The following is a 45,708-nucleotide window of genomic DNA, read 5'->3' on the forward strand; positions in this document are numbered from 1 at the left end:
TAAGGATCCACATCAGGCTGAACCACACTGCCCTTACTCAATTTAGTAGTTTGAAACTGGGTGATCACATCCCGGATGGTAGCCTTCACTTTATTAATTGATATACCATCCTTTTCAAATTTCAGCATAATGGATTGTATATAATAATTACGAATACGACTCACTAACGGAACCTGCGGACCCATTACCCGCTCTTCGCCAAAGTGTTTGCGCAATTCTGCACCCAGGTACGTTGCCTGGTTATGCAATATCTCGGGGGTTTTGTGTTTTATATCTAAATTAATAATGCGATAGAAGGGCGGATAATGAAAACTTTTGCGCTCTTCCATTTCTGTAAAGTATAAGTCGCGGTAATCATTCTCTATTACTTGTTTTATTACCCTATGGCCGGGATCATACGTTTGTATCACCACTTTGCCTTGCTTGCCTCTGCGGCCCGCCCGGCCGCTTACCTGGGCCAGCATTTGATAGCTACGCTCGTTGGCACGATAATCCGGGAATTTTAACAGGCTATCGGCATTAATAATACCTATAACGGTTACATCAGCAAAATCAAGTCCCTTGGCTACCATTTGTGTGCCTACCAGTATATCAATTTTTTTCTCCTCCAGATCATTCAATATGTTTTGCAGGGAATTGCGCGATCGGGTGGTATCCAGGTCCATACGGGTTATGCGTGCTTCAGGAAGTATCAGGCTCAATTCGTCCTCTACCTTCTCTGTACCAAAACCTTTATATTCCAAATGGGTAGATCCGCAAGCCGGGCAAAAAGCAGATGTATCCTCTTTATAACCACAATAATGGCAATGTAGTTTACCGCTATGTTTATGATATGTAAGGCTTACATCGCAATTAATACATTTAGGAGTATAGGCGCATATTTTACAAAGCAAAACCGGAGCATATCCCCTGCGATTCTGGAACAATATAACCTGTTCTTTATTGGTAAGCGCTTGCTGTATATCCAGCATCAGCACACTGGTAAAATGCGATTGAATAGTTTTCTTTTTCGTCTCTTCGGCAATGCTAACCACTTCAATAGTGGGTAATTCTACACCACCATAACGCTCTGTTAATTCGGCAAAGCCATACTTGTGGGTACGGGCATTAAAATAGCTTTCGAATGATGGCGTTGCCGAACCCAGTAACACCTTACCCTCATGCATATTGGCTAAAAAAATAGCTGCGTCGCGGGCATTGTAGCGGGGAGCAGGATCAAACTGTTTATACGATGTTTCGTGCTCTTCATCAACTATAATTAAACCCAGATCAGCAAAAGGTAAAAATACAGATGAACGTGCGCCCAACACCACTTTATATTCATTATTAAGCACCTTTTGCCAAACTTCTACCCGTTCATTATCATTAAAACGGGAATGGTAGACACCAATACTGGCGCCAAAATATTGGCGCAGGCGTTCTATAATATGTGTAGTGAGGGCAATTTCAGGCAACAGATAAAGCACTTGTTTGCCTTGTGCCATCATTTCCTCTATCAGGCGGATATATATCTGCGTTTTGCCTGATGAGGTTACGCCATGCAATAGTACTACATCCTTTTGTTCAAACTGTTGTTTTATATGGGTAAGCGCGTCTTGTTGTTGCGTACTTAGTTCAAACTTGCTGAATATATCCTCATCTTCAAAATACAGGCGACTTACATTCTTTTCTTCAGCAATAAATATCTCTTTTTCAATTAACGAAGCAATGCTTGCGGTGCCTGCCCCGCTTTCTTCTATCAGCTCGTTTTTTGATATAGTTTTTTGGTGACGGGCCAGCTTAATATAAGCCAGTACCGCGTCGGCTTGTTTTGGGGCACGTTTCTCTAACATACCAAACAGTTCTTTTAAACTATCCTGACCCTGGTATACAGGATTTAAGGTAAGAAAAGTGCGCTTGCGGGGCTTATATTTATCACTTACCTCTTCGGATATATTGATAATGTTTTTTTCGAACAATAATTTCAATATGGGCATTACTGTTTTTTGCCCCAATAATTTTGCAATATCACTGACCGTTAACTCTGGTTGAATATCGAGCGCTTCAACTATCAAAAATTCTTTATCGTTAAGTGCGGCTTTATCGTATTCAAACCCTTTATTAAGCACTATCTTGGTTTCGCTGGCCAGTTTTAATGCTGATGGTAAAGCGGCGTTCATTACTTCACCCTCGTTACACATATAATATTCGGCAAGCCATTTCCAGAATTGAAGCTGGCGTGCGGTTACAACGGGGCGTTCATCCAAAATATCCAGCAGATATTTTGCTTCATATTTTTCTGGAGCTTGCTCTGTAATGGCAGTAATAACAGCGGTATAAAGCTTGCTTTTACCAAATTGCACCACTACTCTTTTGCCGGGAGCAACTGCATCATTAAGCTCAAAAGGCACCCTATAGGTGTAGTTTTTTGATATAGCTAACGGTAAAATTACCTCAACAAAAAATGTTTTACGATTGATGTATGGTGCCTCTGCAAACTCTAACATAATTTATTTGCCCCTCATCGCGGCCAATGCAAGCGTTATCCAGCCTGCCATAAATAGCAGCCCGCCAACAGGGGTTATTGGCCCCATTATCCATAACCAGCTCATATTTAAAAGGTCGCGGCAGGCCAAAAGGTATAATGAGCCCGAAAAAAAGATAATGCCGAATGTAAACAGGTAATAACTTGCGCTGATAAACTTACTTTTATTTTGCCCGAATGTTGAAAGAAACAATAAGGCAAAAACATGGTAAAAATTATACTCAACAGCCGTGTGCCATACCGCTAATTGTTGTGGCTCTATCAATGTTTTTAACCCATGTGCGCCAAAGGCCCCAGCCATAACAGCCAGCACACCAAAAACAGAAGCGGTAATTATTATTTGTTTATTCATCGGTTTTTAAAATGCTAAGTTAACCAATTGAAAGTATTACTTGAATGCATCGCTGTAAAAATCTACCTTGCAGCATAAACATGAGACGACTTATTATTATCACAATAATACTACTTATAGCCACAGCGGCTATAACGATTGTCTATTTTAAAAATTTAACCACGCCGGGTTCGCATACCGGCGAAACTATGCGCTCCATCCCCGATAATGCTGCCATTGTATTTGAATTTAATAATGATGATGGGTTTTATGATATTTTTAAGGGCAACAAACTATTTGCATCCGTAATTGGCGAGCAACAACTTAACGATTTAGATATATTGCGCAAACAATTGTTGGCAAATCCATCCATCCGGAAGTACTTTACTGGTCAAAACACGTTTATTTCATTACATCCGTCAAAAAATCATACTATAGATTTACTGCTTACCATAGCTGCCACAAAGGAGCTTAAGCCAGACGCCATAGACCAATTAACCAAACAAACAAATAAAGGCTTGCTGGTTACTCCGGTTTTATATGATGGAAAGAAAGGATATATCATTTATTCTACCAAAATTAAAAAGCGATTTTACCTGCTAGCTAAGGAAGAGGGTATTTATTCGGGTAGTTTTTCTAAGGACCTGGCAGATCAATGCGCTAAGTATATCCCGCAAAAGGATAAACAAGTTTTTTTGGCATTACCAGAGCAGCAAAGCTCTAATTCGCTGGCTAACCTGTATATAAATTACAGTCAGTTAAACCCTTTATTTGAGCAACTTTTTAAAAATAAGAATACGGATATTTTTAAAAGCTTCTGCTTACTGCCGGCCCTGGCCGCACTTAACTTAAATTTTAAAAGCGATGCTTTGTTATTTACCGGATTTTCAAATATACAGCATAATCAGGCCGCTGATTATTTAAGCCTGTTTACAGGTCAACAACCTGTTTCTAATCAAATAAAAGATATTTTTCCGGCCACTACTGCCTACAGTATATGTTTTGCCGTTTCTAACCCTAAAAAGTTTAAGGCCGACCTATCCGACTGGTATCTAAAAGCCAGGCTTCAGCATGCAAAAGATTCAATATTTAATAAAGTAAAGGCAGAGACAGGCATTAATTTAATAGCCGAGTTTAACCAGGTGCTTAGTAATGAATTTGCAGTAATTACAACACGATATATGGAAAAATTTGCCATCATAACATTAACTGACGGATCTGCGTTTAGGCCGGTAATGCAAAATATCAGTAAAATGACCAGTGATGGTATGGGACAATTGAATTATAGCAAATTGCCTTTTTTTTTATTAGGCGATGCTTTTAGTCAGTTTAATCATCCCTGGTTTATGATTATTGATAACTATTTAATTTTAGCTAACAGCGAAACCGAGCTAAAGAGCTATTACGATACATATATAAACCGAAAGTTTCAAAGCAAAATGCCACAATATGATCAGTTTAATAACCTTGTAGCCGAAAAGAGCAATGTAACCTGGTACATTAATTTTAAAAATGCTCAGCCCATTTTAAAGAGGGATCTTTATAACGAATATTATGCCGCATTTGAGCATAATGAACCGGGATGGAAAAGCTTTTATGCTGCATCATACCAGTTAATTGCCGCTGATAAAAATTTTTATACCAGCTTTTGTATAAATCTTAACCAGGTTGATAGTACAACAGTTAAAAATACCCATAAATAATACCCACTTATTTAACAGGTTAACATTAACTAAAATGCAATTAATTGAATTTATTTTACGAATAGTTGATTTTGAGTTTTATCTTTAGAGAGTCATTGTTTTTTCTTGATTGGTTATAAATTGATTATAGATGAAGAAAGGTTTATTAATTTGGTGCTTCTTTTTACTTACAGTTAAAGTTTTTGGTCAGCAATATTCTCAATATAACACCGGGTCATTATATGAGTCTTTTGAAAATCCATCAGTAAGAACATTTATACCGGATACAAGCAAAAATTTCTCATTCAATTTTTTAATACCAAATTTTAATGCAAATTTTTATTTAACCGGCAATGCGCAGGAAGCATTAAAAACAAGGGCATTCTCATCTTATTATAACACAGCCGGCTTACAAATAGGTAAAGGCCAAAACAATCATTTATATCTTAATGCCAATGTTTATTCGGTAATGTTTAAAATGTTTTCCAGTGCAAATGGTAATCAAGAGGTTGGCTTTTTTGTAAATACCAAAACAGAGGCGAGTGGCGTAGCAAGTGATGAGTCTGTTGCGCTTTTTAATGGCTATTCTAATTTCCCTAATAATACTTATAATAATATTTTTAACGGTAATATTTATTATCAGGTCTATCATCAAATTGGGGTAACCTATCGTGAACAGGTTAGTAAACGATTGGCCATTGGTATAAAATTTAGCGCGTTGTCTGGCCTATCATACAAAAAATACAGTATCGACAAATCAAGCATAACTTTTGATAAGGCGAATGATGCAGCAACACTTTCTTTGCAGGGAACCGGCTATTCAAACGGAACGGCGGGCCAATCAGGTATAAGAAGCATTATTCCTACTTTTTTAAATCCGGGTGCTGCAATAACCTTAGGTGCTTCATATGTTGATGAAAGTGGTTATACCTGGCAGGGAAATATAAAAGATGTTGGATTTATTCATTGGAACAGCACCTCATCAATTTCTTCTTTTAACACCAGCAAACAAATTACAGGCTTATCATCTTCTGACCGGGAAAACAATGTTATAACTCAAGCAGACAGTGTTACAAGTTCCGGCCAGGTAAAAAAGAGTTTTACTTCAAAAACAAATGGCTTGCTGGAGTTAAGCATAAATAAAACATATTGGCTAGACGGCGAACAGCAAATTAAATTTTCTCCTACGCTTATTGCATCAAAAGAAATGTTTTATCCGGGCTTTACAGCCGCGTTGGTAACACCGGTACAACTTGGCAATTACATAATAAGCCTTACCTCATCATATAATGATTTAAAGTTGTTTAATTTTGGTGGTCAATTTATGATAAAAAAGTATGATTCGGAATTTTTTATAGGTAGCGAACGGCTTTTTCAAACAATTAGCTTAATAAAAAATGCAGCACAAAGCACCGCATCAACTACACAGCCGCAATTTGTAACCAGCCAGGGTGCTTACTCGGGAATGGACTTTTATATAGGTGTTTCCTTTAAATTCGGATCAATAATTGAAAGCCGGATGAACGAAAGTTCAACTCCAAATGGCGACAAAGGGTTTATAGGCAAAATATGGGAGAAATTGTTTCATAAAGATAAAAACTACTAAGCCTTCTTTTGGGTCACTAAAAAATCTTTAAGATAATACGGTTCAAAATAAGCCACATCCACAAAATCGCTTTTAGCAAATTTTTCAGCAGCTTTTTGGGTCAAATAAGTTGCCGAATTAACAAAGCCTGATACAAATTGCGCGTTAGGATTTGGGCTCAACGTCTCCCGGCATTTTTCTGCACCATCACCAAAAAACAAAATCTTATTATTTTTTAATTGCTCGTTGAAACTTTGTTCATCAATAATTTCGGCAGCAGTTGGCTTTATAACATTACCCGCGGCATCAAACAAGGCAGTATAAACTTCCATTCGCCTGGCATCAATCATTGGGCAAAGCAGTGTTTGGCTATCAATATTACCCCCGGCAATAATGCCGTAAGCCATAGACGCTAACGTTTCAATAGCAATAAGCGGTTTATCCAATGCAAAACATAAACCCTTGGCTGTTGATACACCTATGCGCAAACCGGTATATGAACCCGGCCCGCTGCTTACCGCAACCGCGTCAATATCAGTATAACTCATATGTGCTATTACAAGCAACTCTTCAATAAATAAGGTAATTATTTCTGCGTGGATATTGCGCTCATCCAACTGCTTATAACCCAAAACCGCCCCATCTTTTGCCAAAGCAACAGAGCATACAGTGGTAGCAGTTTCAATTTGAAGTATAGTCATTGGTCATTCGTCAATTGTCATTGGTCATTGGTTATTGATTATCGGTTATTGGTGTCATTCGTATTTTTAAACACTTATCAAGTCCCTGTGACTAATGACCAGTGACTAATGACAAAATTAAGGTACCGGATCATAGCCATGCCCTCCCCACGGGTTACAGCTGGCTATACGTTTTAAAGTTAACCATCCGCCTTTAAAAGCACCATGTTTTTTTATTGCTTCAATACCATATTGAGAACAAGTAGGCGTATAACGACAGGAAGCACCTGTAAGCGGAGAAATAAAATATTGATATATCTTTATCAGCAACACGAATAAGGCGCCTGCTATAGCTTTAAATAAGTTTAATACCGCTCTCATTTTACAAGTTCGGTACTAAGTTGTGTTAAAAGCTTCTGCATCTTCTTTTCTATAAACTCATAGGCAGCTATTTCCTTACCTATGTATCCTACAGAAAATACAATTTTTTTATCGGCTGCATTAAGCACCTCATACAATTGCTGCTGCTTATTTAGCCGATAAACTTCACGCATACGCCTTTTAATTAAATTACGGTCGACAGCACGTTTATAACGCTTTTTTGAAACCGAAAATAAAATTTGCGCTGGAACCACTTGTGCGCCATCAACAATTAACCACGAAGCTTTAAAAGGATAACATAAAAAAGAAGAACCGTTATGATAAAGCTTATCAATAAGCTTTTTATTACATAACCGTTCTTCTTTTTTAAAAGTATGCATAGTTACTATATAATGAACCGAAATTTAATACAACCGGTTCATGCCCCCTTTAACGAAGGAAGTAACCGAAGATTTATGCTTTATGACGACCTTCGCTTGATACTGACAGTTTTTTTCTGCCTTTAGCTCTTCTTGCTGCTAATATTCTTCTACCATTAGCAGTTGACATGCGCTCACGGAACCCGTGCTTATTTCTTCTTTTTCTTTGAGAAGGCTGAAACGTTCTTTTCATGACTTTTTTTATTCTATTTGTTTTTTAAAACAAGAGCGCAAATGTACTGTAAATATTTAAATTTTCAAATACATTATACACATATTTGCTAACGAGCCTATCTTAATGTAATTTACCAGGAAATATCCTTTTTATGAAATCAATTATCCTAAGTGTGCTTTTAATTTTCCCGTTATGTGTTTTAAGCCAGAATGCTCAAAATCAGCATTATAAAATATATAGCACTTCTTGCAAAAGCAAATTAGTTTAAACGATATTGTTAATAACATGAATAAGGCCGATGTGCTATTTTTTGGCGAAGAGCACAATGACTCTATCGGCCATGTGGTGGAATACACTTTATTTAAAAAGTTATCAGAAAAATATCCCGGTAAAACTGCGCTTTCTATGGAAATGTTTGAAACAGATTGTCAATCTGTCTTAAATGAATACCTGGAAGGATTTATACGCGAAAAAGATTTAATAACAAGCGGGCGCGCATGGCCAACTTATAAAAATAATTATCGCCCAATGATAGAGCTGGCAAAAGCCAATGGCATACCTGTTATAGCAGCAAACTCGCCTGTACGTTACACACACATAGTAACAGACGGCGGCCTTAAAAATCTTCAACAATTAGATAAAGCGGCTTTAGCCAATTTACCACCCCTGCCTATTGACACGGCTACAGGATATTATTATGAAAAATTTCTAAAAATAATGGGCGGACATAGCGCCATGGGTGGTATGCAAATTTACCAGTCGCAAAATTTATGGGACGCAACTATGGGCTGGTCGGTAGCTAAATTCTTCAAAGGGCATCGCAGGTATAAGATCATGCAAGTTAATGGCGGTTTTCATAGCGAAGAAAAACTTGGAGCCGTTGCGCAGTTAAAAAAGTATGCCTCAAAAGCACGCATACTTAATATTGCAGCCTATGCAGATGACAACTTTAACAATCCCGACTGGAGCAAATACACCCCAATGGCTGATTATATTGTTTTAACAGACACTAAATAGTTTTAAGCTAATTTACTTCTGCTTCGCTAAAATATCGCGTATATCTGTAAGTAATATTTCTTCTTTTGTTGGTGCAGCCGGTGCGGCTGGTGCGGCTTCTTCTTGCTTTTTTAAGGAGTTAATACCTTTTACCATTAAAAAAATACAAAATGCTACAATTAAAAAATCAATAACATTATTAATAAATAAACCATAATTAACAGCAGTTTCGGGGATTTTTCCTACTGCCGGCTTTATAACATATTTTAAGTCTTTAAAATCAATGCGCCCTACCACAAACCCTAAGGGCGGCATAATAATATCAGTTACCAGCGAGGTGACAATTTTGCCAAAGGCAGCGCCAATAATAACACCTACCGCAAGGTCAACTACGTTGCCGCGCATGGCAAATTCCTTAAATTCTTTTACAATGGCCATAATTTTAAGTCATTTTATTTAAAGTTATTAATAAATTACAGATGGGTACAAACAAATATTATTTTTTTGGCATTTACTTGTTAAATGTTTTCCTTTTTAACTAAGTTTTAAAGTTATAGGTAATTGATGTAGATTTGCCTTGATCTAATTATGCTTAAACAGAACCTCCAACAAAAACTTTTACAGAAGCTATCGCCTCAACAAATACAATTTATTAAATTGTTGCAGGTGCCTACGGTATCGTTAGATACCCGTATAAAAGAGGAGTTGGAGGAGAATCCTGCACTTGAGGATCTGAGTTTGACTAACTTAAACGAACCCGAAGAACAATACCCAGACCGCGACCCCGACGAAGACAATTTTAACAGCGACGAAGAAAGAGGTGAAACGGATGAATTTAATATTGACGATTACCTGCAGGAAGATAACGTAAATGAATACGGATCGCGCTATGACCAAAATGGCGATGATGATGAGGATAACAAAGAAATACCGTTTGCTGTACAAAGCTCGTTCTTTGAGCTTTTGCAATCGCAGCTGGATATGCTTCCATTGTCTGATAAAGACTTTAAAATAGCTAATCAGATTATCGGCAGTCTGGATGATGATGGTTATCTGCGCAGACCAATAACCTCGCTTACAGATGATCTTGCTTTCTCTCAAAACGTGATGGCCGAGGACGAAGAAGTGGAAGATATGCTGAGGCTGATACAAACTTTTGACCCTGCGGGGGTTGGCGCCCGTAGTTTGCAGGAATGTTTGTTAATACAATTACGTAAAAAGGATGTTAATGATCCTATTATAAAAAAAGCCATTAATGTAGTTGAGCATTACCTGGATGAGTTTACCCGCAAGCATTATGATAAGCTGGAAAAATCACTGAACATGAATTCGATAGAATTGCGCGGGGTTGTAAATGAAATTTTAAAGCTCAACCCTAAACCAGGCGACTCGAACGAGGTTAACAGCAAGCAAATGCAGGTTATTCCTGATTTTCATATCAAGAATAGCGATGGTGTATTGATACTTACATTAAACTCCAAAAATGCTCCCGAATTAAGAGTGAGCCGCTCTTACCAGGAAATGTTTCAGCATTATGATAAGGCATCGCAAAAAGATAAAAAACTAAAGGAAGCAGTACAGTTTGTTAAACAAAAACTCGACTCGGCAAAATGGTTTATTGATGCTATTAAACAAAGACAGCAAACCCTGTTAAAAACCATGAACGCCATAATGCAATACCAATATGAGTTCTTTTTAACAGGTGATGACAAGAACTTAAAACCAATGATCCTGAAAGATATTGCCGACCGTATAGGCATGGATATCTCAACAGTTTCGCGTGTTGCCAACTCCAAATACGTACAAACAGAGCATGGTACTTATTTATTAAAATCATTCTTCTCTGAAGCTATTCAAACAGAAAGCGGCGAAGAAGTTTCAAACAAGGAAGTTAAAAAGATACTGGAAGAACATATAGGCAAAGAAGATAAGCACCACCCGCTTGCTGATGAAAAGCTAACCGATATACTTAAAGATGCCGGTTACAATATTGCCCGTCGTACCGTTGCCAAATATCGCGAGCAAATGAACATTCCCGTTGCAAGGTTAAGGAAAGAGTTGTAATAGTCATTGGTCATTGGTCATTGGTCATTGGTCATTGGTGAGAATTGCTTGTTAATTTGATTGTTTTAAGTTATAGTATTGTTATTGGAAAAAAATAACTAATGACTAAATTAATGTTGCGGGCAGGTTACTTTATAACGGTTGTTTAGCAATAAACCTATTACAATTTCATGCGTGCCATTACTTACCGTATTTAATGTAGATGTGGTGATATCATAAGAGTAACCAATATTAATAAATGAGCTTAAATTAAAGCCGGCCAGTATGCCAAATGAATCGCCATGACGGTATGAACCACCTAACCAAAATTTATCCTGAAAAGACGCTTTTACATTAATATCATAAGTTAACGGAACAGGCTGTATTTCTTTAACTAAAAAAGATGGCAACAACGTAATATCATCTGATAGATATAGTTTTGTACCTGCTGTTAAAAAATAATGTGGTACGGTTTTACTAACGTTTACCGCTGTATTTGAGGTGCTGAAATATAAATTTTGCGGTAATAATTGCTGTACCGATGCACCTACATAATAAGCGCCTGAATACAACCACAATCCGGCACCCAGATCAGGTTTCCATTGGCTATTATTACCATTGGTTATAGCAGGATCAAACGGGGTTGCTAATGTAATTTGCGAAGTATTTAAACTAATATGGTTAACGCCTGCCAATACCCCTACGGCTAAATTTAATTGTGGGGCCAAACCAATATGATAAGCATAAGTGGCGTCTATATTTGTTTGCGTAATAGGTCCGGCCTTATCCGTTACTACCATAATACCAACACCATGATGGGGTTCAGAAGCACGGTAATCCTGTGTATATAACCTGCTTGATGGGTTTGTGCCCCCTCCTCCCGGGAAAGCTGTAGCATCTCCGTTCAAAAAACCGTTTCCTATTGGCAAATTAACCGTAAGATAGCTGGTCACAGGGGCGCCGTCCAGACCCGTCCACTGGCTGCGATAACCCAATTTAGCATCAGTATAATTTTCAATACCCGATACCGCTGGATTTAAGAGATAATTGTTAAATACATATTGAGTATACTGCGGTAACTGCTGAGCCGTCGCCATTCGGATACTAAAAACAATAAGAATAAATAAGTATAAAACCCTCTTCATTAGTAATTTATGTCACCTGCTTACTTGCACTACTGGCTTCAGTTGATAATTGGTATTTGTTGTAAGTAAATTAAAACAGATTTGTTCTAAATTATCACTAACAATAGTATTTTGACGAATATAGCTTTTCTAAAATTATCTTAACGTACTCAGTTACAAATTTTAACAAGCATATAAGCCACCCAGGGTAAATACAACGGCGGGTACTAGCTCATTACGGGCAATTATCCAATAACAGTAAGCAGCGCGGCATCTCCAACTTACACTATTAATTATATAACCGGTATGCTTATTGTTACTCCTATTGTTCGACAAATTGATGTGCCAAATGCCTTTACCCCTAATGGCGATGGGATAAAGAGTTGCATTTACTAATAATGGTTAGGTGGCCGATAATTGTAAATTTTAATTAAATACGGGATTTCCCTATTGCATCTAATTCAGCATAAGCAATTTGCAGTTTGTGAGCCAGGTCTTTATTTTCTTTTCTTAAATAATATATTTCAAGCGCGTTTTCAATATACATTTTCAGCTCGTCATTCTGCCATGGCTTAACCAGGTACTTATAAACCTGGCCCCGGTTTATGGCATCCATAACCGCGTTTATATCAGAAAAACCAGTCAATAATATTCTTATGGTATCGGGATATATGGGTAAGATCGACTCCAAAAACTCAATCCCCGTCATACCGGGCATGCGTTGGTCTGTTATAATAACCCCAATTTCCTGGCTATCCAATATTTTTCGACCCTCTTTTGCAGAAATTGCAGTAAACACTTCAAAATCACGTCTGAAAGCAGCTTTAAAGCTATTCAGATTATTTATTTCATCATCAATGTATAATACACCTATTGCCATAGTAAAATTTAACGGTTTGAGCAGCTATCTATTTAAAAAATTAAAAAATGCACTAAATTTTAATTTTCTGTGCATTTTTATAATATCTTTTTTTGAAAGCTGTTTGGTAAAAATGAAAAAAATATTGTTAATACTGTATGCTATTATACAAATTTCCCGGGCATTTGCTGCACAAACAGATACTTTAAAGATCAATGTAAAGGAAACTAAGTATTTAACACATCAATATTTTCTTGAATTAGAAGATCCGGATAATATTTTCACCGCAAAAGATATTATTCAAAATAATAATTTTCATAGCATTAGTTCTTCCTTTCCGCTTTTAAAATATTCAAAATCAGTAACCTGGTTAAAATTTACTTTAAAAAACAATACCGACCAACCCCTAGTAGCTATAACTATTGGTAAAAGTATAATTGACGATTTTGACATTTTTTTTGATGAAATTACCAGTCGTAATAATGATCATGTTAATCATCACATAAAACATTTATCATCTAAAGACCCGCAGTATAATTCTAATTTACTAACCCAGGGCGTTACACTTATTAATATACCCATTTTGCCCGATTCATCTAATACATTCTACGCCCGTATAAAAAGTAATGCTTCAACCGTCATACCCATAGAAGTGCATAGCTCTTCTCAATTTTTGCAAAAACGCAGTATTGATAATATGATAAGCGGCGCTATTGCAGGTATGTTTTTAGTAATGGCACTTTATAACCTCATGCTGTTTATTACTGTAGGCGATAAAAGCTACCTGTATTATGTTATCTATATTGTTTTTTTAGGGTTAACACAATCATTATTATTAGGTTTTGGCAGCGCTTTATTACCGCACAATCTTAAAGCGCTAAACAATTATGTTACTCCGCTTTTAAGATCATGCTTGGGTTATTCACTGTTATTATTTGCAGGGGAGTTTTTACAACTAAAACAAAACATAAAACAATATTATCGGGTATTTCTATTCCTATACGTATTATATTTATTACCACTTATAGCAATACTCGCGGGCCAGGCACATATAGCTTATACGCTTATTACCGTGGCCGCGTTAACAACGTCATTAACATTATTATTTATTGTTGCTGTTCTTTACATCAAAGGATTTAAACCCGCCAAATTTTTTATGATAGGCTGGGGTTTATTTTTACTGGCTGTGTTAATTACTATTGGCCGTAATAACGGCTTGATACCTTACAATTATTTTACACTTAATATAATTATATACAGTGCATTAATTGAATTGATATTATTCTCGGTCGCACTGGCAGATAAGATAAATTTTTACCGGCATCAAAACACACAATCGCAACAGGCGGCTCTTACTATTGCTAAAGAAAACGAGCGATTAATAACCGAACAAAATATTTTTTTAGAAAACAAAGTAAAAGAGCGAACGCAAGAGCTTATACAAACCAATCAAAACTTATCAATAACTATTGATAACCTAAAATCTGCACAAATGCAGTTAATTGAAACAGAAAAGATGGCATTATTGGGCCAACTTACCGCCGGTGTAGCTCATGAAATTAATAACCCCATAAACTTTGTAAGCGCGAACGTTAAACCCCTGCGTGTTGATTTTGATGAGATATTTTTATTGCTTAATAAATATGATGAAGCTGCAAATAATCCAGGTAAATCCAAGTTGCTAAATGACGCCAATAATTACAAACAAACTATAGATGCTGATTTTGTTAAAAGCGAGATAAAAATTTTATTAGATGGCGTAGAAGAAGGAGCCACCCGCACAGCAGAAATAGTACAAAGCCTGCGCACCTTTAGCCGTATGGATGAGTTGGTTATAATGCCCGCTAATATAAACTCGGCTATATTAAGTACCTTAATTATATTAAGAAGCTCCATTCCCTATTATATCGAAATAAAACCCCTATTAAATAAACTTGAACCGTTAAATTGCTATTCGGGTAAAATTAACCAGGCACTTATAAACCTCATTAATAACAGCATACAAGCAATAAAAGCAAAAGAGGGACATGAAAATGAGAGCATAATTATTAAAACCCAAGATCAACCCGATCATATATTGATAGAAATTACTGATACCGGAATAGGAATGACCCCGGCCGTAAGGCAACGTATATTTGAGCCTTTTTTTACAACAAAAAATATTGGTGATGGTACAGGGTTGGGCCTCTCCATTGTATTTGGAATTATTGAAAAACACAATGGCACCATCCTGGTAGAATCTATACCTGGCCAGGGTTCAACATTTACGGTAACACTGCCTAAAAGTTTAAAAAGCGATATTGAAGAACCAACCTTCTAACTCACCCTTTTACCTTTAAGCAGCATATTCATTGCATCATTTAATGAACCGGCCCTGGTAACCTCGCCTGAATTAACGAAGTAAATCTCGTCAGCATTTTCTATTGTATTTAAACGGTGAGCTATAATTACACGGGTAGTATGCCGCGGTAAATTGTTTAAAATTTCGCCTAATAGTTTTTCGGTTATGGTATCAATGTTCGCGGTGGCTTCATCTAATATTAACAGGTCCGGGTTACGTAATACTGCCCTCATAAAAGCTATTAATTGTTTTTGGCCCAAACTAATACTATCCCCACCCGATAGTACTTTTGTATCTAATCCGCTCTCAAAGATGGCTAACAAATTACCCAGGTTAGCATCGGTTATAACTAGCTCCATCTGTTCGCTGGTATGATCTTTATAAAGCTCATTTCCATATAAAATATTCTCTCTTACGGTCCCCGTAAATAAAAATGGCTCTTGTAAAATAAAGCCTATTTTTTTTGAACGCTCATCAGCGTCGTAGCTTCTTATATCCCTGCCGTTAAGTAATACCATCCCCTTGTTAGGATCATATAAGCGGGCAATTAATGACGCGGTTGTAGTTTTACCGCCTCCCGTAGGGCCAACTAATGCATAGGTTTTACCGGGCTCCAGTTTAAAGCTTACGTTGTGTAAAATTTCGTTGCCGTCTGTATACCCAAAGTGCACATTTCTAAACTCCAGCAGCGTGGTTGTAGATTCTGCAAGTACATTATCAACATTAACCAGGTTGGTTTCTAATCCTAATATTTGCGATATCCTGTCCCATGCGGCCATAGCCGTTTGAAAATTGGCCCATAATGCTGCCAATTGCCTTAAGGGGTTATAAAATAGCGTTACGTATGATAGGTAAGCAATTAGCAATCCTATAGAAAAATCGGTGCCGATAAGGTAGATACCGTAAACCAATACCGTTAATTGTGCTATGCCGGAGAACAAGCTATATACCGGCATGAAAACATTATTAGCCAGGCCGGCACTGATAGCCGTTTTATAATTTTGCTGATTAGCGCCATCAAACCGCTTCCTGAAATAATCGCGGCGATTAAAAGCGATGATAACTTTAAAATTGTTTAAGCTCTCCTGTATCTCGGCGCTCATCCCCCCTACGCTCTTCAGGTTTTTAGCATTAGTTCTTTTTACCCAGGGCGATACAATAGTAGTAAATACCAATATCAGCAACATAGGGGCAACCGCAGCCACACCAAGCTGAATATGGATAGTTAATAAAAACACGCCCGCGCCCGCCATGGTAGCAATGCTGCCAATAAACTGTACTAATGATTGCGAGAAAAACTGGTTCAGTTTATCCGTGTCATTATTAACGCGCGATATCAGGTCGCCGGCTTTGTTCTGATTAAAAAAATCAACCGGCAACAATTGTAGTTTATTAAATATGGCATTGCGCAACGTAAATAACATACGCTGCCCTACCCCGCCCATTAATTTGGTTTGCAAATAGCTGGTTATTAACCCCACCAAATACATAGCCAGCAATATGCCCGAGAACATCAATACACCCTGGTACTGTTTGGTTTGCACATATTTATCAATAGTGTACCCTACTATAAATGGCCCCAGCAGGTTTAAGGTTGAATTAACCAGGATAGTGATGGTTGCCAGTATCAGCGTTTGCTTTTCGTGCGCTATTAATTGCAGCAGCTTTTTAAGCGCGGCAAGCGTCGACGTTTTTTCTGCCTGCTCTGACAGGTTGTTCAAATTATAATTCATAATTGCTGGTGCTTTGTTGTGAATTAAAAATTTGTACATATTCGGGACAGATATCCATCAATTCGTTATGTGTGCCACCTGCAATAATTTCGCCCTGCATCAGCAGGATAATCTGGTCATAATGCTCAATGGCGGCTATTTTTTGTGTTACGGATAGCAAGGTAATTTCAGGATAGTTTTTTTGTACGTTGGCTAATATCTTTCGCTCAGTACTAGCATCAACCCTTGCGGTAAAATCATCCAGCAATAATATTTTGGGGTTAACCGCTAAGGCCCTTGCCAGCATAATACGCTGTTTTTGCCCGCCTGATAGGCTCGAACCGCGTTCAGACACTATAGTGTTCAATCCATCGGGCAAGCTTTCAATAAATTCTTTTAGTTCGGCGGTATCTATCGCTTTTTGTAATGATTCGTTGGTAACGGTATCGCTAAACGCAATGTTTTCGCGAATGCTCATGTTAAATATGATACTGTCCTGGAAAACAAAACCCACCTGGCTATGAAAAGCTTCACTGTTATAACTGTCAATGCTATTGCCGTCAAATTCAATTTCGCCCGCATTGGCCGGTATCAAACCGGTAAGCAAATATAATAGCTGTGTTTTACCCGCAGCCGTAGGGCCAATTATTGCAATTTTTGATCCGGCTTTTATAGATAGAGATATATCTTTAAGCGCGGGCTTTTGTCCGTAAATAACTGATACCTCTTTTAGCTCAATATTACCTTGCAAACTGGTGGTAATGGTTCCGTTATCTACCATGTCGGGCGCATTCAATACCGAGCTTATACGTTGATAGGACGCAGTTGCCTGCGCAATTATATTACTCATAAACCCAATTACCAGTATCGGGAATATCAGCATTGCTAAATAACTGTTAAAGGCAGCAAAATTACCCAGGCTCATGGTTCCGTTTATTACATAATGCCCGCCCAATGCCAGTATGGTTAAGGCTGATAGGTTGGCCGTAAATGTAATTACCGGGATAAGGCCGGCAAACATGCGTAATATAGCAAGCCCAAAATCCCTTGCCTTGGCATTGGCCTCTAAAAACTTAGCTGTTTCCAGGTTTTGCGAATTGATAACCCTTATAAGGGCCGAGCCCAGGATACTTTCATTTATAATCTTGTTTAACCAGTCTATAACCTCGCGGCTTTGTTTAAACAGTACCCTTACTGTTTTCAGCACATAAAAGAACGTACCGCCAATTATGGGGATGATAGCAATAACGGTTAAAGCCAGCCGCCAGTTAATGGTCAACAATAAAACGCTGGCACCTACAATTATTACCAGCGATGATATAATGGATACAATGGCTTGCGATACAAACAGTTTTATAGAATCGGTATCGGCGGTTAAATTGGTAAGCAGTTTTGATGGATTTGCCTGCTCAATAAAAGCATGGCTTTGTTTTGATATTTTATCAGAAAGCCGGGTGCGCAAATCTCTTGCAACACGCTCAGAAGCATAGGTCTGGATAATACTTTGCAGGTAACCAAATATAAAGATCAACAGTACCGCTACACCAAACTGGGTTATAATATGTTTAAAATCAAAATGCCCTTGTGTATAGGCATCTATCCCGGTGGCTATTATTTTAGGCAGTAATAAATTAATTCCATTGCTAAAAAGCGCGAACACCAGCAGCATGGTAACCATACCACTATAAGGTTTAAGCAGGCTGAATATCCCCGGCGGCTTTTTTTGATCTAAATTCTGTTTTTCTGGCGGCATGTATGTTTATTTGTCAAATATTATGCAATTGTTTGGAATCTCAATAACAAAGTAGACGATTGTGTAATTATAATATTTTAAAATGTGCAAATAAATTAAAAATGACAACAAAATTCGATACCGAAGCAGCATACATATTGGAAAATGAGCAAGTGTTATTACGTCCGTTAAAAGAAACAGACCTGCAGTTTTTGCTACCCTTTGCACTAAACGAAACAGATACCTGGCAATTCTTTCTTAAAAACGCGGCAGGCGAAGATGGCATGCGTACTTATGTCCACGAGGCCCTTGCCGCGCGCGAAACGGGTAAGGAATACGCTTTTATTGTGTACGATAAACGAACCCAACAATATGCAGGCTGTACCCGCTTTTATGATATCCAGCCAAATCATCAAACCCTGCAATTGGGTTATACCTGGTATGGTAAGAATTTTAGGGGAACAGGTTTAAACAAGCATTGCAAATTTTTGCTGTTACAGTTTGCGTTTGAGACTTTGGGCATGGCACGTGTAGAGTTTAGGGCCGATGCCCGGAACGAACGCAGCATAGCAGCTATGAAAAGTATAGGCTGTACAGTTGAAGGTATTTTAAGGGATCACATGGCACTGCCTACCGGTGGCAGAAGGGATTCTATTGTGTTAAGCATGTTGAAGAACGAATGGTTTGCAACTATAAAAGATCAACTTGGCAGCAAACTAAGATAAGTTCTCATTAAAAATAACTCAAAGCGTACCGCCTATATAAGGAGGCTCCAATAGGAGCCAAAATAGGGGTTGTCTTGTCTCTTCTATAAACAGGAAGCTCCTCCGGAGCAAGTATTGCTAAAACAAAGCGAACATTTGACTCCGGAGGAGTCTCCTGTTTATAGACAAATTTGTTAGAAATATTAGAAAGGCTCCATGGGAGCCTCCTAAATGGAGTGTATTATTATTTTTATGCATTTGCACAGTCCGAATAACATTTAATCAATAAAAGCCACCGCATTAAATTATATTTGCCAAAACATACTTTTATATATGAGCACAAAAATTACTATTAATAACAACGGGTCGGTAAAACTCGAAGGCGATTTTGAAATTGTAGATATGCAGGGCAATAACTACGGTTTGCAGGGCCGCACCGTTGTTTCTATTTGCCGTTGCGGCATGTCTGCCAATAAGCCGTTTTGCGATGGCTCACATAAAGGCCATTTTGAGCATAATGCAGTAGCATTTGATTTGCCTCCAAAGAAAGTTTAAACTCATAAGACTTACGAAGTTTTAAGTACTTCGTAAGTCTCAATAATCAACCTCTTGCGTTATTTCATCCACATAGGTTATCATGGCACTAAATATAGTGGCTGGCAAAAGCACCCGGGTGTATTAAATGTGCAGGAGGTGTTAGAGACCGCGCTTGGCGGTCTTTTAAAAAAACCCGTTACTATCATAGGCTGCGGCCGAACAGACGCGCAGGTACATGCCAGCCAGTTTTTCTTCCACATGGATGTAGAGAAAGAATGGAAGTTTGATCTGTTTTTTCGTTTGAATAAAATCCTGCCGGATGATATTGCCGTGTTTGATATTATACCGATGGACGGCTTACCCCATGCCCGTTTTGATGCCGTACAACGATCATACGATTATTTTATCCATGCTTATAAAGACCCTTTCTTAGGCGAATTCAGCTCGCTGTATTTAGAAAAAAACTGGGACCTGGAAAAAATGAAGGCCGCCGTTGCCCTGCTCCCATTATATAACGATTATCGTGGTTTTTGTAAAAGTCCGGACAGGAATGAGCATACCATCTGTAATGTATCTTCTGCCGCCTTATTTGCCGACGCGAGTGGCGACAAGCTGCGTTTTCAAATATCCGCCAATCGTTTTTTAAGCAAGATGATACGGATAATAGTTGGTAGACTGCTGGATATTGGTCGTAATAAAATGAGTGTGGATGAGTTTGAATCTTATCTCATCAGTAAAGAAACCCCTGCAATTATTATTCCTGCCTATCCGCAGGGATTATATCTTTCAAAAGTTACATACCCCTATTTGGATTTGGCACCTCGAAGTACGTTTGCTGTATTGAGAGATCAAGATAATGATTGGATAAAGATTTAATCCAACAGCCATCCTCCCCGAGCGTCTTTGCAAGGAACGAAGCAATCTCTACGTAGGACAATCAACTTTTATAAGTTCGTTACAACAAGCTTAATCCTCTCAAGAATTGATATGCTCTTGCTTTATAATAAAAAATGCCTAAATTCATTGCTATTACACCTAATTTAGAGACGTTACCTAATCCAGTTATCTTGAAAAACATCGTTTATAAAGCCGCAGCTTCACTCTTGTTTTTTACAATTTTAGATTCCTGTAAATCAAGCCCATCATCTGTTGCTAATACTAAAACTATATCTAATTCAATATCAAAAGTCGACGCTGCTAAAAATATAGATAGCTCTGAAGATTTGAGAGTTATTGTTAAGGATGATCCAGCCAATATCAATAAAAAATATTTAAGTTTAAAAGGATACCTCGATCTAAGATTAATTAGTAAGTCAGAATATGAAAATAAAAAATCAACGGTTGTTGATTATTTACTTCGGGACACGATAAATATTAAAAAGATAAAAGGGGTCATCGAACTACCTTATCAAAATGGCATTAAACGTTACAAAGATTTAGATGAAGGAGAAAATTATAATACTTATAAATATGTTGGTCAATTTCTTTTCTTTAATAAGTATTTAATTCATGGTGAATATGATGCAACTGAAAGTGGCGACTATAGTCTGATTGATAAAACAACTGGCGTAGTAACTTCTACATTTAAAGCATTCCCACATATTTCTAATGATAAAAAATATTTGATAGGTGTGATGTCAAACTTTGAGATGGATGCAACAGATCTGGAATTATATAAAATTAATGGAGACTCTGTAAAAACGATTTTAACTGTAAGCTTTAAAAACTGGCTACCACTCGATGATGAAAAAGCAATGTTTTGGGCAACAGATGGTTGTTTCTATGTACCGATTGCATATCCAAATATCTCCAACGAAAAAAACACATACTCTCACTATTTAAAAATATCGGTACTTTAGTCAAAGTCTTAATATCTGACTTGCGTGTATCGACATCAACCACATTTGATTAGCTTACGTAGAGATTGCTTCGTTCCTCGCAATGACGCGGCGGAGAAGGCATGGTCTACTTCCCCTTCAAATACAACTACTGCACAACTGATTAGCTTACTTAGAGATTATCAATAATATGTTTTGTTTTTTGTTGGAATTGATGAGCTCCCTACGGTCGGTTGTCTTCGTTCCTCGCAATGACGCGGTTTAAACTATTGACAATTAGTGTATTATCTTACTTCCCCTTCAAATACAACTCTTCCACCTTTTTCCTTGCCCAATCAGTTTTGCGCAGAAATTTCAGGCTTGACTTTATACTGGGATCTTCCAAAAAGCAATTAATGCGGATACGATAACCCAGTTCGGGCCAGCCGTATTTGGCTACCAACTCGTTGAGTATGGTTTCCAGGGTTATTCCATGAAGCTTATTGTTGGGTTGTTCCATTGGTTCATGGTTGATAGTTGATGGTTCATAGTATTGAAACCAAAAATCCATGATCTATCAACCATGAACCATCAACTAATAATTATCTGCTCGCGTTTACTATCGCGATAGCTTCTTTAGTAGCTTCGGTTAGCTCGGCATATTTTTTACCTTCCATAACGCCGGCGCTAATTAGCTGGCTACCCATACCCACCGCGCAAACACCTGCCTTAAACCAGCCGCCAATGCTTTCTTTGGTTAGCTCGACACCACCGGTAGGCATAAATAACAAGTTAGGGAACAATGTTTTTATGCTGGATAGAAATGCGGGGCCCAACATATTGCCCGGGAATAATTTAACCACCTTAGCACCCAAATTTTCGGCCCTTATTATTTCAGAGGGGGTCATACAACCGGGTACCCAAAGCAAATTATGTTTTTCGGCTACAGGTATTACTTCCTCAACCAATCCGGGGCTGATGATATAATCTGCACCGGCATCAACAAAAGCCTGTGCATCTTTAGCATTTTTTATAGTACCTACACCTAAATACATTCCGCCTAATTCTTTATCACACACTTCGCGCAGTTTGGCAAAGTTCTTTAATGCAGCTTCGCCGCGGTTAGTGTATTCAATAGTTTTAATGCCTGCTTTATAAAGAGCGCGCAATATTTCAATGCTTACTTCTTCATCCTTGTTAAAATATAATGGCAAAATACCCTGCTCAGGTATAAGCTTTAATATGGTTTCTTTCTTATCCATTTTAGTAAATTAATTGATGGGTAAATGTAGAAAGAAATATTAAAATACGGGGAATTTGAGTCGCCAAATAGTTACAATTGTTACGCAAACGTTTTCCTTTATTTTTCATTAAAGCTTTCGTAATTACTTAGGTTTAACGTACTTTTGGACACTTCTTATTAATCAATCATACAATATTTTATAAATTAATTTTTCATTTAAATAGAACACTAACGATGTCTAAAAAAGTCGTAACACTAGGAGAAATAATGTTGAGATTATCAACTCCTGATTTCAAAAGATTTGTTCAAAGCGACAGCTTTGATGTTACCTATGGTGGGGGTGAAGCAAATGTTGCAGCAGCACTTTGCAACTACGGATTAAACGGAACCTTCGTATCAAAAGTACCTGCAAACCCAATTGGCCAGGCAGCTATAAACCACTTGCGCCGTTATGGCGTTGATACGCAATTTGTTGCACGTGGCGGCAAACGTTTAGGTATTTACTTTTTGGAAACAGGCGCTTCTATGCGTGCATCACAAGTGGTTTATGACCGTGCGGATGCGTCCATATCAGAAGTTGATGCAAGCGAGTTTGATTTTGACAAGATATTTGAAGGTGCGGATTGGTTTCACACTACCGGTATTACCCCTGCACTTAGCGATAAAGCTGCCGCGCTTACTTTAGCCGCTTTAAAAGCCGCTAAAGCAAAAGGTATTACCACCAGTATTGACCTTAACTACCGTAAAAAACTTTGGAGCAAAGAAAAAGCCCGCCAGGTAATGACCGAGCTTTGTCAATATGTTGATGTTTGTATTGGTAACGAAGAAGATGCTGACACTACTTTAGGCTTTACCAGCGAAGGTACTGATGTAACCAAAGGCGAATTGAATTTGGATGGCTACAAAAGCGTTTTCAAACAAATGAAAGAGAAATTTGGGTTTAAATATATTGCTTCAACCCTGAGAGAGAGCCATAGCGCGTCTGACAACGGATGGAGCGCTTTGGTATATGATGGCACCGAGTTTTACCACACCAAACAATACGAAGTACGTATAGTTGACCGTGTTGGTAGCGGCGATTCGTTTGCAAGTGGCTTTATCTATGGTTTGGTTACCAAGATGAAAATGAGCGATGCTGCTGAATTTGGCGTTGCTGCTTCTGCAATTAAACACACTATTCCGGGCGATTTGAACCATGCTACTTTAGGCGAAGTTCAGGAACTGGTTAAAGGCGACGGTTCTGGCCGTGTACAGAGATAGGTAATAGATCATGGTTCATAGTTCATGGCGTATCAGCTATTATCTATGAACCATTAACCATGAACTAACATGATAATAGATACCCTGGCAAGTGCCGAAAAATATTACGGCCTGCATAAAAATTTTAAGGTTGCTTTTGAATACCTGGCTTCGCAAAACCTTGCGGCTTTAGAAGTTGGTAAATTCGAGATCGCTGATGGTGTTAAAGCCATTGTATCAGACAATGAAGGCAAAGCTGCCAAGGTTGCTGCCGAAAAGTTTGAGTGCCATAATAAAAACATCGATATACAGATTTGCATCCGTGGCAACGAAACCATTGGCTGGAAACCCCGTACAGATTGTACTGCCCCTAAAGGCGAATACAATGACGAAAAGGATGTACTATTTTATGCTGATGCGCCTGATATGCACTTCGCGTTAAAAGGTGGTCAGTTTGTTATTTTCTTCCCTGAGGATGTTCACGCCCCAATGATTGGCGAAGGCTTGATCAAGAAATTGGTGGTTAAGGTGACGATATAATCTCGAACATTAAGCATTAGCAAAAAAGGGCGCTGACCAATGGTCGGCGCCCTTTTTTTGTCAGTGTCATTAGACATTTTGATTTTGTTTCATCACCTCAAAATCAGTCAATACACAATTATTTGATTATCAATTAAATACATTAAAATCAACTATAAAAATACAGACGAATAAGTTGTTACATTTTGTTACATCACTTTTTCGCAATTCTCTAATAAACAATAGGTTAACTCAAAATCTTGTTTCACTTGTTACATTTTGTTACACATTCGCGTGTAACAAAACACAGGGATGACAGGATCAAATGTTACTTATAAAACCCGAAATACTCCCTCGCGTTATTATAGCAGATATCCTGCACTATCTTACCTGTCCATTCCAAATCATTAGGTAGTTCGCCATTTTCAATATCGTTACCTAAAAGATTACACAATATCCGCCTGAAATACTCATGCCTCGGGAACGACATAAAGCTGCGCGAATCGGTAAGCATACCAATCAACCCGCTCAACAACCCAATGTTTGAAAGTGAATTTAACTGCGCGGTCATTCCATCCTTCTGATCCATAAACCACCACGCCGAACCAAACTGCATTTTACCTGCTACTGATCCATCATTAAAATTACCGGCCATAGCGGCAAACAGGTCATTATTAACCGGGTTATTGTTATATAATATGGTTTTAGCCAGCTTATTCTCTTTATCTAATTTATCCAAAAAGCCCGACAAGCTTTTGCCTTGTGTAAAATCACCTATAGAATCCCAGCCGGTATCAGGGCCTAAAGTTGCCAGCGCGCGTGTATTATTATTACGTAAAGCGCCTAAATGGTATTGCTGTACCCAGCCTTTTTCATGATCCCATAAAGCAAACCGGAACAACAATGCTGATTTAAATTTCAAATTCTCATCCTGTGTAATAGCTTGCTTGCTTCTTATTTTATTGAAGATGGCTTTTACTTCCTCATCGGTATAATCAGCCGCATAGATATGATCTAATCCATGATCTGATACTTCACAGCCATTAGCAGCAAAATAGTCATGGCGGCTTTTTAACGCTGATAGATAACCGTCCAGATCGGTTATGGTAGTATTCTCTACTTTCTCTAATTTATCAATGTAAGCGTTAAGCACTTCAATATTATCAGCATTCATCGCCTTATCCGGCCTAAACGATGGTAACACCTTCGTACCATACCCATCCTGTTTTATTTTTTGGTGATGCGCCAAATTATCCAGCGGATCATCGGTAGTACCTATAACCTCTACCTTAAACTTTGTGATAAGGCTGCGTATGCTAAACTCCGGCGATTGCAGTTTTTCTGTACATTCATCGTATATTTTTTTCGCGGTCGCGGGAGATAATACCTCTTTAATACTAAAATAGCGCTGCAGTTCTAGATGTGTCCAGTGATATAGGGGATTACGCAGCGTATACGGAACGGTGGCTGCCCATTTCTCAAACTTTTCCCAATCGCTTTTATTACCCGTTACATAGGCTTCATTTACACCGTTGGCACGCATGGCCCGCCACTTATAATGATCGCCGTTTAACCACATTTGGGTAATGTTATTAAAGTTCAGATCGGCGGCAATTTCATCAGGCGGCAAATGGCAGTGATAATCGATTATAGGCATCGACTTTGCATAGTCATGATATAATTTTTGCGCGGTTTTGGTTTCTAATAGAAAGTCGTCGTCAAGAAAATTCTTCATCGGTTCACATATAAATTGCAGACGACAATTATACTTTATATATAGTAGTTTACCAAGTTTAACGGCACCGAAATACTATAACGATTGCGAAAAAGAGTGCAGCAATAACTCGGCAACCAGGGCAGATAAACTTACCGATGCGCAGGCAATAATATCATCGCCGGCACCATAATAAATGTATAGCATATCATCAAACAAAGCGGTACCCGTAGGAAAACAAACATTATCTACATCACCTGCTAATTCATACTCCTGGTCGGGTTTAAACAAAGGATATGGCAGCCTCGCTATTTCTTTTTTGGGATCATCCAGATCAAATAAGGCAGCACATGCCGAGTATTCGTACCCTTTAGCAACATATTGTACGCCATGGTAAATTACTAACCATCCATGCGCCGTTTCAACCGGAGGGCACCCGCCACCTACGTAAGCTATTTCATGATCATATTTAGACGAAAGAAATATACTATCTTCTAAACGCGTTAGATAATTTGTCCAAAAATCAGGCGTCAATTCGTCAAGGCTATTAATAGCGGCAATTTGTATATCCGGTTTTATACGATGCAGAAAAGTGAGCTTTCCATTTATCCTGCTGGGAAAGAAAACAAGGTCCTTATCCATCACAATAGTATCAGCCGCGTTGTAATCCGCCCGGTATCGTTCTATAAAGTTATTGTTGCTTATAAAAAGTTCATCAAATTGGGCATAAGTAATCTGCGGGACAATTATACCATGCTTATCAAAATGTTGCAGATCTGTTGATGTAGCTACGGCCCCAAGCGCATCTTTACCATCAAAGGCTATGTATGACAGGTAATAGGTATCATCAATTTTTGCTATCCGGGGATCCTCCATACCATGCTTTTCATAAGCGAATTGCGGCATCAAAAATGGAGTAGCCATACGTTCGGCTAAGTTTACCGGCCCATCAAGCTTACAATAGCCAATAGTAGAGTAATTCCCCACACGAACTGCCCTATAAAAAAGATGGACGATATCACCCTCCTTAACAACAGCCGGATTTAAAACCCCGTCGTTTTCAAAATCAAGATCAGTGGTAGTAAGAATTACACCTTCTTTTTTAACCGTTATCATTTATATAGGCAGACTGATTTATATTGATTTTTTTGAAGTAGCAACAATTACAATGCCGCCAACTAATAATATACCACCCAGGTAGGGCGGCCAGTTAACGGTTTTTTGGCGGTCCGCTGATATTTGGATGGGGCCGGCATCAACTACTTTTTCCCTTTTGGTATAAGTAAATCCGGTCCATATTATCATTATGGCACCTACTACAATTAATACAATTCCGATTAACTTGTTCATAATAGTTTATTTGATACTAATAATACAAATTGAGGTAAATTGTTTGATTGCAATTCGATGTGCTGTCCCAGGGACACCTGAATACACCTGGGACAGTGTGGGACAGATACATTTATGAGAATACTTGTATCTTTTAAAAGTTTAAAAAACATTATCATATCTGCCTTTTTTATCTAAACAGGCTATAATACCTTCAATAACACGCTTGGTTTCGTCGGGATCTTTTACAGCGATAGTAGTAATACCCGTTTCTTTTGCCGGGTAATCGTTTCCTCCCGGAAATATGGCATCGCCAATAAATATCATTTCCTTTTTTTTGATATTTAATATGTCTCTTAGTTTTTTAATTCCGTATGCTTTGTCAATGCCGGGTTTGGTAATATCAACAGAAGTGGTACCACCTAAATTCACAGAAAATTGGGGAATTGTGATGCTTAGTGCCTTTTGTATCTTTTTCCGTTTGGCAAAGCCGGGGTCCCACTCCCGCTTTGCAGCCAAAGGCGCTTCTTGCCCTAGTGCCGAGTAGGTGATCTGGCTACCCCTATCCTCAATCTGCTCACCCCATGTTTTTTCAGGCTTAAAGCCTTGCTCTTCAACAGCGGCATTAAGCGAGTTAATAATCTTCTTTTTTTCTTCTCCAGTAAAATCTTCCGAATATAATTTCTTCCATTCTCCATTATATTCATAGAATTTAGTACCACAGGTAGGCAGTATTGACAAGTTTTTAAGTTGCTTATCTATTGCTAAATAAGACAATACCTGCTTTTCAAACTGGGGCCAGTCGCCTCCTGATATGATAGCAACCCGGGTAACGCTTATTAAAGCGTTCAATATCTTTACCATTTCATCATCAATTGCCGATTTACTTTCGGCAAGTGTCCCATCCAGGTCAAATACAATAAGTTTTTTCATATAATTAGTTCAATATCAGGGCGCTTTTATTTCCCTACAGCGCTTTCCTTATCAACACTGTATTCTCCGCGCCGTGCGGCATTATTCATGCTTGCCCTAAAGTAAAGCATTTGCTGTGCTGCTTTTACATTTTCGGGATTACCTTTCCAAATTGCTAAGGCGGGTTGTTGTATAGCCCTGGCGAAAGAGAAGGTAAGCGGCCATGGCAACTTACCGGCAAACTTAATATTCATAGCTTGTAAATGCGCGGTTGCATCCTCTGCAGACTGGCCGCCGGACAAAAATGCAACACCGGCCACTTCGGCAGGAACTGATTCTAACAGGCAATTAACCGTAGCGGTTGCAACCTCATCTACCCAGTTCTGTTTAGGGCAGTCTTTTCCCGCTATAACCATATTTGGCTTTAATATCAATCCTTGCAGGTTCACTCTTTGGGTAGCTAATTGTTCAAAAAGTTTCTGTATGGTTTTTCCCGTTACTTCATAGCACTGCTCAATTGTATGGTCGCCATCCATTAATACTTCAGGCTCAACAATAGGTACTAACCCTGCTTCCTGGCAAAGGGCCGCGTAACGGGCAAGCGCGTGTGTATTTGCTTCTATACAACCATCGGTAGGTATGCCTTCGCCTATAGTAATAACCGCGCGCCATTTAGCAAAACGTGCACCTAAGCTATAGTATTTATTTAACCGGTCGCGCAGGTCATCTAAACCTTCAGTAACTTTTTCACCCGGGAATCCGGCCAAATTCACTGTTCCTGCATCTACTTTAATTCCGGGAATAATACCTGCCTGTTTCAGTATATCAACAAATAAAACGCCGTCTGCTGTTGCCTGATAGATGGTTTCATCAAACAAAATGGCACCACTAATACACTCGCCTAAGTTTGGTGCAGTAACAATTAGCTCGCGGTAAGCCCGGCGGTATTCTACCGTTAGTGGTATGCCCACCTCTGCAAAACGTTTATTACAGGTTGGTAAGCTTTCGTCCATTGCCAACAGGCCCTTATCGCCTGCCATTAATGCTGATGCTATTTGTTTAAGGTCTTGAATATTCATTAAAGCATCAACAACTATTAGTGTTAATTGTGTTTGATTACTTTGCAATAAAAAAGGGGCTAACCATTTTTGGTCAGCCCCTTTTTCAGGATTTAATATATTTAAGAATTATCTTCTTCTGCGCAAAGGTTTTATGGTATCCAATTCGGCCATGGTATAGCCGTTTGTTCTACCAACTGTAGCGTCTCTAATTCTTTGTACATCCTCAGGTAATACAACAGGCGCTTTGTTACCAAAGTCGCTGCGGATATAACTTAATACCGATGCGATATAAGTATTATCATTACCACCTAATGCAGGCATTACATCAGTATAAGCAGTACCCCTTATAGGGCCGCTTAAACCATAAAGCAATACCCTTATCAATTTATCTGACGACATGTTATTTACATCAAGGTTACCGGCCAATGCAGGTGCAGTTGAAGTTACCCCACCATTGAAAACACCTTTACCATCAGTGCCATGACAGGTAAAGCAAAGTTGTTTAAATATTATTGAACCCTGGCCAACCAGTTTTGCACTTTGCTCATTTAAAGCTTTTTGCCTTACTATCTGTTCTGCCTTTGCTTTAATTTTATTTTCAAATGTAGTTTGAGAATAAGTCAGCATCGGATCATTAGGATAATTCTTCAACAAATCAGCAATTATCTGTTTTCCTTTATCAGCTTTTACAAAACGCATGGTTAGCAATAACTGGAAGCGAACATCTGCGCTTGGATCATTTTCCATTTTTTCCAGCACATCTATAGCATGGCTATCTTTTTTCATAAAGTCCTCGCCAATCCAAACAGTAGTTTTACGTACTTCGGCATCAGGGTCTTTTAAAGCTTTACCAAATGTTTCGGCATCCATCTCGTTTAACCCATTCAAGGTCCATAACGCATGTATCCTGGCTAACTGACCACCACCGGCAGCCAAGGTTTTTAATGCAGGCACTACAGATTTATCTTGTCTAAGCACTAATAGTTTTTGCGCGTTATCTCTCCACCAGCCATTAGGGCTGTTTAAATGCTCAACTAACTGTGCACTGGTTTCTTCCAACATATGCGGACGAACTTTATTGGGTTTGTACGCATCATTAACTAAACGGTAGATACGGCCACGACCAACATTCGTTTGAAGTCCTTTTTGTTGAATTTTTGGGCGCAGATAACTATCTGCTTTGGTCCATTCGCTTTCCTGAATTATACCATGGTACATATCTACAATATACATACAACCATCAGGGCCCGTAGTAGTATTTACCGGCCTAAAGTTAAGGTCTGTAGAAGCAATGAACTCTGATTTATCATAAGCGTTCTTTAAAAATATCTTACCATTGGTGTTAGTTACTTTAGCTCTACGTATCAACCTTCCTACCGGTTCGCAAATAAACAGATCGCCTTTCATGTCGGCCGGTAAGCGGTCGCCTCTAAAAATCGACTGTCCATTGCTGGCAGTAAAGTGATTAAGTGTGCTATCAGTTTTACGTAACCTGTTTAAACCGCCTTGTACATCAGGAGTAGTTACGATGGGCCATACCGCGTTAAAGTCAATCGGGTCATATTGATCTCTGAAATCTAATTGACCGTAATGCAGGTTTTGCTGAAAATCCAATGCAGGAACTTCGCTACCAGCAGATGAAAAGAATAATCTTCCATAATCATCGTTACCCAAACCCCATTGTGGCGGGGCACCTTCCATTAAAGTATCAGGGATCACTTTATCACCTTTTACAGTATAGCGTACGGGATCATAAGTAAGGTACAAGCGGTTATCCAAATTCCAAACTAACCCACTTTTTTGATGCTCTAAATTGTTGGTATTAGTACCATGATTTTCGTAAGCTATCCAATTTTTATCAGCAACACCGTCGCCATTGGTATCCTGGAAGCAGTAAACGCTGTTTGACCAGGTCAGGCTAACTAATAAACGGCCATGATCCAGCGGCTGCAATGTTCTTGGCAGTACCAGATGATCTGCAAATACAGTCATTTTGTCCATTACGCCATCACCATTGGTATCTTCTAATAATTTGATCTTACAATCGGCATTATGTTCGCCGGTACCGTTAACATCAAGCATGTAGGTATTTAATTCTGCAACGTACATTCTTGCATCACCATCCCAGGCAATAGCAACCGGTGCACTAACCATAGGCTCGCTGGCTACCAATTGCAAATGATATCCAGCAGGCATATAAATATGCTTCATTTCCTCTTCGGGAGATTTAGGTGTTGGATCAGGGTGCATGTCAACCAATATTCTGCCTGACGCGTCTCTTTGCACAGGATATTGTGTAACATATTTTTGTGTTACCTTACAGGTATAAAACAATACGGCCGACGCGCATGTAATACCTAAAAGCCATTTGTGATTATGTTTCATTTAGTTTATTTGAGGTTTGTTAGTTTAGTTTTATTGGTTGTGTTGTATACCTATTTTTGCATCTTTTTTCTACCCATGGCATATTCTATGCCACCTAAAAGATGTTGCAGGAAAAGTGGATCTGAATAAGTTTCATCTGTATGGCCTAACTCAGTATAAAAAGATCTGCCACCATCAAAATCATGATACCAGGCTAAAGGATGGTCTGCACCCATTTTTAACTTCTCATCCTTGGGCTCATACTTGAAGCTTGTTTCATCCAGTTTTATTAAAACATGCAAATCTTTAGCTATAAACTTATAATGATACCACTCATCTTTTCTTGTCCAGCGGCGTGGTAAATGCTTAGTTGCGATCGATGTTGAATCAACAACATCTAAAGTTGCTAAAGGAGTTCCACCCGGATGGCCTTTAAAATAACCGCCCGACAGATCACCATACCATTGCCAATTATATTCTGCATCAGTAGCTGCGTGTATACCAACATAGCCACCACCATGCTCTATATAATTTTTTAAAGCAGCTTTCGACTCATCTTTTTTAAAGAAATCACCGGTGGTGCTTAAAAATATAATGGCCGAATATTGTTTTAAATTGTCGTCAGTGAATTTGCTTTCGTTAACAGTGGAGTCAACAGCAAAACCATTTTCGGCACCCATCTTTTGAATGGCTGCTATACCTGCCTTAATAGATCCGTGATGAAAGCCTGCCGTTTTGCAGTATATTAACACTTTATAATCTTTCTTTTTTGAAGCCCCATGCGAAGCGCCGCATGAACTAATTAAAATAGCTACAGCACACAATGCTAAATAGCTAATTAAGCGATTAATTTTTAATTGATTTCTCATGTATTATTTAGGTTATATTGGTTTAATTCAAAAAATCCGAATGCGCCAATTGGTTAAAAGAGCATCATAGATAATCACCCGCACTATACTTTATAAAACAACAAGTTTATTAACACCCCATGTGCTAATAAACTTGTTCAATCCTGCCAATCACTCAACAGGGGGTATTATTATTTAAGAGACAAAATGTACTCTACCATTTTTTTAATATCGGCAGGGTTAAGAGCAGGGTGCGGCGACATTGGCACTGTTCCCCATACACCACTACCACCGGCAATAACCTTTTTAGTAAGGGCATCATAATTTGCTTCGGTAGCAGGATATTTTTTAGCAACATCATTATATGCCGGGCCTACTACTTTTACATCTACTTTATGACAGCTAAGGCAATCATTTTTTGCCAATAATTGCTTTCCTTCTTCTATATCTACAGCGCTTACTTTTTTAGCAGAGGCTACAGTAGTTTTTTTAACAACAGTAGTTTTAGTTGATTTTTTAACAACAGTTTGCGCAAATGAACTTACCGAAGCAATTGCGATAATTAAGCCTGTTAAGATGATAGTTCTTTTCATGATGTATATTATATGTTTATTAATTTATTCGGTTAATTGATTGTACGACTTATTATTTTGAATGAGGTTTAACGAGCACCAACATGCCTGACCTTAGTCTCTTTTATAATAGCGATGAAACAAAGTTAATTAATATGGCCTCAAAATCAATAGCTGCGCTTTGTTGTTAAAATAAACCTTTTTGCAAAGTATTTACAGGTTAATAATATGCGCAGGGTTAAAATAGCCGCAAACTGCGTTTTTATACTTTAACGACCACTTTTTTTGCTCTCGCAGGCTCATTTCGGCTCATCAAAAATATAAATTTTTCAATGTTTTTGTAGTACAATTGTTACTTAAAATATTGCTTTTAATGCCAAAACAATCGATTGTTTGTTGAAATTGAAATGTATTACCGCTGATAAAATAAATAGTCACATACTTGTTATAATAAACACACTTATTACTATTTGTAAATTATTAGTTTTGCTTATACCAATTAATAACGGCAGCATATACCCTGCTTTTCAAACAACATAAATAAAACATATAAGGCTGCAAACGTGCGGCTTATGGCAATGCACGATTGCGCGAAAAATCTTATTTAAACAGTAGCATTTGTTGATATGGCTGAGAATTTATATAACGCAATCTTTGGTGTAAAATAATAACTTCATAATTAAATAATTAACAACAACTAAACCCCCATCCCTAACAAGTTTGAGGGTTTTATTATCTCCATCAAAAATGAAAAAATCGCTTTGTTACCTGGCTGTATGTTTTTACTTAATTGTTCAAACCGCGTTTGCGCAAAGCGTTAAAATTGTACGTGCCGATAAGTCAGCGCAAACTTTGTATGCGGTTTCTGTTTTAAAGAAAGCATTATTACAACAAAAGGCGGCCTATCAAATAGCTCTGGTTATAGATAGCATTCAACTTAAAAAAGAAGCTTACTCTATCAATCCGGCAGGAAAAAAAATAACCATAACCGGCGGTGATGGTAATGGCATTTTGTACGGATGCCTTTCTATTGCCGAAAGTCTTAGCAACGGCACATCTTTACAAAACATAAAGGCAAGTGCCGAGAGCCCTAACCTACCCTTTCGCGCTATAAAATTTAATTTACCGTGGGACCCCTACCGCACCGGTTACGCTGTCGACCTACATATGGAGACTTGTAAGGATGTAAATTACTGGCGCGCGTTTTTGGATATGATGGCCCAAAACCGCTTTAACACATTAACCTTATGGAACCTGCACCCGTTCCCGTACATGATAAGGCCAAAGAATTTCCCGGAAGCAAGTCCGTTTACTGATGCGGAGTTGAAGGTATGGCAAAACCTGTATCATGCTATATTCCGGATGGCTAAAGAACGCGGCATTGATACCTATGTAGTAAACTGGAACATATTTGTAACTACCGAATTTTCCAAGGCACACCAGGTGGCTACAAGCAACATCAAAAACCGCATACATTATGGCGATGCAGATACTTCAGAAATTGTAAAAAAGTATAATCGCGAGTGTGTAACCCAACTGTTGGATGAGTACCCCGACCTTACCGGTATGGGCTTTACCGAAGGCGAGGCCATGAACGGCATGACACCCGAAGCACGTAACCAATGGGTAGAAGATGTGATAATAAAAGGCATGAAACTGGCTAAACGCAAAACCAAGCTCCTTTTCCGGGTGCCGCTTTCGGCAGGGGTGAGTGATGGCGGGTCGACCAGCGTGAATGTGGAGAAACTAACCCGCAAAACCATCGAGGCCGAAACAGATTTTGATGGCCCGATATGGACCGAATTTAAATTTAACTGGTCGCATGGGCACTCTACAACTAAATTGTTAAAGGTTCATGGCGGCAAACTGAGTGATACCTATTTCAAACCCGAACCCACCAACTATAAAACCGTGTGGACAATGCGCAACGAAGATTTCTTTTGCCTGCGCTGGGGAAATGCTGATTTTATACGGGCGCATATTGCCGCCAATACACCAACTTATGCCGGTGGTTATATTATTGGCTCGGAAGGGTATATTCCGGCTAAAGATTATTTTACTAAAATTAAAGGGTCGGTTAATTTTAAATACGCTTTTCAGCGACAATGGTTGTTTTATAAATTATGGGGCAGGCTGTTATATAACCCGGCCACACCTGATGCTGTTTTTAAGGCAGAATTTATACACCGCTATGGTAAGCAGTCTGCGCCGTTATTAGAGGCCTATGCATTAGCATCCAAAACTCCGTTGCGCTTAGCCTGCTCTTTTGATTTTACGTGGGATTTTTCATTGTATAGCGAGGGGTTTATGGCGATGAATAAAAAGAAGATGAGCTATATATCGGTAGATCAGCAGATAAACCAGGCTACGTTTGATCTGGATTATGTTTCGATAAAGGATTATGTAAAAGCAATACTTGCCAAAGGCGATTTTAAAGGTGCTCAAATCACGCCGCCAATTTTGGCAGATCAGTTAGAGGCCGATTGTAAAAAATCGCTGACATTGATTAAAAACATCAACACTGCAAATAACAATACCTTAATGTATGAAGTTGCCGATGTGAAAGCGTGGGCCAATTTGGGGCTATATTTTGCCGAAAAATTACGCGGAGGGGTTGCCTTGCAAACCTATCGTACAAAAGGCGCCGAAGAGAATAAACAAAGCGCCATCACTCATTTGCAAAACGCGTTGGCTTATTGGGACGAGGTAGTTAAAATTACCCGGCCAATTTATAACGACATGCCCTATACCGGCTATACTTACCCTGCCGACGGCAATAATTCGGTTATTGATAATACCAGCCGCTTCCATTGGGCGCTGCTAAGGCCCGATGTTGCTAAAGATGTTGAAACTGCAAAGAATGCTACCTATATTTTAAAAGCTAAATAAAATGAAAAAGAGATTTTGCCTGCTATTAATGCTTACAATTTTAACCCTCAGCACTTATGCTGTTGTAATAAAGGGAACAATAGCTATAATTTACAACCATCAAAATAACAGTGCTGTATTTACTGCAGCCGAAATGGCTAGGTATCTGCAAAGTGCAGGCTATACCATAAGTTCGTCAGCAAAAATCCATCTGATCTTAACACTACGCGGCACCAAAGAAGCCGGTAGTTTTACGTGGCCGGAGTCTGAGTCGCAAGGATATTCCGTTCGTAAAAAAGGCAATGATTGGTATATCATTGGCTTTGATAATAGCGGATTAATTTGCGGCGGACTTGATGTAGCCGAAAACATTAGGCTTAACGGGTTGGCTTCTATAACCGATATTGATAAAAAACCTTTCCTGCAAAACCGGGGTATTAAATTTAATATTCCACTGGATGCACGCACACCAAGCTATACCGATAATGGCGATGCAGGGCAGCATAATATAGCCAACATGTGGGATATGGGCTTTTGGCATGAGTTTTTGGATGAAATGGCCCGCGACAGGTACAACATCATTTCTATATGGAGCCTGCAGCCGTTCCCATCGTTGGTTAAGGTGCCCGAATATCCTAACGCTTCTTTGAGCGATATTAAGAAAACCACGGTTCGTTTGCACCCTACTTCGGATGGGGAAGATATGTTTACCCCGGCGAGTAACGCGCATTTGGTCACCTTAAAGAAAATGACCATCGCCCAAAAAATAAAATTCTGGCAGGATGTGATGCAATACGGGCATGATCGTGGTATTGATTTTTACCTGTTTACCTGGAACGTATTTATTAACGGACTGGAAAATTCAGGCTATGGGTTTACCGATAAAATGAGCGACGAAAAAACGAAAGATTATATCCGAAAAGCGACGGCCACAATGATAAAAACTTACCCATTACTTAAAGGCATTGGGCTAACATCGGGCGAAAATATGCATAAGCAAACCGAGGATGCTAAAGAAAAGTATTTATATGAAACTTATGGGCAAGGCATAAATGATGCATTAGCTAACGAGCCTACCCGCACTTTTAAACTGATACACCGCACGCACCAAACAGATGTAAACATTATTAAGAATAATTTCACAGGTTTAAACCCGCGCTGCCCGCTTGAGTTTAGCTTTAAATATTCGGTGGCACACATGTATTCGGCAACCGTACCTAAATATATTTACGAGCAGAAATTTCTGGATGGCATTGGCGATTCGCGATATTTTTTCACCGTACGTGAAGATTCATGGTATAATTTGCGCGGTGGCAGCGATCTCGCATTTACCCGCGACTACATCAAAAACATGCCCAAATACCGCGACCATTTAGAAGGCTTTTACATGGGCCCTGATGGCTATACCTGGGGACGGGAATATATCAGTAAAACGCCTGCTACTCCGCGCCAGCTCATTATTAAAAAACGCTGGTATAGTTTCCAGCTAATGGGTAAACTGGCTTATGACCCCACCCTATCCGATTCGTATTTTGCGAAGGAGATAAAAGCTCATTTTCCTGAAGCAAATGCTCAGAAATTGCAAACTGCGTGGGCAAAAGCGTCGCAAATTATGCCGGTCATCAACAGGTTCCATAACCAAAAATCGCAGAACGATTATGAATGGTACCCCGAGGCCTGTACCAGCTTTTATGGTTTCATGACCATTGATAAATTTATTAACCGCGGCCCGCAAAACGGCGAAGGAATGATAGGTATTCCGGCTTATGGTAATGCATTGTTAAATGGTCAATCCATTACGGGCACTAACCCACCTCAGGTTGCAGAGAACCTGCAAAATTTAAGCGACGAGGCTTTGACTTTAGTAAAAGGAATGGACAATACAAAAAACAAGGAGCTGAACCAAACTATTAATGATATTAAAGCGGTGGCCTATTTGGGGCAGTATTTTTCAAAGAAAATATTAGCGGCAACTAATAAATACCTGTCGGACAAAGCAACCAATGAAACCGAAAAGATAAAATACAAAGCCATTGCATTAGATAACCTACAGGCCGCGAGCTTAAAATGGGCGGCTTATGCCAACCAAATAAGTGCATCATACATCCCGCAGTTTTTGGCAAGGTTACACATGCTGATTGATTTTAAAGCACTGCAAACAGATGTCGACAAAGAGATCTCTCAATTAAAAAACGCACCGTTAGAAGCAGCCCCACCCATACCAAAACCTTTACAGCAGTTGGAAGTGGTTTTCTTTAAAAATTCTAACTACTACTTCTGGCACCTGGCAAATCTGGGAATCCCGGTTGATTGGTCGCAGAATAAATATATTGTGCTGGATGTGTATGCCACTACCACGCAAAAATTTAATTTCCTGGTAAATACAGAGAGGGATAGCCTGTCAAAAAAGGGCATTCAGCCTATCCCTAATAAATGGACCAAAATAGCTATACCGCTTAGTTTATATAAAGCACAGCTTGCTGCTAAATATCCGGCAGGAAAATCGGTGGAGTTTTTAAAAGATGTAAAAGGGTTGGGCTTATTTATGGAAACTCCGGTTGGGTACCCGTTGGTTGAAACCCGGGCCATAAGTTTAGTTAATGAAGCGCCGGAGGATGCGGTTATTGTTCAATAAGCTAATTTGTCATTTTGAGCGATAGCGAAGAATCTTATACACGCGGCAAGCTACGCGCTTACCTATCAATTATACAAGATTCTTCGCTATCGCTCAGAATGACAAAAATGGTTAAATACCAGTCAATGTATAAGTCTTACCCGCTTGTGTAGTAAAATCATACAATAACGTTGGCTTCTCGCCCGGTGCTTTTAACTGTGCTTTTTCTGATATGATGGGCTTAGCGGTTGTTTCATTTTTATAAAAGAAATTTGGATTAGCTCCTTTTGCTGTTTTCAATACACCGCCTTGCAGCTTTATGCTATTAGGCACACGTAAACGGCAATTGCCACCTACGGTAGATTTAATTTTCAGCTCGCTTAACTTGCCGCCTTTCCATTTCATACTTACAATTTCAAAACCACCACGGGCGCGTAAGCCGCTTATAGCACCGTCTTGCCAGGCATCTGGTATGGCAGGTAATAAGTTTAAGGCCCCATCGGCACTTTGCATCAGCATTTCGGTAATACCTGCGGCACAGCCAAAGTTTCCGTCAATCTGGAACGGCGGGTGCGCGTCAAACAAATTTGGATAAGTACCACCGCCGCTATTGGCGCTGCCCTTGTTTTTACCAGTTGGCGTTAATTGATTTTGGATCAATTTAAATGCGTGGTTGCCATCCAGTAATCGCGCCCATAGGTTAACCTTCCAGCCCATGCTCCATCCTGTTGATACATCGGTACGGTAGATCAATGAAGTGCGTGCCGCGTCAAATAACTCAGGCGTACGGTATGGCGATATCTGGTTACTTGGATACAAACCATATAAATGTGATACGTGCCTGTTATGATCGGTAGGGCTATCTAAATCATGTAGCCACTCCTGCAACTGGCTGTACTGGCCAATTTGCATGGGCGGCAGGCGTTTACGGGCAGCTATCAATTTATCTGCAAATTCTTTATCGATATTCAGAATTTTAGCGGCATCAATTACTTCACTAAATATATCAAATGCCAGCTGGTTATCCATGGTAACACCATAATCAATTGATAAACCCTTGTGGATAGCTTTTCCGTTCCTGTCTTTTGCTTCTTCAAAATAAGCGGCAGGACCATTTTCTGGCGACAAAGACGGAGAAATCACTAACCAATGATGCTCGGGCTCTTCTATCATAAACTCCAGGTAAAATTGCGCCGCGCCCCTTAAAGCGCTGTAAACAGATTTTAAATACGCTTTGTCGCCACTGTACATATACCTGTCCCATAGTTGTGTACTCAACCAAACTCCTCCCGAGGGCCATAGGCCCGAATAAATATCATTCACCGGACCATTGATCCGCCATATATCAGTATTGTGGTGAGCAACCCAGCCCCCCACCCCATACATGGTTTTAGCGGTACCCTGCCCTGTTACCGATAGGTCCTTTACCATTTGCACATATGGCTCGTGCATTTCGGCCAGATTCGTTTCCTCGGCAGGCCAGTAATTCATTTCTGTATTGATATTGATGGTAAATGAACTGTTCCAGGGTGGGGACATTTTATTATTCCATATCCCTTGCAAGTTTGCCGGCTGCCCGCCCGGCTGAGACGAAGCTATCAGCAAGTACCTGCCGAATTGAAAATACAGCTCAACCAGCTGCGGGTCATTACCTCCGGCAAAGCCGTCAATACGCCTGTCAGTAGTATTTTTGACAGAATCGCTTGTACCCAAATCAAGTTTAACCCGGTTAAAGTATTTTTGATACGCTGCTATATGGTTATTTAACAACTGCTCATACGGTTTGGGCCATGCCTTATCCAGGTAATTATTTGCCCGCAACGATTCATCTGCGCTTATATCATCATATTTTACAAAACTGGTCGCCATAGAAATAAACAGCGTTACCGAGTTTGCTTTAGTAACATTTATCGAAGTATCAGACGCTGCAACTTCGCCGCCATCCAGCTTAACCTTTACCAGCGACTGGAACTTATCCTGCCCATTTATGCCGTGCGTAGTACCTGAAATGCCGGATAATACCAGCTCATTTTTATCCTTGGTTGTGATAGTTGATTTTTGAGGACTGTACAGGGATGTTGAAAAAGTAAGGCTCCCGGGCTTATCGGCAGTTAAATGGACAATGATGACCTGATCGGGCGTTGATGAAAACACTTCGCGTTTATAGGTTACGCCATTGACGGTGTAGGTTGTTGTGGCAACCGCCGTTTTCAGATCGAGTTCGCGATAATAATTTTCATAATGATCATGACCGGGAAAACTCAGGTACAAATTACCAACCGGTTGATAACTCATTCCGGTAAAACCATCGGGCTTGATTTGTTTAGCCAGCTGTGCTGCCTCTGCACGTTTATTCTCAAATATAAGTTTCCTTACCTGGGGCAATGCGGCCAAAGCTGTATGGCTATCCATACGAACCGGCCCCCCACTCCATAGCGTAGCCTCGTTCAGTTGGATAGTTTCCTGTTCAGGGTTACCATATACCATACCGGCCAGGCGGCCATTACCTATTGGCATGGCTTTTTCCCATACCCTGCCTGATGGTTTATCATACCATAGCTTTAAATCATTCCGTTGTGCAAATACTGTAAGTGTTGCGCTTAACAGCACAAAGGTCAGTACGCTTTTTTTAATGCTTTTTTGAGGGATCATCAATTTGATTTTTGCGTTTGTTATACTATAATTTTTCAGGAAACGGTATCGCTTGCCCCGATCCTTTTAGTAAAAAATCTACTATTGGCGTTGGGTTTGGCAAGCTATGCGGATGGTGTTTAAAGCCGGGCTTATGCAGCACAGTTATGTTACCTTTAAGGTCCTTTATTTTCTTTTCAAAAAGCAACGTGTTATCCGGTGGGTAAACAGCTTCGTCTTCATCGGCACATAATATCAATATAGGATATTTGCCCTTTACAATTTTCTTTACCTTATCAACCGGGCTGCCTTTAAAGTCTTTTATTTTATCGTCTGTTAAATTATAATCTTTCTTAAACGCATCAAACATATCATCCTTAACGGGTGGTGTTTTCATAAGCCCCAACGCCCATGATGGCATATTTAAAAGCGGGTTATCGGCATAGACCACCGCTACTTTTGATGGATTAGCAGCTGCCCAATTAAATACATAAACGCCACCGCGGCTCATACCTTCCATTACCGCTTTTTTGCCTAAACCTGCTTTGGTTACCAGTTTATAAAAATCGTTCCAGTCTTTTATTGCTTCTTCATTGCCTAACAACTCTGCCGCGTCAAAATAAACTAAATGAAAACCGCGCTGTAATAAGGCTATATCAGTTTGCGGCTCATGCCCCCAAAACCTCGCGCGCCATATCCACGGGTGGCCGTTAGCTGTCCATTTGGGTGCAACAACTTTACATTCGCGATCATTCATTTTAAAAGTGGCGCATTTGTAGCCATAAAAAGAGCTTATTTTTTTCTCAAAATTTATCTTGCTTAATATATCAAAGTCAAAATCTTTTACCCTTACAACATTCTCATAGATCAACTCGGCCATGCGGCGCGCGCCTTCTTTGTTGGGATGTATTTTATCCGGCGTATTTGCTTCCTGGTTAGCAAAGGGCGCGTGCATATCAATCAGCTCCAAATTATCCGTATAAGCAGCATGTTGAATATGTGGGTTGATCTTTTTAACAATCATCGGGTCCCAAATTCCTGTAGTATCTTTAACCCATGATGGCATAGCCTCCATCAACACCACGCGGGGGTGAGATGGCAATTGCGCGAAGGATTGTACCAGATCATGGCAATCTTGCTCAAACTCACCGTAGAACGGACGGTTTTGCAGCTTGGCATCATTTCCACCCAAATCAATATAAACCACATCGGGTTCGCTGGCTAAGGCGGCTTTATACTGCCTGGTTTTCCAGTACGGCGAATCGCCATTACGCAGCATAGTGGTGCCGTTTACACCATAATTAGTTACCTGGTACTTATCGCCCAGCATTTTTTGCAGTTGCGCCGGGTAACAATTATGCTCGCGGTCTGGTATAAACGCGCCGTAAGTGATGCTGGCGCCAACACAGGCTATCTTAATTGGCTTATCCTGCGCAAAAACGCCGGTACTAAATGTAAGGACCAAAAAAAGAGTAAAAATTGATCTCATAGGTTAATGATTATTGAGTAACGGGTTGATGGTCAAATTCATAAAGTGCGTTGTACATATCACTGGACACGGCTACGGTACGGTTATCAGTTAAATAGGCGTAGTAATTTACACCTTTTTTTACCAGATTGGCGGGGATAGTAGCGGTATAGCTATTAGCCGATGTTGATGTGGCTGTTATTGGCACCCATACCCTTGTTTGCCATGTAGCAGTTGGTTCGCTATAATATAATACAACCGATGCGGCGGTTACGCCTTTTGGTATATCCAGTTTAATGGTGATTTGCTTGCTGCTATCGGCTTCCAGTTTTTCCTTCGTGATTTTAGCTGAAGCAAATGGCTGCCCTATTCCTTTTAAATAATAATCAAAATAAAGCTTCTGCATGGTTGGTCCGGCAGGTTGTTGTTTGTGGTTAAAGTTAGGATCCCAAACATGGTTAGTTGTGCCGTGGATAGCATGCAGTGTAGCCTCTACAGATTCTGGCCAATAATAAGTATCGTTTGATGTGGCCTCTAAAAAGTAAGGGGCTTTAATACCGGGTGCACGACGGCCGGCATCAAAATATTTTAGCCATGGGGTTTTGACAGAATCAGGCAGACCAGCAATTATCTTTACCCAAAAAGTTGCTTTTTCATAATAACCACTGCCAAAAACAGAATAGGCCGCTTTTACCTGCCTGCCTAATATGCCCGACAAGAATGTAGTGGCGTAACCACCCCATGAAACACCGGTTATTCCTATGTTTTTAGCATCAACGTTTTTTTGCGTTTTGATGTAGTTAAACACTTCAATTCCGGCAACACCAGCGTCGAACAAAGTGGCATTTTCTAAACCATTTGCAATATCAAAACGAGGCGGCTCTAAAGGTCCTTTCTTTAATTTCCACGGGCCCGACGAGTTTGGCGTTGTACCATTATTACAAATGCCAGGCATGTCAAAACAAATAGCCACATAGCCACGTGCTGCATACTCCTGTACTAAATTGGCCACGCTCTCTGCATTACCCCCTCCACCATGTAAAACAAGTATGGCCGGGTATGCTCCCTCTTTTTGCGGGAAGGCCATAATTGCATAAACGCTGTTGATATTATTACGCGAGTTGAATATAAATTTCCGTGTAGTTATTGCCGCCGAACCTTCGCCCGAATTTACCTCGCTGATAACCTGCTTCACAGTTGGTATGCTGTTTAAAAATGGAATAAAAGGGTCGGTGTATGATTTGGCGCTTACTTTAAGCGTTAACATCACAAAAGCAAAAAGTATTGCTTTAACAAAAAATTTTTTAACAGTAAAGTTCATATCAAGGATGATATAATTAATTGGTTTGATAGTGTGCAATTACCGCACAACTGACACAAACTTAATATAAACCTTAATTAATACCTAACTAACAAAGCTTCATAACAGATACGTTACTAAACAAACAAAAATGAATTAATGGATGGCCTAATTTATAGGGCCATCCATTAACAGATCATGTTGTTTTTTAGCGCCGCTGTCTGTGGCCCCTGTCTTATCAGCTAACCGTATAGCCATTGCGTTACATAACTTTTGCCAGAATGCGCTTGTTGTTTGGTTTAGGATATTGTAATCAATAGTGCTTACACTCAAATTAGCTTTACCAAACGGCAGGTTAAGCATGGCCGCATTTTTGGGTTTGATCAAATGCTCATACAATACAACTTGCGCGCATTTTTTATTTTCAGGAAAGCCAAGTAATAGGTTCCAGTCAATTTCCCCGGCTTCCAACACTATCGAACCATGATTTAAAATATCACCTTCAATAGCCATTTTCATAATGTATTTATCGCCATTCATTTCAGAAAAATAAAGATCACGGATGCTGAATAATTTACCCACGGCATCAGCCTTGTTGCTTTGCAGATCCGTGGTTTTAAATTCGCCTAATTGCAGTGGAGATGGCAGCAGATCGTCCACCGCTTTTGATGGCTGGTTATTACCAGATACCAACACCCATATAAAGCCGCCATTCTTTTTAACCCGGTCAATTATAGCTTTATTTTGCTCCAACTCACTTGCGGCAACATTATCGCCATCAATAATTATTAATGAGGCAGTTTCTTTATTCCCATCCAAACTCAAACCCATATTATTAAAGAATTTAGCTAATGCGCCATCAGTTTTACCTATAAATATGGCCCGGCTAAATTTAGCTTCTGTTGGGATAAATTTTTGCTGTCTTGCTGTATCCAATATATGATCCCACTTACCCGGCTTACCGGCCATAGCTGCCTTTAATGCCTCAAACATTGGCAAGGGTTTATACAATGGCAATGAAGGATCTAATCCCGGATTAAACGTGGTAACATAAGGCGGAATGCGTTCTATCTGGTAACCCGGTTTGCCTTCCTCATAAGGTTTGCCAGCGAAAACACCATCGGTCAGATCGGGCAGGCGCGAATAATCATTATATCCCAAATTCATGTGCTCTATACCGAACCAACTAACTTCGGACGGTGAATAATAAGCCAGCAACGGCTTGGCCATTTTAATTACATTCTGATAAACATCAACCGCCAATGCTTCGTTACGCCCGTAGTAAGATTCGTAAGGTTTATCGCCTGCAAACTGCACCAATTGGTTTGGCTTGCCATAATAAGTAGCCCCAGATTCGCCCACAACCAACGGCTTGTTTACCACT

Annotated in this window: 38 protein-coding genes; 13 read left to right on the forward strand and 25 right to left on the reverse strand. The window is 39.4% G+C overall.

Features of this window, described 5'->3' with window-relative positions; all coding sequences use genetic code 11:
* Together priA and JWP71_RS14795 are read right to left on the reverse strand one after the other, a co-directional pair.
* A partial coding sequence (gene priA / locus JWP71_RS14790) for a primosomal protein N' (RefSeq protein ID WP_299501470.1) occupies positions 1 to 2,486 on the reverse strand: 2,486 nt, incomplete at its 3' end.
* Positions 2,487 to 2,489: 3 nt separating this feature from the next.
* The gene (locus tag JWP71_RS14795) at positions 2,490 to 2,876 is read right to left on the reverse strand and encodes a DUF423 domain-containing protein (RefSeq protein WP_299501472.1); all 387 of its coding nucleotides are present in this window, start codon (positions 2,874 to 2,876) and stop codon (positions 2,490 to 2,492) included.
* An 80-nt stretch (positions 2,877 to 2,956) separates the two neighbouring features.
* Between JWP71_RS14795 and JWP71_RS14800 the strand changes: the two genes are divergently transcribed.
* Together JWP71_RS14800 and JWP71_RS14805 are read left to right on the forward strand one after the other, a co-directional pair.
* Positions 2,957 to 4,558 carry a hypothetical protein gene (locus JWP71_RS14800; RefSeq protein ID WP_299501473.1) on the forward strand — a complete coding sequence of 534 codons (1,602 nt, stop codon included), beginning with the start codon at positions 2,957 to 2,959 and terminating at the stop codon, positions 4,556 to 4,558.
* Positions 4,559 to 4,688: 130 nt separating this feature from the next.
* The gene (locus tag JWP71_RS14805; protein WP_299501475.1) at positions 4,689 to 6,143 is read left to right on the forward strand and encodes a DUF5723 family protein; all 1,455 of its coding nucleotides are present in this window, start codon (positions 4,689 to 4,691) and stop codon (positions 6,141 to 6,143) included.
* On the opposite strand, the gene tsaB is transcribed toward JWP71_RS14805, so the two are convergent.
* From tsaB to rpmH, 4 genes are all read right to left on the reverse strand, one after another.
* The gene (tsaB, locus tag JWP71_RS14810) at positions 6,140 to 6,823 is read right to left on the reverse strand and encodes a tRNA (adenosine(37)-N6)-threonylcarbamoyltransferase complex dimerization subunit type 1 TsaB (RefSeq protein WP_299501477.1); all 684 of its coding nucleotides are present in this window, start codon (positions 6,821 to 6,823) and stop codon (positions 6,140 to 6,142) included. The genes JWP71_RS14805 and tsaB overlap by 4 nt on opposite strands.
* Positions 6,824 to 6,940: 117 nt before the next feature.
* Entirely contained in the window at positions 6,941 to 7,183 is a 243-nt protein-coding gene (gene yidD, locus JWP71_RS14815; protein WP_299501479.1) for a membrane protein insertion efficiency factor YidD, read from the reverse strand.
* Positions 7,180 to 7,563: a ribonuclease P protein component gene (gene rnpA / locus JWP71_RS14820; protein WP_299501481.1), complete on the reverse strand. Its 384-nt coding sequence runs from the start codon at positions 7,561 to 7,563 to the stop codon at positions 7,180 to 7,182. The genes yidD and rnpA overlap by 4 nt, the downstream gene beginning before the upstream one ends.
* 73 nt (positions 7,564 to 7,636) lie before the next feature.
* Positions 7,637 to 7,795, reverse strand: coding sequence for a 50S ribosomal protein L34 (gene rpmH / locus JWP71_RS14825; protein ID WP_175268754.1), 159 nt, complete (start codon positions 7,793 to 7,795; stop codon positions 7,637 to 7,639).
* A gap of 267 nt (positions 7,796 to 8,062) precedes the next feature.
* On the opposite strand from rpmH, the gene JWP71_RS14830 reads away from it, so the two are divergent.
* Positions 8,063 to 8,794, forward strand: coding sequence for a ChaN family lipoprotein (locus JWP71_RS14830; protein WP_299501483.1), 732 nt, complete (start codon positions 8,063 to 8,065; stop codon positions 8,792 to 8,794).
* 12 nt (positions 8,795 to 8,806) lie between these two features.
* Here the strand turns inward: JWP71_RS14830 and mscL are convergent, their stop codons facing one another.
* A complete protein-coding gene (mscL, locus tag JWP71_RS14835; RefSeq protein WP_299501485.1) occupies positions 8,807 to 9,211 on the reverse strand; it encodes a large-conductance mechanosensitive channel protein MscL in 405 nt (134 codons plus the stop codon).
* Positions 9,212 to 9,361: 150 nt separating this feature from the next.
* On the opposite strand from mscL, the gene rpoN reads away from it, so the two are divergent.
* The gene (gene rpoN, locus JWP71_RS14840) at positions 9,362 to 10,837 is read left to right on the forward strand and encodes an RNA polymerase factor sigma-54 (RefSeq protein ID WP_299501487.1); all 1,476 of its coding nucleotides are present in this window, start codon (positions 9,362 to 9,364) and stop codon (positions 10,835 to 10,837) included.
* 110 nt (positions 10,838 to 10,947) lie between these two features.
* Here rpoN and JWP71_RS14845 read toward each other — a convergent pair whose 3' ends face one another.
* Positions 10,948 to 11,961: a type IX secretion system membrane protein PorP/SprF gene (locus JWP71_RS14845; RefSeq protein WP_299501489.1), complete on the reverse strand. Its 1,014-nt coding sequence runs from the start codon at positions 11,959 to 11,961 to the stop codon at positions 10,948 to 10,950.
* 409 nt (positions 11,962 to 12,370) lie between these two features.
* On the reverse strand, positions 12,371 to 12,820 hold the full coding sequence (locus tag JWP71_RS14850; protein WP_299501491.1) for a response regulator: 450 nt from the start codon (positions 12,818 to 12,820) through the stop codon (positions 12,371 to 12,373).
* A 112-nt stretch (positions 12,821 to 12,932) separates the two neighbouring features.
* Between JWP71_RS14850 and JWP71_RS14855 the strand changes: the two genes are divergently transcribed.
* Positions 12,933 to 15,119: a 7TM diverse intracellular signaling domain-containing protein gene (locus tag JWP71_RS14855; protein WP_299501493.1), complete on the forward strand. Its 2,187-nt coding sequence runs from the start codon at positions 12,933 to 12,935 to the stop codon at positions 15,117 to 15,119.
* Here JWP71_RS14855 and JWP71_RS14860 read toward each other — a convergent pair.
* Both JWP71_RS14860 and JWP71_RS14865 read right to left on the reverse strand, forming a co-directional pair.
* Entirely contained in the window at positions 15,116 to 16,873 is a 1,758-nt protein-coding gene (locus tag JWP71_RS14860; protein ID WP_299501495.1) for an ABC transporter ATP-binding protein, read from the reverse strand. The genes JWP71_RS14855 and JWP71_RS14860 overlap by 4 nt on opposite strands.
* Positions 16,863 to 18,605, reverse strand: a complete 1,743-nt coding sequence (locus JWP71_RS14865; RefSeq protein WP_299501498.1) for an ABC transporter ATP-binding protein — start codon at positions 18,603 to 18,605, stop codon at positions 16,863 to 16,865. The genes JWP71_RS14860 and JWP71_RS14865 overlap by 11 nt, the downstream gene beginning before the upstream one ends.
* Positions 18,606 to 18,706: 101 nt before the next feature.
* On the opposite strand from JWP71_RS14865, the gene JWP71_RS14870 reads away from it, so the two are divergent.
* From JWP71_RS14870 to JWP71_RS14885, 4 genes are all read left to right on the forward strand, one after another.
* Positions 18,707 to 19,309 carry a GNAT family protein gene (locus tag JWP71_RS14870; protein WP_299501501.1) on the forward strand — a complete coding sequence of 201 codons (603 nt, stop codon included), beginning with the start codon at positions 18,707 to 18,709 and terminating at the stop codon, positions 19,307 to 19,309.
* Positions 19,310 to 19,621: 312 nt separating this feature from the next.
* Positions 19,622 to 19,843, forward strand: coding sequence for a CDGSH iron-sulfur domain-containing protein (locus JWP71_RS14875; protein ID WP_299501503.1), 222 nt, complete (start codon positions 19,622 to 19,624; stop codon positions 19,841 to 19,843).
* A gap of 54 nt (positions 19,844 to 19,897) precedes the next feature.
* Entirely contained in the window at positions 19,898 to 20,701 is an 804-nt protein-coding gene (locus JWP71_RS14880; RefSeq protein WP_299501505.1) for a tRNA pseudouridine synthase A, read from the forward strand.
* Positions 20,702 to 20,835: 134 nt separating this feature from the next.
* Positions 20,836 to 21,684 (forward strand): hypothetical protein, encoded by an 849-nt coding sequence (locus tag JWP71_RS14885; RefSeq protein ID WP_299501507.1) that lies wholly within the window; start codon positions 20,836 to 20,838, stop codon positions 21,682 to 21,684.
* Positions 21,685 to 21,952: 268 nt separating this feature from the next.
* On the opposite strand, the gene JWP71_RS14890 is transcribed toward JWP71_RS14885, so the two are convergent.
* Positions 21,953 to 22,213, reverse strand: a complete 261-nt coding sequence (locus JWP71_RS14890) for a VF530 family protein (RefSeq protein WP_299501510.1) — start codon at positions 22,211 to 22,213, stop codon at positions 21,953 to 21,955.
* Positions 22,214 to 22,244: 31 nt separating this feature from the next.
* Complete coding sequence (locus JWP71_RS14895) at positions 22,245 to 22,904, reverse strand: bifunctional 4-hydroxy-2-oxoglutarate aldolase/2-dehydro-3-deoxy-phosphogluconate aldolase (RefSeq protein WP_299501511.1); 660 nt, start codon at positions 22,902 to 22,904, stop codon at positions 22,245 to 22,247.
* Positions 22,905 to 23,119: 215 nt separating this feature from the next.
* Between JWP71_RS14895 and JWP71_RS14900 the strand changes: the two genes are divergently transcribed.
* A complete protein-coding gene (locus tag JWP71_RS14900) occupies positions 23,120 to 24,145 on the forward strand; it encodes a sugar kinase (protein ID WP_299501514.1) in 1,026 nt (341 codons plus the stop codon).
* Between the two features lie 69 nt (positions 24,146 to 24,214).
* Positions 24,215 to 24,664, forward strand: coding sequence for a YhcH/YjgK/YiaL family protein (locus JWP71_RS14905; RefSeq protein WP_299501516.1), 450 nt, complete (start codon positions 24,215 to 24,217; stop codon positions 24,662 to 24,664).
* Between the two features lie 307 nt (positions 24,665 to 24,971).
* Here the strand turns inward: JWP71_RS14905 and uxaC are convergent, their stop codons facing one another.
* The 8 genes from uxaC to JWP71_RS14945 form a co-directional block, all read right to left on the reverse strand.
* On the reverse strand, positions 24,972 to 26,378 hold the full coding sequence (uxaC, locus tag JWP71_RS14910; protein WP_299501518.1) for a glucuronate isomerase: 1,407 nt from the start codon (positions 26,376 to 26,378) through the stop codon (positions 24,972 to 24,974).
* A 75-nt stretch (positions 26,379 to 26,453) separates the two neighbouring features.
* Positions 26,454 to 27,473 carry a hypothetical protein gene (locus tag JWP71_RS14915; RefSeq protein WP_299501520.1) on the reverse strand — a complete coding sequence of 340 codons (1,020 nt, stop codon included), beginning with the start codon at positions 27,471 to 27,473 and terminating at the stop codon, positions 26,454 to 26,456.
* An 18-nt stretch (positions 27,474 to 27,491) separates the two neighbouring features.
* Complete coding sequence (locus JWP71_RS14920) at positions 27,492 to 27,707, reverse strand: hypothetical protein (protein WP_299501522.1); 216 nt, start codon at positions 27,705 to 27,707, stop codon at positions 27,492 to 27,494.
* Positions 27,708 to 27,848: 141 nt separating this feature from the next.
* Entirely contained in the window at positions 27,849 to 28,619 is a 771-nt protein-coding gene (locus JWP71_RS14925) for an HAD-IIB family hydrolase (protein ID WP_299501524.1), read from the reverse strand.
* Between the two features lie 26 nt (positions 28,620 to 28,645).
* Positions 28,646 to 29,677 (reverse strand): class I fructose-bisphosphate aldolase, encoded by a 1,032-nt coding sequence (locus JWP71_RS14930; RefSeq protein WP_299501527.1) that lies wholly within the window; start codon positions 29,675 to 29,677, stop codon positions 28,646 to 28,648.
* A 108-nt stretch (positions 29,678 to 29,785) separates the two neighbouring features.
* Entirely contained in the window at positions 29,786 to 32,044 is a 2,259-nt protein-coding gene (locus tag JWP71_RS14935; RefSeq protein WP_299501529.1) for a hypothetical protein, read from the reverse strand.
* 50 nt (positions 32,045 to 32,094) lie between these two features.
* Positions 32,095 to 32,892 (reverse strand): ThuA domain-containing protein, encoded by a 798-nt coding sequence (locus JWP71_RS14940; protein ID WP_299501532.1) that lies wholly within the window; start codon positions 32,890 to 32,892, stop codon positions 32,095 to 32,097.
* A 170-nt stretch (positions 32,893 to 33,062) separates the two neighbouring features.
* The gene (locus JWP71_RS14945; protein ID WP_299501534.1) at positions 33,063 to 33,464 is read right to left on the reverse strand and encodes a c-type cytochrome; all 402 of its coding nucleotides are present in this window, start codon (positions 33,462 to 33,464) and stop codon (positions 33,063 to 33,065) included.
* A 726-nt stretch (positions 33,465 to 34,190) separates the two neighbouring features.
* On the opposite strand from JWP71_RS14945, the gene JWP71_RS14950 reads away from it, so the two are divergent.
* Together JWP71_RS14950 and JWP71_RS14955 are read left to right on the forward strand one after the other, a co-directional pair.
* The gene (locus JWP71_RS14950; RefSeq protein WP_299501537.1) at positions 34,191 to 36,332 is read left to right on the forward strand and encodes a hypothetical protein; all 2,142 of its coding nucleotides are present in this window, start codon (positions 34,191 to 34,193) and stop codon (positions 36,330 to 36,332) included.
* Position 36,333: 1 nt separating this feature from the next.
* A complete protein-coding gene (locus JWP71_RS14955) occupies positions 36,334 to 38,946 on the forward strand; it encodes a hypothetical protein (protein WP_299501539.1) in 2,613 nt (870 codons plus the stop codon).
* A gap of 111 nt (positions 38,947 to 39,057) precedes the next feature.
* Here the strand turns inward: JWP71_RS14955 and JWP71_RS14960 are convergent, their stop codons facing one another.
* From JWP71_RS14960 to JWP71_RS14975, 4 genes are all read right to left on the reverse strand, one after another.
* Positions 39,058 to 41,577 carry a glycoside hydrolase family 95 protein gene (locus JWP71_RS14960; protein WP_299501542.1) on the reverse strand — a complete coding sequence of 840 codons (2,520 nt, stop codon included), beginning with the start codon at positions 41,575 to 41,577 and terminating at the stop codon, positions 39,058 to 39,060.
* 25 nt (positions 41,578 to 41,602) lie between these two features.
* Positions 41,603 to 43,045, reverse strand: a complete 1,443-nt coding sequence (locus tag JWP71_RS14965) for a GDSL-type esterase/lipase family protein (RefSeq protein ID WP_299501545.1) — start codon at positions 43,043 to 43,045, stop codon at positions 41,603 to 41,605.
* 10 nt (positions 43,046 to 43,055) lie between these two features.
* The gene (locus JWP71_RS14970; protein ID WP_299501548.1) at positions 43,056 to 44,345 is read right to left on the reverse strand and encodes an alpha/beta fold hydrolase; all 1,290 of its coding nucleotides are present in this window, start codon (positions 44,343 to 44,345) and stop codon (positions 43,056 to 43,058) included.
* Positions 44,346 to 44,492: 147 nt separating this feature from the next.
* Positions 44,493 to 45,708: hypothetical protein (locus JWP71_RS14975; protein WP_299501551.1), on the reverse strand; the 1,216-nt coding region annotated here is incomplete at its 5' end.

The organism is Mucilaginibacter sp. (assembly GCF_028287845.1).
Taxonomy (GTDB): domain Bacteria; phylum Bacteroidota; class Bacteroidia; order Sphingobacteriales; family Sphingobacteriaceae; genus Mucilaginibacter.

What these genes read in the sequence shown, in the direction of transcription:
- JWP71_RS14925 (WP_299501524.1), bottom strand. Translation starts at nt 28,619, where the DNA reads ATGAAAAAACTTATTGTATTTGACCTGGATGGGACACTTGCCGAAAGT.
- JWP71_RS14845 (WP_299501489.1), bottom strand. Translation starts at nt 11,961, where the DNA reads ATGAAGAGGGTTTTATACTTATTTATTCTTATTGTTTTTAGTATCCGA.
- mscL (WP_299501485.1), bottom strand. Translation starts at nt 9,211, where the DNA reads ATGGCCATTGTAAAAGAATTTAAGGAATTTGCCATGCGCGGCAACGTA.
- yidD (WP_299501479.1), bottom strand. Translation starts at nt 7,183, where the DNA reads ATGAGAGCGGTATTAAACTTATTTAAAGCTATAGCAGGCGCCTTATTC.
- JWP71_RS14855 (WP_299501493.1), top strand. Translation starts at nt 12,933, where the DNA reads ATGAAAAAAATATTGTTAATACTGTATGCTATTATACAAATTTCCCGG.
- rpmH (WP_175268754.1), bottom strand. Translation starts at nt 7,795, where the DNA reads ATGAAAAGAACGTTTCAGCCTTCTCAAAGAAAAAGAAGAAATAAGCAC.
- JWP71_RS14870 (WP_299501501.1), top strand. Translation starts at nt 18,707, where the DNA reads ATGACAACAAAATTCGATACCGAAGCAGCATACATATTGGAAAATGAG.
- rpoN (WP_299501487.1), top strand. Translation starts at nt 9,362, where the DNA reads ATGCTTAAACAGAACCTCCAACAAAAACTTTTACAGAAGCTATCGCCT.
- uxaC (WP_299501518.1), bottom strand. Translation starts at nt 26,378, where the DNA reads ATGAAGAATTTTCTTGACGACGACTTTCTATTAGAAACCAAAACCGCG.
- JWP71_RS14805 (WP_299501475.1), top strand. Translation starts at nt 4,689, where the DNA reads ATGAAGAAAGGTTTATTAATTTGGTGCTTCTTTTTACTTACAGTTAAA.
- JWP71_RS14955 (WP_299501539.1), top strand. Translation starts at nt 36,334, where the DNA reads ATGAAAAAGAGATTTTGCCTGCTATTAATGCTTACAATTTTAACCCTC.
- JWP71_RS14830 (WP_299501483.1), top strand. Translation starts at nt 8,063, where the DNA reads ATGAATAAGGCCGATGTGCTATTTTTTGGCGAAGAGCACAATGACTCT.
- JWP71_RS14875 (WP_299501503.1), top strand. Translation starts at nt 19,622, where the DNA reads ATGAGCACAAAAATTACTATTAATAACAACGGGTCGGTAAAACTCGAA.
- JWP71_RS14940 (WP_299501532.1), bottom strand. Translation starts at nt 32,892, where the DNA reads ATGAGAAATCAATTAAAAATTAATCGCTTAATTAGCTATTTAGCATTG.
- JWP71_RS14905 (WP_299501516.1), top strand. Translation starts at nt 24,215, where the DNA reads ATGATAATAGATACCCTGGCAAGTGCCGAAAAATATTACGGCCTGCAT.
- JWP71_RS14865 (WP_299501498.1), bottom strand. Translation starts at nt 18,605, where the DNA reads ATGCCGCCAGAAAAACAGAATTTAGATCAAAAAAAGCCGCCGGGGATA.
- JWP71_RS14895 (WP_299501511.1), bottom strand. Translation starts at nt 22,904, where the DNA reads ATGGATAAGAAAGAAACCATATTAAAGCTTATACCTGAGCAGGGTATT.
- JWP71_RS14945 (WP_299501534.1), bottom strand. Translation starts at nt 33,464, where the DNA reads ATGAAAAGAACTATCATCTTAACAGGCTTAATTATCGCAATTGCTTCG.
- JWP71_RS14970 (WP_299501548.1), bottom strand. Translation starts at nt 44,345, where the DNA reads ATGAACTTTACTGTTAAAAAATTTTTTGTTAAAGCAATACTTTTTGCT.
- JWP71_RS14900 (WP_299501514.1), top strand. Translation starts at nt 23,120, where the DNA reads ATGTCTAAAAAAGTCGTAACACTAGGAGAAATAATGTTGAGATTATCA.
- tsaB (WP_299501477.1), bottom strand. Translation starts at nt 6,823, where the DNA reads ATGACTATACTTCAAATTGAAACTGCTACCACTGTATGCTCTGTTGCT.
- rnpA (WP_299501481.1), bottom strand. Translation starts at nt 7,563, where the DNA reads ATGCATACTTTTAAAAAAGAAGAACGGTTATGTAATAAAAAGCTTATT.
- JWP71_RS14885 (WP_299501507.1), top strand. Translation starts at nt 20,836, where the DNA reads ATGCCTAAATTCATTGCTATTACACCTAATTTAGAGACGTTACCTAAT.
- JWP71_RS14890 (WP_299501510.1), bottom strand. Translation starts at nt 22,213, where the DNA reads ATGGATTTTTGGTTTCAATACTATGAACCATCAACTATCAACCATGAA.
- JWP71_RS14930 (WP_299501527.1), bottom strand. Translation starts at nt 29,677, where the DNA reads ATGAATATTCAAGACCTTAAACAAATAGCATCAGCATTAATGGCAGGC.
- JWP71_RS14795 (WP_299501472.1), bottom strand. Translation starts at nt 2,876, where the DNA reads ATGAATAAACAAATAATAATTACCGCTTCTGTTTTTGGTGTGCTGGCT.
- JWP71_RS14920 (WP_299501522.1), bottom strand. Translation starts at nt 27,707, where the DNA reads ATGAACAAGTTAATCGGAATTGTATTAATTGTAGTAGGTGCCATAATG.
- JWP71_RS14965 (WP_299501545.1), bottom strand. Translation starts at nt 43,045, where the DNA reads ATGAGATCAATTTTTACTCTTTTTTTGGTCCTTACATTTAGTACCGGC.
- JWP71_RS14800 (WP_299501473.1), top strand. Translation starts at nt 2,957, where the DNA reads ATGAGACGACTTATTATTATCACAATAATACTACTTATAGCCACAGCG.
- JWP71_RS14850 (WP_299501491.1), bottom strand. Translation starts at nt 12,820, where the DNA reads ATGGCAATAGGTGTATTATACATTGATGATGAAATAAATAATCTGAAT.
- JWP71_RS14960 (WP_299501542.1), bottom strand. Translation starts at nt 41,577, where the DNA reads ATGATCCCTCAAAAAAGCATTAAAAAAAGCGTACTGACCTTTGTGCTG.
- JWP71_RS14950 (WP_299501537.1), top strand. Translation starts at nt 34,191, where the DNA reads ATGAAAAAATCGCTTTGTTACCTGGCTGTATGTTTTTACTTAATTGTT.
- JWP71_RS14915 (WP_299501520.1), bottom strand. Translation starts at nt 27,473, where the DNA reads ATGATAACGGTTAAAAAAGAAGGTGTAATTCTTACTACCACTGATCTT.
- JWP71_RS14860 (WP_299501495.1), bottom strand. Translation starts at nt 16,873, where the DNA reads ATGAATTATAATTTGAACAACCTGTCAGAGCAGGCAGAAAAAACGTCG.
- JWP71_RS14935 (WP_299501529.1), bottom strand. Translation starts at nt 32,044, where the DNA reads ATGAAACATAATCACAAATGGCTTTTAGGTATTACATGCGCGTCGGCC.